Origin of the sequence: Acinetobacter sp. YH01007 (assembly GCF_013420425.1) — a bacterium.
Taxonomy (GTDB): domain Bacteria; phylum Pseudomonadota; class Gammaproteobacteria; order Pseudomonadales; family Moraxellaceae; genus Acinetobacter; species Acinetobacter towneri.
In genome coordinates, this window is record NZ_VOYC01000023.1 from 1 (window position 1) to 48,382 (window position 48,382).

General features: G+C 39.8%; 51 protein-coding genes and 1 pseudogene. 20 read left to right on the forward strand and 32 right to left on the reverse strand.

The window, feature by feature from the left end:
* Positions 1–452: 452 nt before the first annotated feature.
* From FTT74_RS11800 to ftsY, 4 genes are all read right to left on the reverse strand, one after another.
* Positions 453–1,118, reverse strand: coding sequence for a DUF2057 domain-containing protein (locus FTT74_RS11800; RefSeq protein WP_096900938.1), 666 nt, complete (start codon positions 1,116–1,118; stop codon positions 453–455).
* Positions 1,119–1,312: 194 nt separating this feature from the next.
* Entirely contained in the window at positions 1,313–1,906 is a 594-nt protein-coding gene (locus FTT74_RS11805; protein ID WP_004976581.1) for a nitroreductase family protein, read from the reverse strand.
* A 588-nt stretch (positions 1,907–2,494) separates the two neighbouring features.
* The gene (locus FTT74_RS11810) at positions 2,495–3,181 is read right to left on the reverse strand and encodes a nitroreductase family protein (RefSeq protein WP_154320761.1); all 687 of its coding nucleotides are present in this window, start codon (positions 3,179–3,181) and stop codon (positions 2,495–2,497) included.
* A gap of 206 nt (positions 3,182–3,387) precedes the next feature.
* The gene (gene ftsY / locus FTT74_RS11815) at positions 3,388–4,494 is read right to left on the reverse strand and encodes a signal recognition particle-docking protein FtsY (protein WP_004976589.1); all 1,107 of its coding nucleotides are present in this window, start codon (positions 4,492–4,494) and stop codon (positions 3,388–3,390) included.
* Between the two features lie 171 nt (positions 4,495–4,665).
* On the opposite strand from ftsY, the gene FTT74_RS11820 reads away from it, so the two are divergent.
* Both FTT74_RS11820 and FTT74_RS11825 read left to right on the forward strand, forming a co-directional pair.
* Complete coding sequence (locus FTT74_RS11820) at positions 4,666–6,015, forward strand: pitrilysin family protein (RefSeq protein WP_104851937.1); 1,350 nt, start codon at positions 4,666–4,668, stop codon at positions 6,013–6,015.
* 12 nt (positions 6,016–6,027) lie between these two features.
* Positions 6,028–7,668 (forward strand): pitrilysin family protein, encoded by a 1,641-nt coding sequence (locus tag FTT74_RS11825; RefSeq protein WP_179989093.1) that lies wholly within the window; start codon positions 6,028–6,030, stop codon positions 7,666–7,668.
* Here FTT74_RS11825 and FTT74_RS11830 read toward each other — a convergent pair.
* Entirely contained in the window at positions 7,565–7,882 is a 318-nt protein-coding gene (locus FTT74_RS11830) for a hypothetical protein (RefSeq protein WP_004976594.1), read from the reverse strand. The genes FTT74_RS11825 and FTT74_RS11830 overlap by 104 nt on opposite strands.
* A gap of 126 nt (positions 7,883–8,008) precedes the next feature.
* A complete protein-coding gene (locus tag FTT74_RS11835; protein WP_004976597.1) occupies positions 8,009–8,368 on the reverse strand; it encodes a hypothetical protein in 360 nt (119 codons plus the stop codon).
* A 219-nt stretch (positions 8,369–8,587) separates the two neighbouring features.
* Between FTT74_RS11835 and FTT74_RS11840 the strand changes: the two genes are divergently transcribed.
* The 3 genes from FTT74_RS11840 to FTT74_RS11850 all read left to right on the forward strand — a co-directional run bounded on the left by FTT74_RS11840 (position 8,588) and on the right by FTT74_RS11850 (position 9,901).
* On the forward strand, positions 8,588–8,821 hold the full coding sequence (locus tag FTT74_RS11840) for a hypothetical protein (RefSeq protein WP_004976599.1): 234 nt from the start codon (positions 8,588–8,590) through the stop codon (positions 8,819–8,821).
* 151 nt (positions 8,822–8,972) lie between these two features.
* Positions 8,973–9,347 (forward strand): DUF2750 domain-containing protein, encoded by a 375-nt coding sequence (locus FTT74_RS11845; RefSeq protein WP_179989092.1) that lies wholly within the window; start codon positions 8,973–8,975, stop codon positions 9,345–9,347.
* 119 nt (positions 9,348–9,466) lie between these two features.
* On the forward strand, positions 9,467–9,901 hold the full coding sequence (locus tag FTT74_RS11850; protein ID WP_004976604.1) for a CBS domain-containing protein: 435 nt from the start codon (positions 9,467–9,469) through the stop codon (positions 9,899–9,901).
* 92 nt (positions 9,902–9,993) lie between these two features.
* Here the strand turns inward: FTT74_RS11850 and trpB are convergent, their stop codons facing one another.
* The 9 genes from trpB to FTT74_RS11895 all read right to left on the reverse strand — a co-directional run bounded on the left by trpB (position 9,994) and on the right by FTT74_RS11895 (position 17,803).
* On the reverse strand, positions 9,994–11,202 hold the full coding sequence (trpB, locus tag FTT74_RS11855; protein ID WP_167845989.1) for a tryptophan synthase subunit beta: 1,209 nt from the start codon (positions 11,200–11,202) through the stop codon (positions 9,994–9,996).
* Between the two features lie 104 nt (positions 11,203–11,306).
* Positions 11,307–12,494, reverse strand: a complete 1,188-nt coding sequence (locus FTT74_RS11860; RefSeq protein WP_178319350.1) for a VWA domain-containing protein — start codon at positions 12,492–12,494, stop codon at positions 11,307–11,309.
* Positions 12,495–12,508: 14 nt separating this feature from the next.
* Positions 12,509–13,360, reverse strand: a complete 852-nt coding sequence (locus FTT74_RS11865) for a MoxR family ATPase (RefSeq protein ID WP_004976610.1) — start codon at positions 13,358–13,360, stop codon at positions 12,509–12,511.
* A 22-nt stretch (positions 13,361–13,382) separates the two neighbouring features.
* Positions 13,383–13,766, reverse strand: coding sequence for a hypothetical protein (locus FTT74_RS11870; RefSeq protein ID WP_096901448.1), 384 nt, complete (start codon positions 13,764–13,766; stop codon positions 13,383–13,385).
* Positions 13,767–13,787: 21 nt separating this feature from the next.
* Positions 13,788–14,096, reverse strand: coding sequence for a YcgL domain-containing protein (locus FTT74_RS11875; RefSeq protein WP_004976615.1), 309 nt, complete (start codon positions 14,094–14,096; stop codon positions 13,788–13,790).
* Positions 14,097–14,265: 169 nt separating this feature from the next.
* Positions 14,266–15,408: an HRDC domain-containing protein gene (locus FTT74_RS11880; protein WP_096901447.1), complete on the reverse strand. Its 1,143-nt coding sequence runs from the start codon at positions 15,406–15,408 to the stop codon at positions 14,266–14,268.
* A gap of 239 nt (positions 15,409–15,647) precedes the next feature.
* Positions 15,648–16,244, reverse strand: a complete 597-nt coding sequence (gene recR / locus FTT74_RS11885; RefSeq protein WP_019837914.1) for a recombination mediator RecR — start codon at positions 16,242–16,244, stop codon at positions 15,648–15,650.
* Between the two features lie 10 nt (positions 16,245–16,254).
* A complete protein-coding gene (locus FTT74_RS11890) occupies positions 16,255–16,584 on the reverse strand; it encodes a YbaB/EbfC family nucleoid-associated protein (RefSeq protein ID WP_004976621.1) in 330 nt (109 codons plus the stop codon).
* A gap of 31 nt (positions 16,585–16,615) precedes the next feature.
* Positions 16,616–17,803: an O-succinylhomoserine sulfhydrylase gene (locus tag FTT74_RS11895; RefSeq protein ID WP_096901446.1), complete on the reverse strand. Its 1,188-nt coding sequence runs from the start codon at positions 17,801–17,803 to the stop codon at positions 16,616–16,618.
* A 151-nt stretch (positions 17,804–17,954) separates the two neighbouring features.
* Between FTT74_RS11895 and FTT74_RS11900 the strand changes: the two genes are divergently transcribed.
* The 5 genes from FTT74_RS11900 to FTT74_RS11920 all read left to right on the forward strand — a co-directional run bounded on the left by FTT74_RS11900 (position 17,955) and on the right by FTT74_RS11920 (position 22,175).
* Positions 17,955–19,049, forward strand: coding sequence for an alpha/beta fold hydrolase (locus tag FTT74_RS11900; protein WP_131261453.1), 1,095 nt, complete (start codon positions 17,955–17,957; stop codon positions 19,047–19,049).
* Between the two features lie 13 nt (positions 19,050–19,062).
* Positions 19,063–19,935 (forward strand): NAD(P)-dependent oxidoreductase, encoded by an 873-nt coding sequence (locus tag FTT74_RS11905; protein ID WP_096901444.1) that lies wholly within the window; start codon positions 19,063–19,065, stop codon positions 19,933–19,935.
* Positions 19,936–20,020: 85 nt separating this feature from the next.
* Positions 20,021–20,290, forward strand: a complete 270-nt coding sequence (locus FTT74_RS11910) for a YARHG domain-containing protein (RefSeq protein ID WP_004976631.1) — start codon at positions 20,021–20,023, stop codon at positions 20,288–20,290.
* A 38-nt stretch (positions 20,291–20,328) separates the two neighbouring features.
* The gene (locus tag FTT74_RS11915) at positions 20,329–20,742 is read left to right on the forward strand and encodes an HIT family protein (RefSeq protein WP_004976632.1); all 414 of its coding nucleotides are present in this window, start codon (positions 20,329–20,331) and stop codon (positions 20,740–20,742) included.
* 350 nt (positions 20,743–21,092) lie between these two features.
* Positions 21,093–22,175: a porin gene (locus tag FTT74_RS11920; protein WP_179989091.1), complete on the forward strand. Its 1,083-nt coding sequence runs from the start codon at positions 21,093–21,095 to the stop codon at positions 22,173–22,175.
* A gap of 150 nt (positions 22,176–22,325) precedes the next feature.
* On the opposite strand, the gene FTT74_RS11925 is transcribed toward FTT74_RS11920, so the two are convergent.
* Positions 22,326–22,928, reverse strand: coding sequence for a YidB family protein (locus FTT74_RS11925; protein WP_179989090.1), 603 nt, complete (start codon positions 22,926–22,928; stop codon positions 22,326–22,328).
* A gap of 139 nt (positions 22,929–23,067) precedes the next feature.
* Positions 23,068–23,562: a DUF6231 family protein gene (locus FTT74_RS11930; RefSeq protein ID WP_179989089.1), complete on the reverse strand. Its 495-nt coding sequence runs from the start codon at positions 23,560–23,562 to the stop codon at positions 23,068–23,070.
* A gap of 34 nt (positions 23,563–23,596) precedes the next feature.
* Between FTT74_RS11930 and FTT74_RS11935 the strand changes: the two genes are divergently transcribed.
* Complete coding sequence (locus FTT74_RS11935; RefSeq protein ID WP_179989088.1) at positions 23,597–24,469, forward strand: DUF2797 domain-containing protein; 873 nt, start codon at positions 23,597–23,599, stop codon at positions 24,467–24,469.
* An 81-nt stretch (positions 24,470–24,550) separates the two neighbouring features.
* On the opposite strand, the gene FTT74_RS11940 is transcribed toward FTT74_RS11935, so the two are convergent.
* The 3 genes from FTT74_RS11940 to FTT74_RS11950 all read right to left on the reverse strand — a co-directional run bounded on the left by FTT74_RS11940 (position 24,551) and on the right by FTT74_RS11950 (position 27,518).
* Entirely contained in the window at positions 24,551–26,422 is a 1,872-nt protein-coding gene (locus FTT74_RS11940; protein WP_179989087.1) for a SurA N-terminal domain-containing protein, read from the reverse strand.
* Between the two features lie 131 nt (positions 26,423–26,553).
* Entirely contained in the window at positions 26,554–26,826 is a 273-nt protein-coding gene (locus tag FTT74_RS11945) for an HU family DNA-binding protein (RefSeq protein WP_004976639.1), read from the reverse strand.
* A gap of 224 nt (positions 26,827–27,050) precedes the next feature.
* Positions 27,051–27,518: a phasin family protein gene (locus tag FTT74_RS11950; RefSeq protein ID WP_178867785.1), complete on the reverse strand. Its 468-nt coding sequence runs from the start codon at positions 27,516–27,518 to the stop codon at positions 27,051–27,053.
* Between the two features lie 195 nt (positions 27,519–27,713).
* On the opposite strand from FTT74_RS11950, the gene FTT74_RS11955 reads away from it, so the two are divergent.
* The 8 genes from FTT74_RS11955 (at position 27,714) to fdx (ending at position 33,899) form a co-directional block, all read left to right on the forward strand.
* Positions 27,714–28,361, forward strand: coding sequence for a hypothetical protein (locus FTT74_RS11955; RefSeq protein WP_004976643.1), 648 nt, complete (start codon positions 27,714–27,716; stop codon positions 28,359–28,361).
* Positions 28,362–28,484: 123 nt separating this feature from the next.
* Complete coding sequence (locus tag FTT74_RS11960) at positions 28,485–28,958, forward strand: Rrf2 family transcriptional regulator (RefSeq protein ID WP_004976645.1); 474 nt, start codon at positions 28,485–28,487, stop codon at positions 28,956–28,958.
* 1 nt (position 28,959) lies between these two features.
* Entirely contained in the window at positions 28,960–30,177 is a 1,218-nt protein-coding gene (locus FTT74_RS11965; RefSeq protein ID WP_004976647.1) for an IscS subfamily cysteine desulfurase, read from the forward strand.
* Positions 30,178–30,281: 104 nt separating this feature from the next.
* On the forward strand, positions 30,282–30,668 hold the full coding sequence (iscU, locus tag FTT74_RS11970) for a Fe-S cluster assembly scaffold IscU (RefSeq protein ID WP_004976649.1): 387 nt from the start codon (positions 30,282–30,284) through the stop codon (positions 30,666–30,668).
* A 36-nt stretch (positions 30,669–30,704) separates the two neighbouring features.
* Positions 30,705–31,025, forward strand: coding sequence for an iron-sulfur cluster assembly protein IscA (iscA, locus tag FTT74_RS11975; protein ID WP_004976650.1), 321 nt, complete (start codon positions 30,705–30,707; stop codon positions 31,023–31,025).
* A 99-nt stretch (positions 31,026–31,124) separates the two neighbouring features.
* Positions 31,125–31,640, forward strand: a complete 516-nt coding sequence (gene hscB / locus FTT74_RS11980; protein WP_004976652.1) for a Fe-S protein assembly co-chaperone HscB — start codon at positions 31,125–31,127, stop codon at positions 31,638–31,640.
* Positions 31,641–31,685: 45 nt separating this feature from the next.
* Complete coding sequence (gene hscA / locus FTT74_RS11985) at positions 31,686–33,545, forward strand: Fe-S protein assembly chaperone HscA (protein ID WP_179989086.1); 1,860 nt, start codon at positions 31,686–31,688, stop codon at positions 33,543–33,545.
* A gap of 15 nt (positions 33,546–33,560) precedes the next feature.
* Entirely contained in the window at positions 33,561–33,899 is a 339-nt protein-coding gene (fdx, locus tag FTT74_RS11990; protein ID WP_004976656.1) for an ISC system 2Fe-2S type ferredoxin, read from the forward strand.
* A 121-nt stretch (positions 33,900–34,020) separates the two neighbouring features.
* On the opposite strand, the gene FTT74_RS11995 is transcribed toward fdx, so the two are convergent.
* From FTT74_RS11995 to FTT74_RS12025, 7 genes are all read right to left on the reverse strand, one after another.
* A complete protein-coding gene (locus FTT74_RS11995; protein ID WP_004976658.1) occupies positions 34,021–35,502 on the reverse strand; it encodes an adenylate/guanylate cyclase domain-containing protein in 1,482 nt (493 codons plus the stop codon).
* A gap of 66 nt (positions 35,503–35,568) precedes the next feature.
* Positions 35,569–36,003, reverse strand: coding sequence for an HIT domain-containing protein (locus FTT74_RS12000; RefSeq protein ID WP_004976660.1), 435 nt, complete (start codon positions 36,001–36,003; stop codon positions 35,569–35,571).
* A 208-nt stretch (positions 36,004–36,211) separates the two neighbouring features.
* Positions 36,212–39,673: a transcription-repair coupling factor gene (mfd, locus tag FTT74_RS12005; RefSeq protein ID WP_179989085.1), complete on the reverse strand. Its 3,462-nt coding sequence runs from the start codon at positions 39,671–39,673 to the stop codon at positions 36,212–36,214.
* Positions 39,674–39,823: 150 nt separating this feature from the next.
* Positions 39,824–40,183 (reverse strand): hypothetical protein, encoded by a 360-nt coding sequence (locus tag FTT74_RS12010; protein WP_004976663.1) that lies wholly within the window; start codon positions 40,181–40,183, stop codon positions 39,824–39,826.
* 226 nt (positions 40,184–40,409) lie between these two features.
* The gene (locus tag FTT74_RS12015; RefSeq protein ID WP_179989084.1) at positions 40,410–41,189 is read right to left on the reverse strand and encodes a glutathione S-transferase N-terminal domain-containing protein; all 780 of its coding nucleotides are present in this window, start codon (positions 41,187–41,189) and stop codon (positions 40,410–40,412) included.
* A 53-nt stretch (positions 41,190–41,242) separates the two neighbouring features.
* Positions 41,243–41,755 (reverse strand): ribonuclease E activity regulator RraA, encoded by a 513-nt coding sequence (gene rraA, locus FTT74_RS12020; protein WP_004976667.1) that lies wholly within the window; start codon positions 41,753–41,755, stop codon positions 41,243–41,245.
* 12 nt (positions 41,756–41,767) lie between these two features.
* The gene (locus FTT74_RS12025) at positions 41,768–42,433 is read right to left on the reverse strand and encodes an NAD(P)H-binding protein (RefSeq protein WP_131261459.1); all 666 of its coding nucleotides are present in this window, start codon (positions 42,431–42,433) and stop codon (positions 41,768–41,770) included.
* A gap of 215 nt (positions 42,434–42,648) precedes the next feature.
* Here FTT74_RS12025 and rpsT point away from each other — a divergent pair, with 215 nt between their 5' ends.
* On the forward strand, positions 42,649–42,918 hold the full coding sequence (gene rpsT, locus FTT74_RS12030; RefSeq protein ID WP_004976669.1) for a 30S ribosomal protein S20: 270 nt from the start codon (positions 42,649–42,651) through the stop codon (positions 42,916–42,918).
* A 196-nt stretch (positions 42,919–43,114) separates the two neighbouring features.
* On the opposite strand, the gene FTT74_RS12035 is transcribed toward rpsT, so the two are convergent.
* The 5 genes and pseudogenes from FTT74_RS12035 to FTT74_RS12055 form a co-directional block, all read right to left on the reverse strand.
* Positions 43,115–45,811: a M66 family metalloprotease gene (locus FTT74_RS12035; protein ID WP_179989083.1), complete on the reverse strand. Its 2,697-nt coding sequence runs from the start codon at positions 45,809–45,811 to the stop codon at positions 43,115–43,117.
* Positions 45,812–46,160: 349 nt separating this feature from the next.
* Positions 46,161–46,895, reverse strand: coding sequence for a histidine phosphatase family protein (locus FTT74_RS12040; RefSeq protein ID WP_004976677.1), 735 nt, complete (start codon positions 46,893–46,895; stop codon positions 46,161–46,163).
* A 57-nt stretch (positions 46,896–46,952) separates the two neighbouring features.
* A complete protein-coding gene (locus FTT74_RS12045; protein WP_131261461.1) occupies positions 46,953–47,810 on the reverse strand; it encodes a 3'(2'),5'-bisphosphate nucleotidase CysQ in 858 nt (285 codons plus the stop codon).
* Between the two features lie 182 nt (positions 47,811–47,992).
* Positions 47,993–48,172, reverse strand: a complete 180-nt coding sequence (locus FTT74_RS12050) for a hypothetical protein (RefSeq protein ID WP_004976682.1) — start codon at positions 48,170–48,172, stop codon at positions 47,993–47,995.
* Between the two features lie 93 nt (positions 48,173–48,265).
* Positions 48,266–48,382, reverse strand: a pseudogene (locus FTT74_RS12055) (transposase); the annotation flags it as partial.

Consider the following 48,382-nt stretch of genomic DNA (forward strand, 5'->3'; position numbering starts at 1 on the left):
TCAGTTAAAATCATTTTGAAGCTTTAATCTAAACTTCCAAATCTGGCTCATCAATTTTCTGACTTAAATTTCGCTCAAATAAACTTCGAGTAATTTAAACCAATCAATCAATGAAATATGTTCGATCGATCAATCAGTAAAAATCCACACAAGTTGTTCTTCATAATCTCTTAATGATTTCCTGTTATTTCGTCAATAACAGCACCAATTCAATCAACACTGCGTTGGTGTGTTGCGTATTCTATACAGTTTTTGAATAGACGCAATATATTTTTTAGTTTTTTTTCAAAAAAAGCACCATCCGCCCAAATTTTAGACGCATTTCATATTTTTATCACACTTTTCTTATAATTTGTCTTTTTTTCGCACGTTACTGGATTGGTTTTTAAATAAATCCTTTTAAGGCGATAACAAAAAACAACCAGCTCAATGGAGCTGGTTGCAAATCAACATTAATTGGCTTGTTCTGCAAGCCATGACATGAATTTTTGTCGCTCTGCTTTAGTGGCTTGTTGCCACAATTGAATCAATTGTTGCTCTTTGCCCTGTGTTTGTTTTGCTGTAGGCAATGTTACTGAGGTGGTTTTCTCAGATGGCAACACTGCTGCCGCGGTATAAACTGCTGCTGGCTGATTGACCGCAGCACTATTTTGAGTGGTATCTACAGTTTTATTAAGCCAACTACCACCTAACCAACCAGTTGAGTTTGCTTTAGCACCTGTTTGTTGTACCAGCAACTGATTCTTTTGATTATATAAACCAACGCTTGGTTGATCTTTGAATTCTTTTGCAGCATCGAAGTCTTTAGGTGGATTTACCAAAGCGAGTCGATAGTTTTCGCCATCTTGAAGAATTGGGGTTTTGAGTGTAATGACGTCTGATTTTAAAATATCGTGCGCACCATTATGATGTTCAAAATATTGTTGATAACGCAAGTTAATGACATTTTCACCCGCATTGACTTTCACTTGCTGTGCAGAACTGAATAAACCTGAACGAATTTGTTGATCATTTACAGCGAGCAACTTAATTTCTTCAGGTACTGCAATAGTTACTGCTGAAAATGCTGAACTACAAGCCATCAATGCAATACTTGCTATGCCTAATTTAAATGCCATATTTCACTCTATATCGTTTATTAAAGTTTGATTGCACTATGCAATGTATAAATGACAGTTTTATGACAATTCATGGGTTTAGGCATTTGCACATGAATAAGTAAGTTGTAAGGCACATCACTACCCCCAGAAACAAAAAAGTAGGATGAATCATCATCCTACTTTTTTGTCTGTGCAGTATGTGTTGCTAGAGCTTAGTTAAAGCTTTTGAAACGTGCTGCATCATCCATAAATGTTTTTTCACCAGCAGGTGCTTCAATTGAACCAAACACTAATTGTGCACGTAGTTTCCAGTTTGCAGGAATGTCATAAGTTTGCGCAACTTCTTCATCTACGATTGGATTGTAGTGCTGTAATGATGCACCCACATTGATTTCAGATAAAGCTGTCCACGCTGCGAATTGTGCAATCCCTGTCGAATGTTCTGACCATACTGGGAAGTTGTCTGCATATAGCGGGAATTGCTCTTGTAGACCTTTTACAACATCTTGATCTTCAAAAAATAAAGCTGTACCAAAACCTGCAATAAAGCTATTAATTTTTGCTTCAGTGTTTGCAAATGCTTCTGCAGGAACCATTTTATGTAAAGTTTCTAAAACGATGTTCCAAAATTGTGTATGCGATGCACCGTATAAAGTCACAACACGTGAAGTTTGCGAGTTAAATGCAGATGGGCTTAAACGAACTGCTTGTTTGATTGTACTTTCAATAGTTGCCTGATCTACAGAAACATTTTTACCAAGTGCATAGATTGAACGGCGTTTTTCTAATTGATTTAAAAATGACATTTTTAATTCCTCTGCAGAATTTTGTATAAATTAATTGATACAGCGATATTAAGCTTTTTATTCAGCATAAACATTACAAAAAATACGACAGTGTGTTTTATGTATAGAACGATTATAGTTATATAAAGTGACAAATGTATGTGACTGCATTTAGGGTCTGTTGACATTTCATAAATGGCTTGCGCTGTAGGCTAAAACTGAGCAGATCAGGCATGAAACGCAGGGAATAGCGAGACTATTGCCAAGTTTCATAACGCAATCTGAGAAAGTTTTAGCCACAGCCTGAGCAAAAACAAGCACTGCTTTGTTTGCAGCGCAAGGCGCAGCGAAGGACGAGCATATTTTTTGCTGCTATTGCGTTATGAGTCAGTCATTTAGAATGACTAAATTTCCTGCCTCATGCCTTATATCAGCTAAAAAACCTTGCGAGATATATCTCTCACGTCGCAAACATAGACGAAGTGTCAACAGACCCTATTACCTTTTATTCTATAGATATAGTCTATTGCAATATAAATATGCTGCGGTTCGCTCTTTGTAGCACATAATAATAAGCTGATTTGACCAATCTTCATCAAATGCTGTTATTTAAGCATAGACTTTAAATTGATTTTGATAGTGTGCATGACTCCGTTCGGTTACTTCTTCTTCAATTGATCCAAAAACGAGTTGTGAACGTAACAACCATGTATCTGGAATATCAAAATGCTCTGCCACAGCACGGTCTATGTTTGGATTATAATGCTGTAAAGATGCACCCACGCCTGAATCTGCCAATGCTGTCCACACTGCAAATTGCGCCATGCCTGAAGTTTGCTCCGACCAAATTGGAAATTCTGCAGCATTAAATGGAATTTTCTTTTGCAATTGACGAATCACTTGTTGATCTTCATAGAACAATACCGTGCCAAAAGCTGCTGCACATTGTTCGATTTTCATTTTAGTACCTGGAAAAACCTGCTCTGGTACAAACTGACGTTGTACTTCCTGTACTAAATTCCAAAATTTTTTATGTGATTCAGAAAATAAAATAACCACGCGCGTACTTTGTGAATGATGTGCCGATGGACAGCTACGCACAGCTTCCTGAATCAGCTCGGTCATATAAGTTTGGCTAAAATGAACGCGTTTTCCTAAAGCATAAATACTACGGCGCTTTTTTAATTGATCGATGAAAGTCAGTTCATTTGCGTCATAGTTCGGCTTTTTCTTAAGCTTAAAGTCTTTCGTGATATCTGCTGTAAGCACATGACCAATTTTATTTAACAGTGTCATTTTGACTTCCCCAAAAAATCAATCAAAATCAATCTAATATTTTTTCTTATTCTATATAGACGAAAGTGCTTTTATTCACATTCGTATTTTTAGCTGCTGCTTTTTACAACACTCAAACCCGCTAAAAACAACAAACTCCGCATTTTGCGAAGTTTGTGTGAAACTTACAGCATTTTACATTTTAGCTTTAAAACTTAATTCAGAACTTATTTTTCAGTTTCAAACAGTGCTGCAACAAATGCTTTGGCTGAGAATGGACGTAAATCATCAATTTTTTCACCCACACCAATAAAGCGAATTGGCACATGGCTACGGCTTGCAATGTTAAATAACACGCCGCCTTTTGCAGTGCCGTCCAGTTTAGTGATGGTGATGCCTGTTAAGCCAACAGCCTCATCAAACATTTCAACTTGGTTAATGGCATTTTGACCCGTGCCTGCATCCACAACCAACATCACTTCATGCGGTGCAGTCGCATCAATTTTTTGCATCACACGCTTAACTTTAGTCAATTCTTGCATCAGGTTGCTTTTGTTATGCAAACGTCCAGCAGTATCTGCAATTAACACATCAATGCCTTTGGCACGCGCACTTTCAAACGCATCGAAAATAACAGAAGCACTGTCTGCACCGTGACCTTGTGCAACAACGGCAACATCGTTACGCTCACCCCAAATCTGCAATTGTTCTGTCGCTGCAGCACGGAAAGTATCCCCTGCGGCCAACATGACTTTTTTACCTTCGCCTTGTAAGCGTTTCGCTAACTTGCCAATGGTTGTGGTTTTACCTACACCATTCACACCCACGACTAAAATCACATAAGGGGTTTTATTGGCATCAATATGTAAAGGTTTTACCCGTGGCGCAAGCAAAGCCACTAATTCTTCTTGCAAAGCCTTATATAAAGAATGTGAATAAATTAAGTCGCCACGCGCAGTACGCTCGGTCAAATTGGCAATAATGGTTTTCGTTGCATCTACACCAATATCTGCAACCAACAGTTGTTCTTCGACTTCTTCTAATAATTCATCATCAATTTCTTTACCGCCAATCAGAATATTCACCATGCCATCGGCAAAGTTTTTACGGGTTTTGGTTAACCCTTCTTTCATGCGACTAAAGAAACCACCTTTCGCAGGCGCATCCGTGTCTGATGATGTTTCTGCAGCATGTTCAGAGGTTTCTGCTTGTTGTAGAGGTGTTGTTTCAACAATCGGAATATTTACCGCTGGTAAATTCGGTAATGTGACATCATCATCTCCGATATCAGCATCAATCAAAAATTTATTTTGCCCATTAGATTGCTGTTGCATGCCGAATCCTTGAAAAGCATTGCGTTAAAAAATCGGATTCTAACATAAACCAATTGCTTTTACCTCGTATTCCAACCACATAGCCGCATACAAAAAATACCTACAGCAATCCTTGCCTTTCCGCTTTAATTTCTGAAAGATAAGCCGATAACGATTGATCTCCACTTGCTTATGTTCCAATTTTCGATGAAGTCTGTTTGTGCGTTGCTTTGGGGTTTAACAGCTTCGATTAGCCATGCTGAAGTTTTAGCTGCGAATAACACTTTTGAAACCACACTCAACAATGGTTTAAAAGTCATTATCCGTGAAGACCATCGTTCTCCCATGGTGATGACTCAAATTTGGTACAAAGTGGGCAGTAGCGATGAGTCCGGAAATACACTTGGGATTTCGCACGTACTTGAACACATGATGTTTAAAGGTACAGCCAAGGTGCCGAATGATGAATTTACCCGTTTAAGTCGTATTTATGGTGGCAGTGTCAATGCAGCAACCTTTACCAATTACACGAATTATTATCAGCTCTATCCCAAAACTTATTTCCCACTGGCTTTAGAGTTGGAAGCCGACAGAATGAGTAATTTGTTACTTCGCCAACAAGACTTTGAGCCTGAAATTAAGGTGGTAATGGAAGAACGGCGGCAACGTACCGATGATAATCCACGGGCTTTGGCTTTTGAACGCTTTAAATGGATTGCCTACCCAACCAGTCATTATCGCCAACCCATTATTGGGCACATGAAAAACTTGCAAAGCATTCAGCTGCAAGATGTACAGGCGTGGTACAAAAAATGGTATCGCCCCAATAATGCTATTCTAGTGATTGTGGGCGATGTAGATCATCAAGCCGCATTGTTGCAAGTCCAAAAGTATTTTGGAGATATTCCGAAAGCACCTACGCCACCGCGCAATGATGTGTTGGAGTTTGAACAATTAGGTTATCGGCACATGGAATTGTCTGCGACTGTGCAAGTTCCTAATTTATATATGGCTTGGAATGTCGGTTCATTGGCAACAGCTAAAAATCCTCAAAATGCCTTCGCGCTCACTATCATCAAACAACTGTTAGACAGTGGAATTACTTCACGTTTAGAACAGCGCTTGGTCAGAAACAATAAGATTCTTAGCTCAGTCAGTGTCAGTTATGACCCGTATCAACGTGGGGATAGTTTGTTTAGTATTTCAGCATTGCCTGCAGCAGGTGTAACGTTAAGCGAAGCACAGGTCGCGATTCAAAACGAAGTGGATACGCTAAAACAGGATTTGGTCAATTCAAGTGAAATTGAGCGCGTGGTGACTCAATTTGTGGCCAATTGGATTTATAGTCAGGATGATTTGGCAGGACAAGCCCGAACCATTGGCAATTTGGAAGTCAATGGATTCAGTCACCGTTTAATCGATGTTTTACCACAACACTTCCAAGCGATTACTGCCCAGGATCTGCAACGTGTTGCGCAAAGTTACTTTAACAAAGACAGACTTAGCACCTTGTATTTATTACCTCAAAGCACAACACCTTAAACTGTGATTTTCATGAAAAAACATCTATTCAGCACGCTTATTTTAAGCACTAGTTTTAGCCTATGTTCTGCTAGCTTTGCGATGGAAACTGCCACCACAGCAGCGCATGATTTTGCTGAAACAGATGTAAGTACGCCTTTACAATCTTTGAGCTTGCTGCACAGTTTAAATGCCGTAAATGAATTGGTCGATGTTCGCGCTCCACAGGTATATGAATTAAAAAATCATCGACACGTACGCACTTTATTTGTCGAAAATCCTGCTTTGCCAATGGTTGATATCCAACTGACTTTTAATGCAGGTTCTGCCCGCGATGCAGAAATTGAAAAAGGTTTATTTGGCGTTGCCAATATGGCAGCCCAGCTGATTGATGAAGGCACCAAGCGTTATAAGGCAGAGGAAATTGCCGCAGCCTTTGAAACCACAGGCGCACGTTTTAGTACCACGGCGTACCGCGATATGTTTGTGGTACGGCTAAGAACACTGTCTGATCCGCAGAAAATGCAAACTGCCGTCAAAATGATGCTGGAAATACTGAAACATGCAACTTTTGAGCGTTCTAATATCCAGCGTGTGCAAAGCAATACACAAATTGGGCAAAAACAACTGCAAGAAAATCCAAGCCGTTTAATGAATATTCGCTTATATCGCGCAATTTACGGACAACATGCCTATTCAGAACCCATTACAGGCACCAATGGCAGCATCAAACGAATTCAACCAAAGCACTTACAACAATTTAGAGATCAGTTTCTGGTCGCGCAAAATATGAACATTGCCATTACAGGCAAATTAACCTTAAAAGAAGCAGAAAAACTTGCCAATACCATCAGCGCACATATTGCCCAAGGTGTTGCAGCAACAGCTTTGCCACAGCCTACACCTGCAACACGTTTCAACATCCAGCATATTCCCTACCGGTCACAACAGGCGCATGTCAGTATTGCACAACTTGCTACTACACGGGATGATCCTGACTATTTGGCTTTAGAAATTGCCAATAAAATGCTGGGCGGCAGCAGTTTCAATTCAATTTTGATGAAAGAATTACGAGTAAAACGTGGCTACACTTACGGTGTTAGCAGTTCGTTTCGTTTTACCCAAGCAGCGGGTTTGTTTAGCTTAGGCTATTCTACGCGCCAAGATCAGTTACTCGATAGTATTCAAGTCGCTCACCAGAGCCTAATTCAGTTTGTACAACAACCTATGAATTTAGAACAATTAAAAGAAACCAAAGCAGGTTTAATTCGTGCATTTCCGAATCAATACAGCAGCAATGCCAGTATTAATGCCCAGCTTGGGCACATCGGTTTTTATCGACTTCCTGCAAATTATTTAAGTGATTATGCAGAACGAGTGGAAAAAGTTACCGCTGAAGATGTGCAACGTGCAATTCGCAAACATTTGCATCCTGATCGTTTAACTTTAGTAATTGTGAGCGAACATTTAGATAAAGCCGCATTGGTAAAAATGCTGCAGGACAATTTACTCGCACCAACATCTTTAACACCGACACCGCACAATATGAATAACATGCCAACAGAAAAAATTACTCTTGCACCAAGGCAGGAAGTTGTTGAGCCCGATCTTGCTCCATTTGATGTGCCTGCATCAACTTTAAATAATGCACATAACGAATCGGACGTTGATTGAGTAAATGAACTGCCATGTCTTGGGTATTGGCATACATAGATTGTTGTGACAAACGCTCAACATTTTGAAATTGTTGCACCCCAACTGGGCGATAAAGCGCAACACTTGCTAAAGTTAAAATAATAAAAATGATACTCAGCACAACAATATTATAAATTTGCTCGAGTTTCAGTTGAGAAATAAATTGAATCGTTTTTTGAATTGCGTTGTGCATGACCTACCTCTAATCGCCTTAGTGTAGGATGCCCTTGTGAGATGTACAAGTTAAACAGCTCAATTTTACTGTATCGTCACAGTAAAAATTGAGCCTTTTTCTACAAATTCTACAAAGGATTTAGCTTTAGCCAATCGTGCCACGAATTACCGCAAAGTATAAAACCAATGCAATGACTGCAAGCACCAAGAAAATAGCAAATACACTGACACCGCCCTCTGCTTCGGCAGGATGCAGTTCATCTTCATCGGCAATACGGAGTAATTCACCATCATAATTACGATAAAACTCTATACGATCGCTTCGCTCTAAAGTTTTAGCAAAGTCAGCCACACGTTTACGTTGCGCCAAGCAGTATTCACCTAAATGAACATCTCGACGGAAAATTACCTCATCTAGTTTTTTACGGTGATGATGTGCCAACTCAATAATTTGAGAAGTCAATGGAGGTACATCAAAAGCACATCCGTCTACGGATCTTGTCATGTTGTTCTCCTTTTTTATCATGCTTAGAGCTTTAGTTTAATCAAAATTAAACTTGTTCAATGTTTAATCATGTAAACTTGAAATATGCTCATTAACCCCGATAATTGTTTGACAATTCAATCAAATTGTAATATTAGTTTAACAATAAAGCGTTAAATTGATATGAAGCCTAAAAGGTAGGCTTAAATAAGTAATCATAATTACAATAAGGAGTTTAATATGATTCAAACGATCTCTCACCATGACTTAGAGCATGTTTATGCAAATGCAGTAAACACGATTCATTCACAAATGAACTTCCAAGACGCGGTAAAACAACTCGAAGAAGCTGCACGTGCAGGACATGGTAAAGCGGCAATGTTCTTAGCAGAACTGTATTATCAAGGTTTCCGCGTAGAACGTGATTCATTGAAAGCGCAATACTGGCAAAACATGGCCACCATGCAAGCATAATAAAACGTCACTTAGGTGGCGTTTTTTTTGACCCTTTTTTTAGATGCTCCAACCATAAATACATATTTGTTTACGATTTTAAGCAAAGCTTAAACGGTATATTCATCAATTCTTTTTACAATATAGCCAAATTTTACAACCTTGCTTGATTATGAATCAGATTAACCAACTCCACCCTTTACCAAAGGATTTTCTGCTTAAAGTTACACTATTAAAATCAATGATGTACTGCGGTGTACTTTGGGGTTTATTCCATCAAGGTTGGGCAATGAGTTCAGATCACGATGATTATATTTTCCCTTTTTGGTTAAATGCGGTACAAGCGCATAAATATGCTGCTAAACACTGGCCACAATATAGTCCTCGTAAAATTTCCGCGCAGGATTTTGAGACTTTTTTATTACCAACGCTCACCCGTTTAAATGTCACGCCAACCTTGTTTGGTTCGTCAAGTCAAAAAATTAAACTGACCACTTCACAAATGAAGCATTTCTTTTTTAATGAACATGCGTTAAATATTGCTTAAATAAAAACTGAATAGAATTGACGTAAAAATCAACAATCGTGACTCTAAAGTATTTGCAATTTTTACAATTCACGTTACTTTAAAAGTCAAACAATAAACAACAAATCAGGACACAGAATATGACCAAGGTAACTCACGTTTTACAAGATAAAGCACATCACGAAATTTACACAATTCGCCCAGAAGCAACGGTTTTAGAAGCAATTAGTTTAATGGCTGAAAAAGGCATTGGTGCGTTGGTGGTTACCGATCAAAACAATCATGTGGTTGGTATTCTGTCTGAGCGTGATTACACCCGTAAAGTTATTTTGATGGAACGAACTTCTAAAAGCACAACGGTTAGTGAAATTATGACTGCTAAAGTACTGACCGTGACCAAAAACACCAGTGTGAAAGAATGCTTAAACTTAATTACTGACCATCATTTACGTCACTTACCTGTACTTGAAGGTGAGCAGTTGGTAGGTTTAGTGTCGATTGGTGACTTGGTGAAAGCGACTATGGATGATCAGCGCAAACTGATCGAGCAGTTACAACAATATATTGCAAGCTAAGACACTGTTTTATAAAACCTGCCAAATATAAAGTAAAGATAAAAAAACCGCCTAAACTTACACATTTAGGCGGTTTTTCATATTCAGTAGAATTAATTCAAACCTAATTTTTCTGCTACATAGTCTGAATCTTTATCACCACGACCTGAAAGATTAACCACAATTTTCACGTTTTTTGCCATTTTTGGTGCTTCACGTAATGCCCACGCCACCGCATGTGAGCTTTCCAAAGCAGGTACAATACCCTCTACACGTGACAACGTCATAAAGGCATCTAAACATTCTTGGTCAGTTGCCGTTGAATACTCCACGCGACCAATGTCTTTTAAGAAGCTATGCTGCGGCCCCACACCCGGATAATCCAAACCTGAAGCAATTGAATGTACTGGCAATGGCTCGCCTTGTTCATCTTCAAGCACATAACACGCCATACCGTGTAATTGACCCGGTTTACCCAAAGTTAAGGTTGCAGAGTGCTGATCTGTATCTAAACCATGACCTGCAGGTTCTACACCCACAAGCTTAACTTCTGGGTCATTTAAGAATGCGGTAAATGCACCCACTGCGTTTGAACCACCGCCCACACATGCCACGATATAATCTGGATTTACTCCAAAGCGTTCTTGGCTTTGCATTTTAATTTCATCGCCAATAATTGCTTGGAAATCACGTACCATTTTTGGAAATGGGTGTGGGCCAACCACCGAACCAATTGCATAAATATAATTTTTCGGGTCTTTTAAGTATTCTTCAAAAGCACTGTCTACAGCATCTTTTAAAGTCGCTGTACCACGTGTGACTGAAATCAGGTTAGCACCTAAAATTTTCATTTTCACGACGTTTGGATGTTCTTTTTCAATATCAACTTGTCCCATGTGAATTTCACATGGAATGCCCACAAGCGCACATGCCGTCGCCAAGGCTACCCCGTGCTGTCCCGCACCTGTTTCTGCAATCACTTTGGTTTTACCCATATATTTGGCTAGCAATGCTTCACCTAAACAGTGATTGATTTTATGTGCACCTGTATGATTTAAATCTTCACGTTTCAAATAAATTTGCGCACCACCCAACTGTTCAGATAAACGCTTTGCATGAAACAAAGGACTCGGGCGCCCTACATAATTTGCAAATAAATCTTTTAATTCATTTTGAAATTCTGCTGTATGACGAATTTCTTCATAAGCAAGGTTAATTTCATCCATGGCTTCTTTTAAATGCGGTGGAATAAACTGCCCGCCATATTGTCCGAAAAAACCTTCTTCATTCGGTAATGCGATGCCATTAATTTGATGTTCCATCTCGATCCCCTCAAATTGAAATTCACGTTGCTTATCGTATTGCTATTTCATCAATATGCATGCAATAACTGATATTGATAAAAAATTAATGGAAAAAATGGCGCTTATCGCGCCAAATATTTCGTCATATCTTCAATGCCTTTTAAAGTCATTGGATACATATGATTTTCAAAAATTTGTCGAATTAAACCAATGGTATGTGTGTAATGCCAATAGCCTTCCTGTTCAGGATTCAGCCATGCGGTTTTTTCAAAATGCTGACGCAGACGTTGTAACCAAACTTGCCCTGCCTCATCATTCATATATTCTACCGAACCACCAATCGAATTCAGCTCATAAGGTGCCATACTCGCATCACCGACCACAATTACCCGATAGTCGCGTCCATAGGTATTAAATAAATCCCACGTATTCATACGGGTACTGCTACGGCGTAAATTGTCTTTCCAAACATAGTCGTATAAACAGTTGTGGAAATAAAAATATTCGAGGGTTTTAAACTCAGTTTTGGCCGCACTAAACAGTTTTTCACATTGGGCGATGTGTGCATCCATCGAGCCACCCACATCAAACAACATCAACACTTTGACGCGATTACGACGTTCTGGCACCAATTGCACATCTAAAATGCCCTGTTTGGCAGTTTCTCGGATAGTGCCATCAATATCCAATTCTTCAGCTGCACCTTGACGGGCAAATTTACGCAAACGACGCAGTGCCAATTGCATTTGTCGTGTACCTAAAATCTGTTCATCGTCTAAATTTCGATACTGACGCTGCTCCCAGACTTTAACAGCTGAACGCTTACGTCCAGGCCCACCAATGCGTACACCTTCAGGATGATCACCAAAAGCACCAAACGGTGATGTACCGCCCGTACCAATCATACGGTTGCCACCCTGATGCTTTTTATGCTGCTCGCGTAAACGCTCTTCCAGCATTTTCATCAATTCTTCTAAAGAACCTGCTTTTTTCAGCTCTTCGCGTTGTTCTGGCGTGAGATGTTTTTCTAATAGTTCTAAGTCGAACCAGTCTTTAGGCAATTGATGAACTTGCTGCAGTAAATCATCTAAATCAAAAGTGGAAATGCCATCAAAATAATCTTTCATGGCACGGTCAAACTTGTCAAAAAAACGCTCATCTTTGACCATGACGGTTTTAACAAGTTGATAGAATTCATCTTGATCTGCAAAAACCAGACCCGATGCCACCGCCTGATTTAAGTCAATCAATTCACGTGTGGTGACAGGTACACCGTAACGTCGCAAGGTATAAAACAAGCGCACGAACATGGCGTTGTCCTCCCTTAACGGCGCGACATAAAGGCTAAACGCTCAAGCAATTGCACATCTTGTTCATTTTTGATTAATGCACCGTATAAAGGCGGAATGGCTTTGCTTTTATCGCTATTACGCAAAATATCTTCCGGCATGTCATCTGCCATCAATAGGCTTAACCAATCAATTAATTCAGACGTAGATGGTGGTTTTTTTAAGCCCGGAACTTGGCGCAATTTAAAGAAAACTTGTAAAGCTTCTGAAACCAATGTGCTTGAAATATTCGGGAAATGCACATCGATAATATCGCGCATGGTCGCTTCATCTGGGAAATCAATATAATGGAAGAAACAACGACGTAAAAAAGCGTCTGGCAGCTCTTTTTCATTATTTGATGTGATGATCACGATTGGACGTTGTGTTGCCGTAATGGTTTCGCCTGTTTCATAAACATAAAACGACATTTTATCGAGTTCATGTAGCAGGTCATTTGGGAATTCAATATCTGCCTTGTCAATTTCATCAATCAACAACACACAGCGTTCTTCGCTGGTAAATGCTTCCCACAATTTCCCGGGTTTAATATAGTTTTTAACGTCATACACACGGTCATCGCCCAGTTGGCTGTCACGCAAACGCGACACTGCATCATATTCATATAAACCTTGCTGCGCTTTGGTGGTCGATTTAATGTGCCATGTAATCAACTTTAAACCCAAACTTTTAGCAACTTGCTCTGCCAATAAGGTTTTACCTGTACCTGGCTCACCTTTCACCAAAAGCGGTTTTTGCAAAGCACGTGCGGCTTTCACCGCAAGTTTTAAACTATCAGTCGCAATGTACTGATCTGTACCCGAAAATTGTTGCGCATCAACAGACATGATTTTACCTTAATTGTTTTAGTTACAGTGGTGAGGTATTTTTCTTGGCTTTATAAGTCGTTTGTTTAAGACAGTATCTTGACCAGAAATAACCGATCAATAAGCCAAGACCGATCACAAATAAAATGGCAGATAAATTAGACCAAACCAATGGGGTTTCTTTGGTTAAAACACCAAAAAGAAGTCCAAAGATGGCTGGGGCAAGTGCTGCATTGCTGCCTTCTGATACTGTTGGGGTAAGTAAAATTGCAAACAGCACAATCCAAGTGATACCACCTAACGGATTGGGCAAGCGTTTGGCAATTTCGTACCAGCACCATAAAATAATGGCACTCCCCAACAAATAAACAGAAACAGCAATTGCAGTTTCAGGAATTGAATCCAATCCAGTCATCACACTATTCATTTCTCAACTCCTGAATAAAGCTTAAGCACCACGTAAACCTTCTGGTTCAACGGCATTTGGGTTAATTAAGCCTTCTGGTGGCACTTGAATAAAGAAGCCACGTGTTTGAATAGAATCCATGACATGCAAAACATTCACACGTGCCAACTTACGGCTTTCAGACAGTTGCAAATCCATTACAAATGTCGCACGACCAAATGCAACTCGCATTGGCTCAGGTAAAACCTCTAGCGGGTTAAACGCTTCTGCTTGATCTTCAGTTTGCTCAGGACGGGCGATGTATAAATACATCTCATCTTTTTTGCTCGATTTATAAATTGAACAGTGCATAAACAACAAAACTCTAAAAACTCAGGCAAAGGATACAACAAAAAAAACCGAGATACATTAACCATTATTAACGCATTGGTCTATGTTTACACTCAAACAAAGAATGGCGTGAAAATTCATCCATTTTCAGGTGAAAAACGGCTTTATTTAAAATGTGGATCGGTTTGATTTATTCAGCAACTTTCATCTGACCAGACAAATAACGCTCGTCGGCATGTAAAACTTCAATTAAAGGCTTGGTAAGTAATTCATAACGCCAACCTAACAAATAGTTAGGCAAATCTTGCTCATCGTTATGAAATACCACATGCTGATAAAGCGCATTGAGCCATTTTTTACGCAGCAAAACTTCTTTTGGAATTTGAGTTTCCTGTACGGCACGTTGAATCACCTGTTCTACATTTTCGCCCACTTCTTTTGAAGAATGACGAATTGGTCGCGCCATACGTAATGGCCATTGTGATTGATCAGGCAAATATTTAATTAAATCTAAAATAGTTTTGCCATGTTCACGCACAATATGCGCACGTAAATCTTTAATAGTACTGAGCTGGAACTGATTTTTAGGATTTTTCTCGACCAAGTCCAGCATAGTAGAATTACGCAAAATAAAACTACGTGGTTGGTTTAAGGCTTTTACCATTTGCTCACGCCAAACGGCCAATTGTTGTAATTGCATAAGTTGACGGCGTGAATGACGATAGTTGCCCACATCCTGATACAACAACTCTAAAGGTGTTTCTTCACCAATTTCCTGAGTTAAATTGCGGCAATCTTCTTGTGCAAAATCCAGTAAATAATTTTGTTTTAAGTCGGTTTGTACCTTATCTGCCAATTGCATTAGATACAGCACATCATTGGCAGCATAATTTAACTGCTCATCGGACAACGGACGTGCAAGCCAGTCTGAGCGAGTTTGCCCTTTATCAATATCGACATTGAGCATGGTTTTTAAAGCGTTTTGATAACTGACTTGTAAACCATGCCCTAAAAATGACATGCCAACTTGGGTATCAAACACGTTATCTAAGTTTTTTTGCTGTGCATAATGATAAATTAAATCAATATCTTCACCGCAGGCATGAAAAATATTTTGCTGCGCTTGAAACAGTTTTTCCCAAAATGCACTTAAATTTAACGAAGTCCCATCTAACAAATAGACCTGATCATTCACATTAATTTGGAATACACCCAATTTTGGCCATAAAGTATCGACCTTAATAAATTCGGTGTCTAAACCATAAATGCTGTTTTGGCTCATTAATGCCAAGACATTTTCAAAGTCTTTTTGTTGGTGAATAAATTGGAACATAGCGAGCAGGTAAAACAGGATTCTCTAGGGGTTCATTTTAAACATTAAATAGCATTTAGCTATAAAAATATGTCCAGTATTTTCAATTTTTATCTTATTTCTAAGTCGATACAGTGAAAATTTAAATTTTTTATCGTTTTTTTATCTTAATTTGATTTTTTATTGGCTTTAAAGGCAAGTAGTCCTTTTCATGGATGATTTATCAAATGACTATTCACATGAAATAAGCACCTAAATGCTTATTTCATTCGCATCCGATTATGCACCGCCTGACTTAAAGTATGACTATCGACATATTCAAGTTCACCACCTTGCGGCACACCTTGCGCAATACGGGTCATCTGCACAGGCAAATGTTTGGTTGCTTCTACCAAATAGTGTGCTGTCGCTTGACCTTCTACGGTTGCATTGGTCGCCAAAATGACTTCAGTAATGTTGCCATCACTTAAACGCTGAACCAAATACGGAATACCAATTTCGTCAGGCCCAATGCCATCTAATGGCGATAAATGCCCACCTAAAACATGGTATTTGCCACGAAAACTGCCGCTTTGCTCAATCGCCATGACATCGGCCGGAGATTCCACCACGCAAAGTAAGTGTGCATCACGATCATGTGAGGCGCAAATATTGCAGACTTCATCTTCCGTTAATGAGTGACAAATTGAACATTCATGAATATAGCTAGTAGCTTCGTTCAAAGCATGAGCCAAACCGACTGCACCTTCTCTATTTTTCATAATCAGGTGCAATGCCATGCGTTGAGCCGATTTTGGCCCAACACTTGGCAAAATGCGTAGCGCTTGTACCAGTTGATCAAAACGATCACTAAACATACGCCGTTCCTTAGAATAAACCAGCCAAGCCCGGTGGCAAGCCCATGCCTGAGTTTGCAGACTTCATTTTTTCTTCAGAAATTGCTTCGGCTTGACGGGCAGCATCATTCATTGCAGCGGCAATCAAATCTTCAATCATGTCTGCATCGTCTTGCAATAATTCAGGGTTGATTTCAATGCGTTTGACCACATTACGGCAGGTCATAGTCACTTTCACTAAACCACCACCTGCTTCTGCATGCACTTCAGTTTGCGCAAGTTCTTCTTTGGCTTTTTTAATGTTGTTTTCCACTTCTTTTTGCATGCGCTGTGCTTGCTGCATCAACATATTAATGTTCATAAAAATCTCCGAACAAATGATCTATTTAGTTTTAAATGAGGTCTAAACCGCGCTCGATGTCGCGAATAATATCATCAATATCTTCCAAGCCAACAGAAACACGAATTAAACCTTCGCTGATACCTGCTGCTTGTTTGGCTTCTGGGGTCATTCTGCCATGCGATGTTGTTGCAGGATGGGTAATGGTTGATTTTACATCGCCCAAATTACTGGTGATAGATAGGAAGCGTGTGTTGTCAATCACAGTCCACGCGCCTTCACGCTCGCCTTTCACCACAAAAGATACAACACCACCAAAGCCAGACTGTTGCTTTTTCGCCAACTCATGCCCCGCGTGATGCGGCAAGCCTGCATAATACACTTTTTCAACTTTTGGATGTGCATCTAGCCACTCGGCAAGTTTTTGTGCGCTGGCACAATGTGCTTTCATCCGCAGGCTTAAAGTTTCTAAACCTTTTAAGAAGATCCATGCGTTAAATGGACTTAATGAGTTACCCAAAGTACGAATCACACCGTTGATTTCTTCAACCAGTTTGTCTTTACCTACCACAGCGCCGCCTAAAGCACGCCCTTGCCCATCAATATATTTGGTCGATGAGTAGATAATTAGGTCAGCACCAAATTTAATTGGTTGTTGTAAAACTGGGGTACAGAAGGTGTTATCAACTGCAAATAAAGCATTATTTGCATGTGCAATATCGGCAATGGCTTGTAAATCGCCTACTTGTGCCAATGGATTCGATGGCGTTTCAATAAATAAAAGACGTGTGTTTGGACGAATGGCTTGTTTCCAGCTGTCTAAATCTTCTAAATCAACAAAAGTGACATCGACACCAAACTTCATCACGTATTTTTCAAATAGTGAAATGATCGAGCCAAATACAGCACGTGAACAGACTACATGATCACCCGCTTTAAGATAAGCCAAAGTGATCGCATGAACGGCCGCCATACCCGAACTTGTCGCAACCGCACGTTCTGCACCATCTAATACTGCCAAGCGTTTTTCAAAAGCCTGTACAGTTGGGTTGGTATAACGTGAATAGGTATTGCCTTCAATTTCACCTGAGAATTTTGCAGCTGCATCGGCAGCATTTTCACAAACAAATGATGAAGTCAGGAAAATTGGCTCACTGTGTTCGCCTTCAATTGTACGGTTGTGTCCGGTACGAATTGCCAAAGTATCTAATTGATATTCAATGTCGTCGTGTTGACTCATCTTTACTGCTCAGCCCTAAACTTAGTCCTAAGACCTGTTTGTTAAATAATTGCCAACATTTTGAGCGCCAAGCGCATTTAAGGTCAAGGTAAAATGTATAAATATCGCTTAGACTTCATTCAAATCGGCGCCACGTGTGATGGAACACCTCATGAATCAGCTACAAAGAAAATTTAATCCGCACCGAAAAAAGCTTAAAAACCTCAGCACTCGCTTATTTAAAAGCCGTGATTTGATCTTATCTCAGACCACGCCATACGACATCGTGGCACGTTATAAGTATGCGCAGATTCGCTATTACGCTTCGCCAGATAAGCAATATAAAGAGCCGCTGGTTTTTGTTGCGCCTTTAGCAATTACCATGTCGATTTATGACTTATATCCTTATCGCTCTTTAGTGAAACATTTTCAGCATAGCGGTTTTGATGTGTATTTGGTTGATTGGGGACAATTGACCTATCAACATTGTCATTTAAATTTTATGGCTTTTATTCAGGATGCAATCCCTAATTGTATTCAACTCATTTTACAACACGCCAAAGTCGAACAAATTTCACTACATGGTTGGAGTATGGCGGGTATTTTTGCCATGCTTTATACCGCCGACCAACAAACAACTCATATTAAAAACTTGATGGTTTTGGGTAGCCCTGTAGATAGCTATGCTTCGGGGCGGGTTGGTAAACTCTTTCAACTGACCAATCAACTGATTTCTAAATATCCCAAATTGCAACATGCCTTTTATTCAGGAAAAATTCCAAAGCATTTAATTCATACACCGGGTTTAATCAATGCGATTGGTTTTAAGATTTTAGACCCTAGAGCATGGCTGGAAAGCAATAAACAGATGCTGTCGAATCTGCACGACTTACAAACCTTGCATGAAAACGCAACTTTAGCCAATTTTTTAAATAATATGATTGATTATCCGGGTGGGATTAATCAGGACATGGTATTGAATGTATGGCTGCAAAACCCACTCAAACAAGGTCATATTCAACTCAAACAACATCAGATAGACCTTAAAAATATTCATTGTTCACTTTTGGTCGGTGCGGGTGATAGCGATCAAATTGTCACTGCTGAAGCTGCTCAACCTTTATGTGAATTGACAAGTAGTACCGATGTCACGTTTACTCTTATTCCAGGTGGACATTTGGGTTTAATGTCCAGTCAAAAAAGTGCCAATGAATTCTGGCCTAAACTGACCACTTGGTTAGAACAACGATCTAGCAAAATTGCATAAAGAGAGCAAAAACATGATTCAATCTGTTGCATTTATTGGCTTAGGCGCAATGGGCTACCGCATGGCAGCCCATTTACCTAAACATTTTGATACGGTCTATGTCTGGAATCGTAACTTTGCCAAAGCCGAGCAACATGCTGCTGAATATGGCACACAAGCGGTTGAATTGGCTCAAGCGGTGCAAGCAGATATTATTTTTTCTTGCTTGCCCACCAGTACCGAAGTTGAAAACCTGATTGCACAAGTTCAACTTAAAGCAGGTTCAGTCTGGGTCGATTGCACCAGTGGCGTACCCGAAAGTGCTAAAAAATTGGTACAACAACTTGAAGCACAACAGATCGACTTTTTAGATGCACCTGTAAGCGGACAAACCATTGGTGCAGAAAATGCCACATTAACAGTCATGATTGGCGGTAAAGCTGCTGCTTTTGAAAAAGCCCTACCTGCAATTCAGGCTTTTGGTAAAGTGATTCAGCATGTGGGTGAACCTGGTGCTGGCTTTGCCGTAAAAGCGGTGAATAATATGTTAATGGCAGTGAGTTTGTGTGCTGCAGCTGAAGGTTTTACCACCTTAAAAGCACATGGCGTAAACTTAAATCAGGCCTTGCAATGCATAAATGCTTCAAGTGGTAAAAGCGCAGTAACGGAAATGATTTTGCCGCAGCGAGTACTGAATCGCGCTTTTCCAAATACTTTTGCACTCCCTTTACTGGCTAAAGACACAGGTATCGCATTAGATTTAGTCCATGAAGCAGCTTTGCCTGCACCTGTATTGGCTTTAACCCAAAGCCTGATTCAAGCAGCAAATTTAACCGCAGAAAAAGACAGTGATTTTTCCACTGCTGTGAAAATGTATGAATTATGGAGTAATATTACCCTAGAGTAAGAACTCGCCATTGAATATACAGCCATAAACCCAATAATGTGTATTAAGTGGCTAGTCACACCATCATTAAGTAGAGGAAACTCTTATGAACAAGTTTAGCATTGCCGTATTTGCAAGCCTTGCAACTTTAATTGGGGCAAGTTCAACTACTTTTGCATCTGAACAAGAATGTCAGAAACTGAAAAATGACCACGATGTTATTTATGCATCTAAAGGGTTCTGCTTCAAAGACCCAGAAGCTAAAGCACGTTTTGGTAATGACAACTGCTATACAACCAAACCTAAGTTTTCTGAAAAAGAACAACAACGTCTTGACGCAATCAAAGAACGTCAAAAAGAACTGAACTGTAAATAACCGTTCTGAAATATCAAAGCTGAATTTAAGGAATCATAATGGCTTACGATGATCAAAATATTTTTGCAAGAATTCTACGTGGCGAACTTCCTGCAATTAAAGTGTATGAAGATGACCAAGTGCTTGCTTTTATGGACATCATGCCGCAAGCCGATGGTCACACTCTTGTGATTCCTAAAACGCCTGCGGTGACTTTACTGGACTTACCTGCAGATGCAGCAGCATATACCATTCAAATTGTGCAAAAAATTGCAAAAGCAATGCAGCAAGCTTTGGGTGTAGATGGTATCGTGTTAATGCAATTGTCAGGTACAAGCGCAGGTCAAACTGTCCCCCACGTGCATTTTCACTTAATTCCAACATCGGTTCATCAACTTGGGAAACATGCTGCACAAATGGGCGACCAAGACAAAATTAAAGCCCAAGCGGAAAAAATTAAAGCAGCGCTTTAAATATTTCAAAAATGTCATACAAAAAAAATGGAGCAGCTGCTCCATTTTTTTGCATTCAGCTTTCTTCATTCATTTATATCACCATTTATGACACTAAGATGTCTTTCCCTTTGCAATTAAGTTATTTATTTCACATATTTTTCTATAAATAAAAATGTAATCATTAAAAAAATGCGAATAAAAGTAAGTTTTTGATCTAATTTGTTCTTTTTAATAATTTTGAAATATCTCCTTAATATTACTGTCGCATTTGTAAGGAATACTTAGCACCAATAGAGAACAGCAGTAGATCTACCCTACTTCTGAACAATGTTTAGGACTAAAAACAATAGTCTGTATTGGAGCTACACATGAAAAAAACGCTTTGCGCATTAGCAGTTGGGGCAACCTTCTTAACACCAGCATTAGCTATGGCTGCTGATGTTAAAGTTTATGGTCGTGCACACGTATCTTTAGACTATCTTGATGATGGTAAAGACTATAACGAAGTTGGTCTTTCTTCTAACTCATCACGTTTAGGCTTCAAAGCTGAACAAAAATTAGAAAACGGCATGACTGTTTTTGGTCAAGTTGAACAAGAAGTTAACTTTGCTAGCGGTAGCCAAGATGGTAAAAGCGTAGACTTTGCTACTCGTGATACTTTCGTAGGTTTAAAAGGTGACTTTGGTCAAGTACGTACAGGTCGTTTTGACAGCCCATTTAAAGTTGCTCGTGGTCCAGTGAACTTCTTTGGTGATATGGTTGGTGACATTCGTAACGTAACACGTGTTAGTGATAATAAGTTTGATGAACGAAATGAAAATACCGTTGAATATAAATCTCCTAAATTCGGTGGTGGTTTTAACGTACTTGCAGCTTTATCATTACATCCAAGCACTTCAATTCCCAAAGATGCAACGACCGGAGAAGGTCAGGACGACAATAAAGCTTACGATCTGGCTTTAACTTATAAAGAAGGTCCTGTTGACTTTGCAGCTGCTTATGAACGCTATGAAGAAAACTCTGCAATTGGCTCGGGTGAGCGTGATGGATTCCGTATCGCAGCAGCATACAAAATCACACCAGAACTAAACTTAGGTGGTTTATACCAATATCTTACACATGACTTGGAAGGTACTGCAACCAAATATGCTGATGCACAAGTATTTGGTGTAGCGGCAGACTATAAAGTAGCACCAAAGACTTATGTACGTGGTCAGGTATTCCACCGTGACGTTGACACCGAAGATGCAAACTCTACACTTTTAGCAGTTGGCGTGGAACATCGTTTAGACAAGGCTGTACGTGTATACGCAAACCTTGCAACCATGTTAAATGATAAAAATGCTGATCTTACTCCTTGGAAAGAAGGTCGTAGCTTTGGTAACTCCGTAAAAGGTGCTAAAGACGAAAACTCAACAGCTCTTTCTTTAGGTTTCCGTTACGACTTCTAAGTCTGAACCAAAACTTAAAATATAAAAACACGCTTCGGCGTGTTTTTTATGCTCTACTGTTTTAGCTATATTTAGAAACAGGTAAAAAAGCCAGCAAATTTGCTGGCTTTGTTTATCCAAATCTCTTTTACTAAGCTGGATTTTTCAGTATTAACGCTTTAAAAACCCAGACACTAAATTCATCACTTGTTGAATATCGTCATTGGCTTCTTTCTTACTGGTTTGCTCACCTTGTGGTGTCAATGAATCAATAATTTGCGGCAATACTGCAGAAATCGCATTATAAATATCTTGCTTTGGCGCCTGAGTTTGCTGTGCGACCTGCTCTACATCGACATCATCAAATAAACTTTGTACTTGTTCAGCACCTACATGCGCATTTTCACCTGGGCCTGTAGACACCCAATCATCCACCTGACTAGTTAAGCCTTGTCCTTTGAGTTTATCCAAAGCACCTTGCAAGCCACCCTGTTTTTGAATCCATGCCAACACCAAAGGCAAAACTGCAATCAATAAACTTTGTGCACCTGAAGCACCTGCAGCAGAACGCTGTTGTTGCCCACCTAACTGACCAAGTACTGAACCCAAAATACCACCCAAACCGCCTTGTGCAGATTGTTGGTTATTGCCACCAAGTTGCCCCAAAACCGAGCCTAAAATACCGCCCAATCCACCCTGAGATTGATTAGATTGCTGATTAGCGCCCAATGCCTGCCTTGCTAACATTTCAACAATATTGCTTAAATTGGTCATTTTATTTTCCTCATCATGCCTTATGACAGCATACGAAGTTTTGACTGAATTTCGCGCTTGAAATTGTTAAATTTTGCAATATCCTAAATTTATGTTAAGCATTTAACATTATTATGTTTTTGTTAGTTTAATCCTGCACTTACCAACGGAATTTATCCCAATTTTCAGGATTTGCCCAAAACTTTGAGTTAAACCAATCAGGTACGTGCTTATAAGTTAAAATATTAAATTGCCATAAGCATAAATGATGCTCCTCAAAGCGATGTTCAATCAATTGCGTAAAACCAAGCGCTCTAAGCAATTGCTCATCTTCACGTGCAGCAATTACCACAATACGCTTTGCCAATAAATCACGTAGCTTCACCAAAATTTGCGAGGTGTGTTGCGGCGTCTGCAAAGCAAAATCTGAAGCATCCAAAAATATAACTGCCAAATCAAAACGTTGGGTAAAAGGCAGATTTAAAAATGCCAATGCGCTAAAATACTGCCATTGGATAGTTGGCTGCTCATCAGCCGCTTGATTGTTATGCTTCGGGCTTGCTTCAATATTTTGCCCTATACACAATGCAGTCGAAATTGGCTGTTGTTGAGACAAATCATCAATCAATGCTTGAATTAAACGCATTTCAGCCATCACTGCATTCCTTTATTTTTGAGAGAGTATTCTTATGGAACTACAAGGCATTTGCCATAAAATGCACGCAGGTCTTAAGGACCATAGTGTAACTGATGAACAGGTACACAAGGCAAATGTTGAATATAAATTTATTCTAGACCGTTCAGAAATTGATCTGCCTTTTCAGCTTGGGCAAGAACTTGAACTGGAATGGACTAGCAATATTTATTGTGTTTCTTGTGGCGTAAAAACCCCAAAATCTTATTCGCAAGGACATTGCTTTAAGTGTTTTAAAACCAAAGCATCTTGTGATATGTGCATTATGAAGCCTGAAACTTGTCACTATCATTTAGGTACCTGTCGTGAAGATAGTTTTGCTCAAGAAGTTTGCTTTCAACCGCACATCGTATATTTAGCCAATTCAAGTGCTTTAAAAGTGGGAATCACCCGTTTAGGTCAAATGCCAACACGTTGGCTAGATCAGGGCGCAACTCAAGCCTTGCCAATTATGAAAGTCGGCTCACGCCGTTTATCTGGGCAATTGGAAGTTATGTTTGGTACACAAGTCGCAGATAAAACCGACTGGCGCAAACTACTCAAAGGCGAAGCAGAGCCGCTAAACCTAATTGAAGTGCGTGAACAACTGATTGAAGAGTTTGCGCCTAAAATTCAGACCATTCGTGATGAGTTTAGTCAAAACCTTGAATTCAACGAAACGGTAGAGCTTTTAGATCAGGAACTTCCGCGTGAATTTGTGTACCCTGTAGAACAGTATCCTGAGAAAATTAAATCGCATAACTTAGATAAAACCCCAATCATTCGCGGCAAACTGCAAGGAATTAAAGGGCAATATTTAATCTTGGATACAGGTGTCATCAACATTCGTAAATACACAGGTTATGAGCTAAAAATTCGCGCTGAATAAATCTTGAAACTGCTTACTTAATCATTTTAGATGCACAAAAAAACCAGCAAATTTGCTGGTTTTTTTGTAGATGTTCATCACTTATTTGATTTTCGCTTTCGATTTCAAATATTGCGTATAGTCATCTAGCTCTTGTTGAGCACGTAATTGTTGATACAACTGCGCTAACTCTTTCAGTTGCTCAGGCGTTAAAGCATTCGATGTAGTATCGTTTACATTTGATACAGCTACCACCACCAATTCATTTGGTATAGATGCTGTTGTTACTGACCACATACCATCTTTAGGCGCAAGCACACTAAATGCAGCACGTTCAATTTCACGCTTTAACAAACCATCTGCACGGGTGAATGTGCCTGCATTTTCAAAACGGATTTGGTTTTTCGCCAAAACGGTCGCTGCAGGTTGAGTTTTAAAGGCATCCAACGCAGCTTGAATATCTTTTTTCGCTGCATCAAAGGCTTTTTTCTCAATCAGTTTAGCTTTTACGCGGGGTGTTGCTTCTTCTAAAGTTTGCACACCTGCGGCATGGTAATTACGCACTTTCATCCATACCACATCGCCATTGGCTAAAGTAATGTTACTCGATGCGTTGCGATCGCCATTTTTCACATCATCATTAAACAATTTAACTTTGACAGATGGCTGGCTTAAAACAGGATGCTGCGCCGCCAAAGTTAAACCATTAACAGATTCGACTTTGGCCGTTTTCACTTCTTCTGCCACAACATCTAAAGCATCACTACTCACCACCAATTCATTTAAGCTGTTGATGGTATCGGTATACGCATTTTCAGTTTTGGCTTTTTGCAACTCTGCCATTAAACGTGCTTTTTGAGTTTCAAACGCAGGGACTTGAACTGTAGCACCTTCTGTTTGAATCACATGATAGCCATATTGAGTTTTAATCGGCTGTGATACTTCACCAGATTTTAAGCTACCCACGGCTTTGTCAAAGGCATCGCCAAATACGCCTGCTTCATAACCTGCAACCTCACCACCTTTGGCTTTAGACTCAGGATCATCCGAATACTTTTGTGCAGCTGCAGTAAAGCTTGTACCTTGTTTAATTTCAGCTGCGGCTTGCTCTGCAAGTTTTTTAGCTGCGGCATCATCACGCGCATCGGTGGTGATTAAAATATGTTTCACTGTCGGTACAGCAGCACCTTTTTGAGTTTCGACAAACTTTTGATAAGCCTGTTGTAACTCTGCGTCAGTGACAGCCGTATTTGCAGGTGCAATATTGGCTGGAGTCACCACAATGTAATCGACATCAACGCTAGCAACCTGTTTAAAGGCATTGGCGTGCTGTTCATAATACGCAGCAATCTCTTGTGCATTTGTGGTGATGTTTTTCTTGTAGTCATCTAACTTAATGCTAGATAAATGCAAAGTACGTTGCTGGGTTTGTAAATTGGCAATTTGCTGAATATCAGACGGGCTAACTAAAGCATAATCGGTAAAGCTAGCACTCAGCATTTTTAACGCATGGTCTTGGCGTAAATTTGCCACAAGCGCCTGATTGGTCATGCCTACAGATTGCAGATAGTTCGCATACAAGCTTTCAGAAAACTTGCCATCTTGTTGGAAATTCGGTTGCTGTGCAATCATTTGTTCAATTTGTGCATCGCTCAAAGAAATCCCTAATTTCTCAGCTTGTTGTAATAACAAGGTACGTGCAACCAACGTATCTTTGGCTTTGTTTTGAATATAATTTTGATTCAATAGTGTTTCATCACCATTGGTATAGGCCAAGTATTGTTCTTTCAAGGAATTGGTCAGATTATCTAATTCTCGTTTTGAAATTTGCTGACCATTGACTGTTTGTGCAGTGTCTTCAGACTGACCTCCACTAAAATATCCTTCAATACCTACAAGTGCTAAAGGGGTCAAGAACAAGACGAGCAAAACTTTGCCCAACCAACCCTTAATAACTTTACGAAAAGATTCCATAAGTATTCCAATATTTTATTTGTGCGAGATTTTAACTGAAAACCCTCAACGAATGAATGCGTTGAAGCCGTTTATTGACATTATTAATAAAAAACGCGCCAATTGGCGCGCTTTCTTGGCATTTTAAAAGATTATGCTACTGAATCTTTTAAACCTTTACCCGCTTTAAAGCTTGGTACTTTGCTTGCTTTAATTTCAAGTGTAGCACCTGTTTGTGGGTTACGACCTGTGCGAGCAGCACGCTCTTTCACATTAAATGTACCAAAACCAACGAGGGTTACAGTATCACCCGCTTTAAGCGCTTCAGTAATAGAAGCAATTGTTGCGTCTAAGGCCTTACCTGCATCAGTCTTAGACAATCCCCCTTTCTCTGCAATTGCATCGATTAATTCTGATTTATTCATGAAAATTACGTCCTCTTAATATCGTTTATTTAAGGTCCAGAGATTTAATTTAAATTACCGTAACGCCTTTATAGCAATGCTTTGAGGGTAAAAGCAATACTCCCTGCACGCTTTTATGCAAAATAAATGGTAAAAACGATGGAACTGTTAGCCTCTATTCAGTTTTGCCCTAAAATACCCGATGTATAATAAAGCAACATCCTTTAAGCCCCCTTTCCACAGAATTACTTTTTCGCAACATCTTCTTTTAATTGTTTATTTTCTTCAATCAACGCATCGACTTTGGCATGTAATTGCAGTACCAATTGCTCCAAATGTTGTAGGTCTTTTGCTGTCACCAAGCCAATTCTATTTAAAGAATGATTGACGCTATGGTCAATTAAACGCTCAACTTTATCTTTAGTATCAATGACCGACTCTTTGGCTTTTTCAGACACTTTTTCAACTGTTTGATCGGCAATTTCTGTAGTTTTAGATTCTAATTCCTCACCCACCTTGACCAGAGAGTCAAACAATTTATTGCCTTCTTCTTCTGCGCGTGAAAATGCACCTAAACCTGCTAGCCAAATTTGCTTGGTATATTTACGAAAATCGAGTGATGATTTACGTCCTGAGCGTAATTTATCTTTATTTTTCAATGTGGTTTCTGGTTCAACCAAATGCTCTTCTACGCTATCCGTCGTTTTTTCCATGAACCTCTCTCCTGCTTATTTTATGCGCACATAAATGTAATAAACCTACAAAATGCTTTCATAATAGCAAATTAAATACTTGATCGTTTTGCTAAACTGTTCTACAAAGCAAGATTATTCGCTGCGCTTCTTAGAATGTATTCTCAACGAAGCGCAAAACAAGGAATTCAACTTTAGATTTAGGGACTTGATTTTATGAGTGATTCGCAACAAAGACAAAGTAATCCACATTTGTTGCTGACCATGCTCATGATTGTGCTGGAAACAATTTTTAGCTTTATTCTAAAACATGATCGTGTGGTCGCTTTGCAGGCTAAAAAGTTTGTCGACCAGAAAATCACCATTAAAATTAATAGCTATATTCCTTATTTCGACATTTACGTGGAATTCAATCCAAACGGCATCTTATTTGACAGCAAAGCACCTGAACAAGCTGTCGATTTAGATGTGCGCACCACCCTCATAGATTTATTTAAAATCTTTATTTTAGGTAATCGTCGCAGTATTAAACACATGCGTATAGATGGTGACATTACCCTTAAAGATGAGTTTCGTGATCTAATTTTGCATTTTAGTGCACCCAAAGTTTTAGCTGACTGGAAACAATGGCTGAAAGAAGCACCGCAAGAACAAGAAGTGATTGGTTCTAAAAAGCGCATTGCCCCACTTTTAGACAAAATTGATGAACAACGCTCTAAGATCAACACCCTACAAGTTGAGCTTAAACAGCATAAAAACCGTATTCGTCGGATTGAACGTCGTCAAAAGCGCATTAACATCGTCTTTGGTGTAATAACAGTACTATTAATTACGTTATTAGTGTATAATTTATGGATCGTTTAAACGCATTAAAATATCAAGAAAAACAGCGTAAATCCTCGCGCACAATATCACAATAAAATACTTGACTAATTTAGTCGGGATTCATAGAATACCCATATCTAGTCTAATCATGTGTATCGAATCATGCGCTTAACAACTCGCGGTCGCTACGCAGTGACTGCTCTACTTGATTTAGCTTTGCAGCCAACTGAACAAACGATCACGCTTGCTGAAATTGCAGCCCGTCAAACTATTTCTGTTGCTTATCTTGAGCAGTTATTCGCAAAACTTAAGCGCCACGGCTTAGTGTCTAGTGTTCGCGGTGCTAACGGTGGTTACCATTTAGCACGTAGTGCAAATGAAATCACTGTGCTAGAAATCATTGAAGCCGTAAACGAAACTGTTGATGCAACGCGTTGCGACCATAAAGGCAACTGTCAAAATGGTGCAATGTGCTTGACTCACGACTTATGGCAGGAACTCTCCCATCATATTGCCGACTATCTCGCTAAAATCTCACTTGCTGATTTAGTTGCGCGTGACAACGTACAAACTGTTGCCATTCGCCAGAACACAGCACCGTTTGATTCAGCTCTGTTATCGGTTACAGGTATTTGACATGAAACGTCCAATTTATCTTGACTACGCAGCAACCACTCCTGTAGATCCTCAAGTTGCAGAACGCATGATGGAGTGCCTGACTTTTGATGGGACTTTCGGTAATGCCGCTTCTCGTTCGCACGCTTATGGCTGGCAAGCAGAAGAAAAAGTTGAATATGCACGTGAACAAGTTGCGAACTTGATCAAAGCAGACCCACGTGAAATCGTGTGGACTTCTGGTGCAACAGAATCAGATAACCTTGCACTAAAAGGCGTAGCACAATTCTATTCGTCTAAAGGCAAACACATTATTACCTCTAAAATTGAACACAAAGCCATTTTAGATACCTGCCGTGAGCTTGAATCTGAAGGTTTTGAAATCACGTACTTAGAGCCACAACCACAAACAGGTTTAATTACACCTGAAATGGTTGAAGCGGCAATTCGTCCAGACACAATTTTAGTGTCGTTGATGATGGTCAATAACGAAATTGGTACGATTACCGATGTCGCTGCAATTGGCGAAATCACCCGTGCCAAAAAAATCTTCTTCCACGTTGATGCTGCGCAAGCTGCAGGTAAGGTAGAAATTGATTTATCTACCTTAAAAGTAGACTTAATGAGCTTCTCTGCACACAAAATCTATGGCCCTAAAGGTATTGGTGCGCTATTTGTACGCCGCAGTCCACGCGTACGCTTAAAAGCACAAATGCATGGTGGCGGTCATGAGCGTGGCATGCGTTCAGGCACACTTGCAACCCACCAAATTGTAGGTATGGGCGAAGCATTTGAACTTGCAGGCAAAAACTTGGCTTCTGAACAAGCCCGTTTACGTGTATTGCGCGACAAACTTTGGAATGGCTTGAACACCATGGAACAAGTTTTCCTGAATGGTCACCCAACACTAAACGTAGCCAACTATTTAAACGTCAGCTTCAACTTTGTTGAAGGTGAATCTTTAATGATGTCTCTTAAAGATGCTGCGGTATCTTCAGGTTCTGCGTGTACTTCAGCGACTTTAGAGCCATCTTATGTATTACGTGCACTAGGTCTTTCAGACGAACTTGCACACAGCTCAATTCGTTTCAGTTTTGGTAAATACACCACTGAAGAAGATATTGATCATGTCCTAACTGTGACTAAAGCTGCTGTTGAAAAGTTACGTGAACTTTCACCGCTTTGGGATATGTATAAAGAAGGGATTGACCTTTCTAAAGTAGAATGGACTGAACACTAATTCATCCCAAATCTAATGGCTTTGACAGGAAGCCATTAGATTGATAAAGGTAATTTCACCCCCATATTTATATTAAGGCTGACCCCGAGGTTTGGAGAAGCGACATGGCTTATAGCGATAAAGTAATTGATCATTACGAAAACCCTCGTAATGTTGGCGTTTTAGACAAAAATGCTGAAAACGTTGGTACAGGTATGGTGGGCGCACCTGCATGTGGCGATGTAATGCGTCTGCAAATTCAAGTGAATGACGAAGGCGTGATTGAAGAAGCACGTTTCAAAACTTATGGTTGTGGTTCTGCCATTGCTTCTAGTTCTTTGGTTACTGAGTGGCTTAAAGGTAAAACTTTAGATGAAGCACAAGCGATCAAGAACATTGATATTGCTACCGAACTTGCCCTTCCACCAGTGAAAGTACACTGCTCTGTATTGGCAGAAGATGCAATTAAAGCTGCTGTAGAAGACTATCGCAGCAAAAAGACCAAAGCTTAATTTGCTAAGTTTTGTGGAAAAACAAACGGAGTTTTCATGATCAATTTAACTGAAAATGCTGCAACTCATATCAGCAATTACTTAAAGAATCGCGGTAAGGGTCAAGGTATTCGCGTTGGTGTGAAAACTTCAGGCTGTTCTGGTTTGGCTTATGTACTCGAATTTGTAGATGAAGTCGATACGCACGACCAAATGTTTGAACAGTTTGGTGTTAAAGTTTTCGTTGATCCGAAAAGCCTAGTTTACCTAGATGGCATGGAAATGGACTATGTCAAAAATGGTTTAAACGAAGGTTTCGAGTTTAACAACCCCAATAAAAAAGGTGAATGTGGCTGCGGTGAATCGTTCACGGTATAACGCCACCTCCCTCTTTTTAGCTTAAAACAGTGTACAATACACTGTTTTAATTGCATTTATGCAGCCAATTTTGCACACTAATTGCGGATTCCATCTCCCATGAATCATTTTGAGTTGTTTAATCTTCCTGTTGCACTCGATATTGATTTCGCTACTTTAAAAGCTGAATTTTTAAAGCTACAGCAGCAATATCACCCCGACAAAGCCGAAGACAAAGATCAAGCCTTGATTAAATCTAGTAAAATTAATCAGGCGTTTAAACAACTCTCTGCGGTAGACAGTCGTGCTGCATATTTACTCTCATTGAAAAAGCAAGATTATCATCTCGATCAATCCATCCATGACTTTGAATTTTTACAAGATGCCTTGGAAATTCGTGAGCAATTGGATGATGCCAACTGTGCCGATGACTTACAGTCATTAAAGGTTGAAGTACAACAATGGGTTGATGGCTTAGTCCGTGAATTTAAAATTGACTATGCCGAAGAAGATTGGGCAGAAGCGCGTGACACTGTGCGTAAATTACGCTTTTTCATGAAAGTTATGGCTGACCTAGACAAAGCTGAAGATCGTTTCCTTGATGATGACAGTTTTGATTTAGACGATGATTTTTAATTTTAGTTTGTATTTTAATATTTAACGGGCAAAGGATTTTACATAATGGCGCTCTTGCAAATTGCAGAACCAGGTCAATCAAGTGCACCGCATGAACATCGCATTGCGATTGGCATTGACTTAGGCACCACTCATTCATTGGTTGCCACAGTTCTTTCTGGTAAAGCCAAAGTCTTGCATGATGAGCAAGGTCGCGTGCTACTGCCTTCTATCGTCCATTATGCAGAGCAAAATACACATTATGGCAATGCTGCTGCGCCATTTATTACTACAGACCCTAAAAACACGATTGTTTCAGTCAAGCGTTTTATGGGTCGTTCTAAAGCGGACATTAAATTTCAACATCCATACACGTTAGTGGGTGAAGACAATCAAATGCCTGCTTTTGAAACAGCTCAAGGCCGTAAAACACCTGTTGAAATTTCGGCAGAATTACTTAAACAACTCAAAGACCGCGCAGAAGCCAGCTTACAAAACCCTGTAAATGGTGCAGTGATTACTGTTCCTGCTTATTTTGATGAAGCTCAACGCCAAGCCACACGTGACGCTGCCGAGCTTGCAGGTTTAAAAGTATTGCGTTTATTGAATGAACCGACTGCAGCAGCGGTTGCCTACGGTTTAGATCAAGACACCAACTTGGCTCAAGACCGTAACTATGTGATTTACGACTTGGGCGGTGGTACGTTTGACGTTTCTATTTTACGTTTCTCTCAAGGTGTTTTTGAAGTTTTAGCCACAGGCGGCCACACTGCTTTAGGTGGTGATGACTTAGATCGTCTGATTGTAAAATGGGCAAAAAAACAGCTGAATATTGAAAGTTTAGATGATGCAGAATATGCACACTTTATTGTGTCTGCACGTAAAGCCAAAGAAGCGCTCAGCAATGCAGAAAGTGTTGAATTAAAACTGTTAGAGCACACGCTGCAATTAGACCGCGCAAACTTTGAAAGTATTATTCAGGTTGCTTTAGATAAAACCATTAGTGTATACAAACGTGTATTACGCGATGCCAAACTTGACCTAGATGACATTCAAAATGTAGTTTTAGTTGGTGGTTCAACACGTTCTTATGCCGTGCAAAAAGCTGTTCGTGAAGTATTTAATCAAGAACCATTATGCACAATTAACCCAGATGAAGTGGTTGCAATTGGTGCATCAATTACCGCCAATCAACTAATTGGTAACAGCAAAGATGGTTCGTTGCTATTAGACGTTACCCCACTGTCTTTGGGTTTAGAAACCATGGGCGGTTTGGTGGAACGCTTAATTTCACGCAATACTGCAATTCCTGTAGCACGTCGCCAAGAATTTACCACTTATCAAGATGGCCAAACTGCCATGTTGATTCATGTGGTACAAGGTGAGCGTGATTTGGTAGAACATTGTCGTAGCTTAGGTCGTTTTGTGCTACACGGTATTCCACCAATGACTGCGGGTCAGGCACGCATTGAAGTTACGTTCCAAGTCGATGCTGATGGCTTGCTCAGTGTTTCTGCTAAAGAAACCACTTCTGGTGTGACTGCAAATATCGACATCAAGCCATCTTATGGTTTATCTGAAGCAGATACCGAGCGTTTGCTGCTAGATGGTTTCAAATATGCAGAAGAAGACAAGCAATTGCGTCATTTGCATGAAACCAAAGTTGAAGCACAACGTGAACTTGAAGCTTTACAACAAGCCTTAAAAGTAGATGCACAACTATTAAGCCCAGAACAATTAGAAGCTTTAAATACTGCCAAAGCGCAGTTGGAAGCCGAATTGACTGGACAAGACATTAAAGCCATTGAACATGCTGTTGAACAGCTTAAAATACACAGTGATGCTTTTGCTGCAATTCGTATGAATCAACATATTGATGCAGCACTTAAAGGCACTAAACTCGACGACTGGTCAAACTCAAACTAATTTAAGGTAAAGATTATGCCACGTATTAAAGTACTTCCACATGCGCAATTCTGCCCAGAAGGTGCTGAGTTTGAAGTCGAACAAAATGCCAACTTATGCGAAAGCTTACTTGAAAATGGCATTAAAATTGAACATGCTTGCGATATGTCTTGTGCATGTACCACTTGCCACGTTGTTGTTCGTAAAGGCTTTGACAGCCTAGAAGAAATGGATGATGTTGAAGCTGACTTATTAGACCGTGCTTGGGGTTTAGAGCCTGATTCACGCTTATCTTGTCAGGTTAAAGTGGTCAATGAAGACTTGGAAGTCGAAATTCCAAAATACACCATTAACCATGCTTCAGAAAATCATTAATCATAAAATGATGCTAATTCTAAAAAACTGCGCTACGGCGCAGTTTTTTTATTGCACAACTTTAGATTTAAAATTTTTGAGGATTTAAAAGTTAAACGAGATCTACATTATAAGAAAAATTTTAGTGTTTTTCAGGAATATGAGTTTTGGCAATTTCTTCAACAGGTGGATGTTCAATCACTTCATCTTCAAGATTAAGTTTTACAATGCCCTGTGAGTTGGTCAGCTTTTGCTGCGTTTGAATTCTTTTAATCATTTTTTCTAATACGGTAATTAGCTCAGGATATTCAAAATTCTGCACTTCATCCAAATTAAGCAACAAATGAAAACCTTTATATTCGTAGTCAAACCAACGCTGATAATCCGACTTGCTGGCCGCATATTTTTCCATCACTTGCCAAGTTTTTACAGGACCTTGAATCCCCTTTAAAAAGATCGGTGCTTTCGGAGCACACAAATAATCATTTTTAATCAGTTTATAAGTGTCATCTGAAAGTAAAATTTCATCAACTTCGGCCGCACTTTGCAAACGCGCAGCTAAGTTAGCATCACGCCCAACAATGGTATATGCCATCCGATGTGCTGCACCGTAGTTCCCAACGTGGCAATATCCTGTACTGATACCCATACGAATATGTAAAGGCGGATAGCCCATTTTGACCCAACGTTCGCGTAACAATTTCATTTGCTGACGCATCGCAATAGCCATCTCTACACAAGTTTTAGCATCTTGTTCAACACCTTGCGTATTTGGATCACCAAAGAAAATTAAAATCGCATCACCCATAAACTTATCCACCGTCGCTTCATATTGCTTGGCAATTTCGGTCATGTGGCTTAAATAATCATTGAGCAGGAATGCTAAATCATCTGGAATTAGTGTTTCAGAAAGTTCAGTAAAGCCTTGAATATCAGAAAAGAAAATCGTCATTTTTTTACGTTTATATTCAATTTTCGCTTCCGACTCACCTTTCATAATCGATTGCCACAACTGCAAAGGTGCATAGCGACTAAGCTGATTCGCAAATTCCATATAGCGGTTCATTTGTGTGTAGTAATGGTCTTTCTTTGCCGTGGTATAGCGGATACGACGTGCCTGATAGGCACTGCCCATGCCAAAGTAAAAGATCATACATAAAAAGGCTAAAATCGTAAGTTCGGTACTGCTTTGTTCAAAATATTCGTTAAAACCAAAAATAAAAATATTACAAAAATAAAAAACTGTGACCGCCAATAAGGATGCCAATGCCACCAAAAAGAAAGAAACTTTAATATAAATGGCGGTATATAGCAGCGCAAATAAAGCGGCAAAAGTAAGTACCAAATTCAGATGTACCGCAGACAAACATACTGCGACTACCACAATATCAATAATAAACAGGATATTACGCTTGGCTTGATGACTATATTTATATTGCAGCCAACGCGAAAATTTAGGAATTATCAGTAATAAAAAAGTAAGAAAAAACGGAAGGTAAATTTGATAATTGGTATCGGCGTAGGTGTAGTGATAGACCACCATAATCAGGGATAAACTTGCATACCCGACTAAACGATGCAGAAATTCGAATTGTTTGGGATCTCTTTCCATCCAATTGTACATGAACACCGCGGCCTACTCCAATCTAGGATTAAAAAGCCACGCATCCTGCGTGGCAATTCATTTCAATTAATCCATTCGCCAGTCAAATGGCATATCGCCTTGACCACGCAGAGCAAGCATCAAGGTTTGACGCATGTGAGCCAAAACTTCATTGCTGTATGGTACAGCTGGCGTACCCCAAACTGGTTTAGGCCAAGCCACATCATTTTGATAACGCACGACGTGATGAAAATGCAATTGTGGAACCATATTACCTAAAGCCGCCACATTCATTTTATCGGCACGGAATACACGTGATAATTGGCTAGATAACCAGCTAGATTCACGTAAAAATTGTTCTTGGTCTGCCTGGCTTAATTCGTATAGTTCTGTAACCCCTGGCACACGTGGAATTAGAATTAACCAAGGGAATTGCATATCATTCATTAAACGACATGTTGACAGAGGAAAGTCGCCTACAAAAAAAGTATCTTGAGCAAGTTGTGGATGCAAACTAAACATATCTTTATAAATGACGCAAATTGTAATGATGGGTAATACTATCACATCCCTAGTGAACTGAGTATGATTCCCATCATGTTTCGATGTAAATAAAGTGCAATTTTAACCAAATTCATCATGAATAATATTCATTATAGAATCAGAGGTTTCTTAGCAAATATTCATAAATTTACCGATATGATATTTGGATCAATTTGCATTTTTAAACTCAGCTGTGCAAAGTTTTTAGCAGGCTGTTTAATAGATCGGCAATAAATTGAATCCGCTTTTCAGCTTCCTCCAACATCACCATCACTTTTAAACGCTGTCCACCATCCATACGGAAATAGGTCGGATGTTTTTGCATCATTTGAATGATGCTCATGGCTTGCACAGGTGTATCTGGTGAAAATTCGATATGACCGCCATTTGTACCAATATCAATTTTAGTGATGCCCAACTGCTCTGCTTTTAAACGCAGTTGGTGCACAGCAAACAATTGTTTCACTGCTTGTGGCGGAATACCAAAACGGTCAATCAATTCCATACGAATATGATCAAGCTTTTCTTGAGTATCGGTATTACTAATGCGTTTGTAGAACAATAAGCGCTGATGCACATCGCCCAAATAATCATCTGGAATTAAAGCAGGCATGTGCAGGTTGATTTCTGCAGTTAAAGACAATGGTGCATCGAAGTTAGGAGTTTTACCCTTTTGAATGGCTTTGGTGGCTTTTTCCAGCATTTCCATATACAGGCTATAACCAATAGCTTGCATTGAACCGCTTTGTTGCTCACCCAGTAATTCGCCCGCACCACGAATTTCCAAGTCTTCGGTTGCCAGCATAAAACCTGCACCCAAAGTTGAGGCACGCTGAATCGCATCCAAGCGTTTTTCAGCATCGCCTTTTAAGCCCTTAATGGAAGGTACCAGCAAATACGCATAAGCTTGGTGATGCGAACGTCCAACACGACCACGTAGTTGGTGCAACTGCGCCAATCCGAGTTTATCTGCACGTTCAATTAAAATGGTATTGGCATTTGGAACATCAATCCCTGTTTCAATAATGGTTGAGCAAACCAACACGTTATATTCTTTATGATAAAACTGCTGCATGACTTGCTCTAATTCACGCTCGCGCATTTGCCCATGCGCAACTGCAACCCGCGCTTCTGGTACCAATTCACGAATGGTTTCAGCACTACGCTCAATGGTTTCCACTTCATTATGCAGGAAATACACCTGACCACCACGTAACAATTCACGTAAAATGGCTTCTTTCACCGTATCGCCTGTATGCTCTTGCACAAAGGTTTTGACCGCTAAACGGCGTGCAGGTGGTGTGGCAATAATGGATAAATCGCGCATACCGCTAAATGCCATATTTAAGGTACGTGGAATTGGCGTTGCGGTTAAAGTCAGCATATCCACATCGGCGCGCAGCGCTTTAATACGTTCTTTGTCACGCACCCCAAAACGATGTTCTTCATCGACAATCATTAAACCCAACTGCTTGAACTGAATATTTTCTTGCAGAATTTTGTGCGTCCCAATCACAATATCGACTTTGCCTTCAGCTAAATCTTCAATGGTTTTTTGATGAGATTTGCTTGAACCAAAACGCGATAAGACTTCAATACGCACAGGCCAGTCGGCAAAACGGTCTTTAAAAGATTCATAATGCTGTTGTGCCAACAATGTGGTCGGAACCAATACCGCGACTTGTTTATTATTCTGTACCGCGACAAATGCAGCCCGCATGGCGACTTCGGTTTTACCAAAACCAACATCACCACAGACCAAACGATCCATTGGTTTTGCCAGTTGCATGTCATGTAAAGTCGCTTCAATTGCATTGGCTTGGTCTAGGGTTTCTTCATAAGCAAAGCCACTGGCAAATTGCATATAAAGACTATGATCCAACTCAAAAGCAAAACCCGGTTTAGATTGACGACGTGCCTGAATATGCAGTAATTCTGCTGCCACATCGTGAATTTGTTCCAACGCTTTGCGTTTGGCTTTATTCCATGCATCTGTGCCTAATTTATGCAAAGGCGCAAGGTCTGGATCACCACCGCTATAACGGCTGATTAAATGCAAATTGGTAACAGGTACATACACTTTTGCAGCATCGGCATAATCAAGTTGTAAAAACTCATGCTCTTGCTCATCAATATTTAAAGTAATTAAACCTGCATAACGCCCTACGCCATAATCAATATGTACCACAGGTGCACCAATGCTTAACTCGGTCAAACTGCGAATTAAAAACTCTTCAGAAACTTCCTGCTGACGTTTACGACGGCGCTGCACCACACGATGTTCATACAACTGATTTTCTGAGATTACACTCAATTGATCTTGAATGACCAAGCCGCGATCTAAAGGTGCATTGGTAATCGCAATGGCTTGTAAAGACTGCTGAAATGCCTCAAAACTCTCCACTTGTGGAATTTCACCCAAAGCGGCACGCAACGCATCTTTTAAGGTTTCACGACGACCTGCACTTTCTGCCACCAATAAAACAGGATGATTGGCCGCATCAATATATTGCTTAACGGCATGAAAGGGTTGTTCTTGTTTAGGATCAACCGCCAAACGTGGTGGTACAAGTGTGCTTAAGTTCACTACACCTGCTTTTTGCTCAAAAGCTTCGGGCGATGCAATCACACGTCCAAATTGATTCAGTTGTTCTAATAATTGATTTGGTTGTAGGAATAATTGCTCAGGCGGCAAAATCGGCTGGTCGATGTTATGACGTCTGTCCTCATAACGATACAGCACATCTTTCCAAAATTGAGTTAAACAGTCATCCACCGTCTTATCTGTAATGACAATGCAATGCTTTGGTAAGTATGAAAGTAATGTATTTTGACCTTCAAGCTGTGCTTGAGTGAAGAATAACGGAAAATAAAACTCTAAACCAGGCGATGCAATGCCTTCTAACACATCCTGATACACAGGGTTCTTTTTCGGGTTTGCCGTTGGGAAACTTTCTGCATAGCGGTCACGGAAAATCGCACGACCTTCTTTTAATGGAAATTCTTTGGCGGGTAAAACCGTAAAATTCTGCAAACTTTGGGTGGTACGCTGCGTTTCTGGATCAAAAAACTTTAAGGTTTCAACTTCATCATCAAATAAATCAATACGGATGGGTGCTTCCTGTCCCGAAGCATAAATATCCATAATACTGCCACGCACAGCAAACTCACCATGATCATAGACTGTATCGACCAGATGATAGCCTGCTTGTACCAAACGCTGTTTTTGTTGTTCCAAAGCAAACTTTTGCCCAACACGAATATCGAAATGCTCGCCTAACACCCATGAGGTTGGTGCAACACGTTGTGCCAAAGTGGTTGCCGAAACCAACAATACACCTTGCTGCGGCATATTGGATAAAATCGCCAAACGCTCCGACACAATATCTTGATGCGGTGACAAGCGGTCATAAGGCAAAATTTCCCAATCGGGAAAAATGGTCGGTTTTACCCCGTAAAATTCTAATTCGCTTTCTAACTGCGCCAAATGTTGTTGATTGCGCGCGACAATCACAAATAAATGCTGATTCTGCTGACCAATTTCTTTAAATAATAATGCTGCGGCAGAACCTTGTAGATTACCAATCCAGCGTTTTTCGCCAGCTTTCAGTTGTGCTAAATTGAGTTGGGAAATTTCGTGTTGGAACATGTATATAGCTTTAGGGTCTAAACAACATGGGGCTTATACTAGCACGATGAATTGACGGTTTTACGTAATTTTTTTCATCCACCATTACAGCGTATTTAATTGCAAAATTTTATAAAACAGCGAGCTTTAAAGTTTGATACACACGCCTCTTTACTTTTGATCACGTAAAAACTGTCGATAATAATCATTCAATTTTTTAACAATCGCTTTAAATTCCAGTAAGTTTTCTTCGGTATTACCAAGCATTGTGTTAAAACGCTGTTGCGCAATTTCCAGATCAATTTTTTCATTGATAATCATAGCTGTAGAATACAGCTGTGCCAAATCATCAAACTGCTGCATACGGCGGTTGGATAAATAATTTAAACGCTCTGCCAAAACATCGTTAAGCAAAATACCATCGACAATATAGCCTTGTTCCGCATCCCATTGAATATTCTGTGCTTCTAAATAGGCAATTTCTTCGAGATTGGCTTTATTTTTAAACAACCCTGTAAGTTTGCTGAACATTTTGAACCTATAAATTGGCGAAATCAAAGTGAATGCTGCAGAGTTTAAATGCTTCACTAAAATAGATGCAACTGATCAGGGTGATTTATGCTCCCCTGATGTTATAAGTCAGTGTTTCAACCCCACTTTGCTTAGGCTATTTATAATGATGCATATTTTGCATCCTGCCAAATGCAAAAAAGCATCTTGAAGATGCTTTTATAACAATCAAAAAATGACTTAAAGCTTATTTGCCATAAGTTTGCTGTAAATACTTCACAATCTTGGCCGATTCAAAAAGCTGAGTCTGGGTATTTGGATCGATTAAAAATGGGACTTGAATATTATCACCCATAACTTTTAATACCTGCTCACGCTTACCACCTGCCAGTGGCACATATTTACCCGGTTTTAAACGTAATTTTGCCAAGCCTTGATCTTGCCAACGCTCTTTGGCTACATTATGAAATTTGAATGGCAACTCCAGTTCAGTCAATACACCACGTACTACACGTGTATAAGGACTTCCCTCAAAACCCCACAGTTCAATCAGTTGTTCAGGTGCAGCGCGCTCTACAATTTTCTGGTTAATCCACACACCACGTGCACCATTCAATAACGTGCCTGCAAGTGCAACATAAGGAATTTTAGGAAAATGCGCGTATTTTTTGGGCGTTTTTCCACTTTTGCCATAATGCTTGAATAAATGATAAATGATCTGCTGTGATTCATAGAGCTGATCACCTGTATTTTCATCAATTAAAAATGGAAACTGGGTTTTACCGCCTAATTGTTTCACCAAAGGTCGATATTTTGTGCCGCCTTTGGGACATGGATAAACTTCATAATCCAAATTTAACAAGGTCATGACTTCGCGTACACGACGGCAAAATGGTGAACCTTCAAACTCATATAACTTTAAGGCTTTTTCGGGCTGCTTGGGAAATGCTGTCCCATTCACACCGCGCCCACCTTCGGTAAGCATAGATGCCATTGCCTGAATGACTTTAATTTGATGATGCACCATTTTGTTTTCCTTGTGATGTGCTCAGCAATTTGATGGCTGTACCATCAAACCGCTTATAAATCGACCAATTTTTCCTTTGCCACAATAATACCGTTGTTATCGGCATAGACATAATCGCCCGAATTAAAAGTGACTTGTCCAAAATGCAAACTCACATCTACTTCACCCACGCCTTTGCGGTTACTTTTTTGTGGAATTGAAGCCAAAGCATGTACGCCTAAATCAAGTGCTGCAATTGCATCGACATCACGTACACAGCCGTAAATAATCACGCCATTCCAGTGATTTTTCACTGCAGATTCAGCAATCAAGTCCCCCATTAAGGCACAGCGCATAGATGCCCCACCATCTACCACCAAAACTTTGCCCGTGCCATCGGTTGCCAACAACTCTTTTACACGCGAGTTATCTTCAAAGCACTTTACAGTCACAATTTGACCGCCAAAAGTTTTACGTGCACCGTAACTTTTGAAAAATTTGCCATCCAAAGATGGAATCACCACTTGAAGGTCATGTTCTGGATGGTCATCTAATAAGTCACAAGTTACGAATGGTACTGTAGACACGTTGTTCCCCTTTTACTTGGTTTTTTGTATTTGTAAATTATCATAAATTTGGAATTTATGAATTTGCGATTGCGCTGCCTCGACCATAGTATGAGCCACTTGCGTAGCACTTACTGGCTTATATGTAAAATGATCGGGAATAAATCGTGATATTTTAAGATACAGCTTTTGTCCTAAATCTTCTAAACGCCGTTGTTCGTTGCGCTCACCCAATAATAAAGATGGACGCAAAATTGATACTTTGTCTAAATCCAAACTTTCAATATATTGTTCTAGCTCACCTTTGACACGATTATAAAATACGGCTGATTTGGCTTCTGCTCCCAAAGCACTGACCAATATGTAATGCGTACCCTTCGCCTGCAATAATTCGGCAAAATGTGCATTGATGGTATAGTCCACAGCATAAAATCCCTGCTTTGAGCCTGCCTTTTTTAAGGTTGTGCCTAAACAACTGAATGCATGACTATAACCGCTCACATCTTCATCATTGAGCAATAAAAAGTCTTCAAGGAGTAACGTCTGGACTTTTTCTAAGCGATTTAATTCCGAGCAAGGTCTACGCAAAACAACGGTGATATTTTTACATTCAGGCAGCTGATTAAGCTGTTTGACCAATTGCTGCCCAACTAAACCATTCGCACCAATTACAATTGCATTTTGAATAGAATTTGTCATTTTTTAAACAATCTCTGAGGCTTAAAGCTAATCTACCTGTTTCTTTCTGATTTTTCTGCAGCTAAAATGTTGTCAAAGCATGTCAAGACTTGACTTAACTGTCTAGTTTCATCAAAATATGGCACTTGTTTACGGGCTGGTGATAATTCTTCTGATGTTGGTTTTCGGAAGTAATTGCAGCCCGCCCAGACCAATCTATTTCAAGGAGTGCACGAGTGGCAAACTCTGCTCAAGCTAGAAAACGTGCTCGTCAAAACGTTAAAGCACGTAAACACAACGCAAGCTTACGTTCTATGGTTCGTACTTATTTAAAACGCACAATCGCTGCTATTGCTGCAGGTGATTATGCGGTTGCTACTGAAGCTTACAAAAAAGCTGTTCCAGTAATTGACCGTATGGCTGATAAAGGCATCATCCATAAGAACAAAGCAGCTCGTCATAAGAGCCGTTTAAACGCTCAAGTTAAAGCTTTAGCTTCTAACTAAGTGTTAAACAAAAGAAGCCCGTTAAGGGCTTTTTTTGTGCCTGCTGTTTCGATAATTTATCAAATTAAGCAATCTTTAGTTTCTGCACGCCAATTACATCACTTCAAATACACCTGCCACCATAAAATAAAAAACACCTCCTGAACTGGTCAAAAGGTGTTTTAAATTAATGAAGATGAATAATTCAGACGAAGAATTATTTCAGCATCAGTCGTAAATTTTGTGGACTTAAATAAGCCAGTTGCAAACTGTTATTAGCCTTTAATTGCGTCCATTGCTGATTCGCACCACCTGTGCAACCATAACGAATTAAACGCGCGCGGTTTTCTTTTAGGTAGCCATGCTCTAAATCAAAGCACTGATTCCCCTGACGAATCGTTCCCGAAGCTGTGTGCATTTCCCAGACCTGACTGTCTTTAGATGTACTGCAGCTTGCAAGTGAGACCACATTGCCGTTGTTGGTTAAGCACTGATCCATTTCTGCTTTGCTGTGAATACGCCCCAAACCATCATAAATCCACTGCTCAGTTGCATCGCCTGTACAGCCACTTGCTCCACTAATGTAAGCATTTTTCTGACCACTCGCCAAAGTTTCAACTTTCAAACAGTTATTTCTGTTTTTCATTAGTGTTGCTTCAGCCACAATATTTTCATTGCCTAAACCCAATCGCTCCACAAAATTGTGCAATGCTGTTTCCGCTTCAGGCTTAGTCTTTTCTAAATCGGCACGATAAACATTCATCCAGCGGTTTAAACGATAAATCGTATTTTGCTGTTGTTCATAACGCTGTAATTGTTGCTGTGCAGTTGCACTTAGCTCTTGACGATAATCTGCATAAGAATCATACAATAGTTGTGCAGCAGGTTTTAAAGCCACCACAGCTTGACTGGCTTGCGCTTCCAACTGCTTCTGAAAATCAGGCATTTCAACTTTTCTTAAAGCTTCATAGCCATGTGTACGACCAATTTTTACCGCAGGTTGAATACTATCGCTATATTGCGGAATATTCAGTGTCGATAATAACTTCTCGGCATGATTGGCTTTTTTACAGTATAAATTCACCTGTTTTGGCTGCTCAGCAAGTGCTAAATTGACATGCAGTTTATTGGCATTGCTGGTCATACGGTTAGGTGCCAATGCCACGTTCTGATTACGATTGGCATATTGAACATCTAACCAACATGCGGCATTTTCAGCAGCACGATTTGCCACAGGTAAATTATAAACATTACCCCAGTTACTGCGTGCAGCAGGATACAACACACCTTGCTGAGTTTCAGGATCATATCCGCCAATAATAGTAATTACAGGCACACCAAATAAGCGCGGTTTTAAATAATATCCATCGGCACTGTTGTACCAAACCTGATTGGAGCTTGGTACTTTTGGATAAACCACTTCCATTTGGCGTGTGTCTTTATTCCAGATTTTATAACCACTTGGTGAGCTTTCATCCCAAACATGTCGCGCCCCAAAGTGGGGTTGAATCCGAATATGGGTACTGTAACCCGTGTAATGGGTATAACGCGAAATGCTACTGTTGGTTGCACCACCTGACATCGCATCCCAACCATAAGCATATTGTTTCAGGAAGTTAGGCACACCATTTTTGCCATCACCCAAGTTTCGAGTATGCCACGCCAAGTTGCCACGCATTTTATTACGATACGCAATATAGCCCCAACCGCTGTCTGCATGGTGTGCAGCCCAGAACATATTTTCACCTTGTGAACCCGAATAATGCCCAAGACCATAATGATGCCCAATTTCATGGCTAAACTCGTTGCCCACAGAATCATACAGGGTCAACATACCATTACCGCCACTTAAACCATGCGTTTGATCACCATTTGTATATTTACCTCGTGCATGATGGGCAATTACAGTTTGTGTAAGTTGTGGCTGTTGCTGACTTTGCATAGAGGCACTGGTCACACCCCAGTTGGCTAAGTTAATTCCCACACTAAAGGTCGATTTTGCAGTATTTTCCCGCATGTCCCCCGAATAGACACCACCTTCACCCGCACTTTGGGTATCGTAAATCGTGCCGTTGGCGACCATCACTCGATCTAGCTGAATGTCATCATATTTTGCCACGGTCATTTGTGCCGCAGGAATGGTTTGGAAATAATCGGTACCCGCTTTTTCAGGCTCTAATAACATATAATGCCCGCCCGATTTGGGTGGTGCAGTTAGTAGACCGATACGAATATTATTGAGTACCAATTCACCCGGTGCGGCAAAATCAATTTTTTCTGCTTCGAGTGCACCAGTACGGTTTTTAGAATCGACCAAACGCAGCTTTAAACCGGGACGTACTTCATCCCAATTTAATTTAGCCGACCACGCACGCTTACTATACAACACCTCAGCACGACCATCTTGATTGCTCTGGTCTGAAGCAGGAAGCTGGGTTGGATCAAGTAAAGCAACACGACGTAACAAGCGTTCATTTTGATACACTTCAAGCTGCAAAGTGTCGATATTGTCCATGCCCTGATTTGGTGTAACCAATAATAATGCTTCTTTTTCTGCGGTCAAACGTGGCATTTTTTTCGCCTCGTTACCATTCGGATCAACCACATGCCCTTGAGCAAATTGAATCATTGCCTGAAAATCACCTTCTAAATCATTACGCACTTCACGTGATTCAGAATTGGCGTTGTAATCATAAAACCCAAGTGCCGATTGATTGATGACATCTTGTGTAGGTTCAGGGTAAGGATTAGCCACATTACCCACAGGTGGTTGCTGAGGAATTTCCAATGGTGTTGGATTTTCTTGATTTGAATTCCCAGCGGCATCCCCATCGCCACCACCACATGCAGCAAGCATGGATGATAATATACATACGCTTAATAGACTAAGCGAAAACCGAGTCACACTTTTCATTATTTATTCCACCCCAATGTCAATTTATGACAAAAAATATAAAAATAAACACATATTTTTCAATCACTTGTATTTTTATATTAAATAGATGTATAAAATTATGCAATTCTCAAGTTTCATATCGCTTTATATTTTCAACACAATTTTATTAATTTTTCTTTATAAAAATCAGCGAATTTTTAAAGCAGCACACAGATTGATAGACAATATTTGATCGAGTTTGCGCTCACAACTGCATAAAATGAAGGAAAAAAAGAGAATAAAATTTGAATTATTTTTTTTAATTTCTGACAGACGGTATTCTATCGTACTGAATGGATAGCACTAGAATATGCGTTCAATGTTCTGCTTAAACTTTCTGACGAAATTGCGAGATATCTAAAGTGTGAATCTGACCGCGCCAAATCCATTTTAGCTTGGATTCTAAAAACTCATCACCTTCAAACCAAACGAATAAACCTTCCATCATGTCTGGCCAATCGGCTTGCGTGACTTCATTACGTCCAGAAATCACCGCGATAATTGCAGCTAAAATCGTATCATGACTCACAGCCAAACTCAGTCCGTATTGGTTGGTTGGATGGGTGTTATAAATCAGCTCAAGGACATCCACGACACCATGAATCGGATGTTTCATGCCGGGCAAGGCATTATTCACAAAACTATTAATAAAGCCTAAAGCACCCTGTTTCTGAAAATATGGGCCTGCCTGTTTGATATCAAGTACAAAGCTTCCTGGTTCCACCAATAAACCTTGTTCTATAATTTCAATGTGATGGGTATTGGGTTCGAGGGTAATGCCATCTGCCCCACGAATCATTAAAGCAGCCGTATCGACACAACGCTGAATAGGACTTGAAATACAGTGTTGAATCACCCGATCTGTATTTCCAACCAAGTAGCCTCCCCATGCTTCGGCTAAATCGCGACCTTGTTCGGTCAATTGTAAATTATAGCCAGCCAAACCCTGACCAACGACAATTTCACGAATAGAATGACGGGTAAACAAAGTCACAGGCGTCTGAGCATCAGGCAATAAATCAATTGCTTTAAGCATACTTGCAGGGAGTAGTTCTAATGCCATGATCTAGCCAAAATTTTAACTTGGTTGCTTGACACTATACCATGTTCAGCACTTTGCTCAATCTGACTTCGCCATAAGTCCAAGTGCTTGTAAGGCAATCTGTTTCATCTGCGTATTTTTATAGGCGATAAAACCACCATTTAACAATGTATCGCGCTGATTATATAAAAATGCCCGCCCCTGAAAATCGACCAATCCACCACCTATTCGTTCCAATAAACATTGTCCTGCACTGGTGTCCCACTCAGAAGTCGGATGAAAACGTGGGTAAATATCGACGCGATCTTCCAAAATCATGCAGAATTTATAAGCACTACCTGCTTTTAGTTCTTCAAAATTGGTCAACTGCGCCAAGCTTTTTAAATAGTCTGCATAGTGTGATTTTTTTTGACTACTGTGGCTTAATCCAATTTTTAGAACTGAAGATGTTACCGTGGGTTCAGACTGATAGAGATACCATTGCTGAGTTAAAATATGATATTTCAATGGCATACCCTGTTCAGGACAAAAATAAATAGTTTGCTCGCCTGGTACTGCAAGTACTGCAAAAGTTGTTTGCACACCACAAATTAAACTTAAATTAATGGTAAATTCAGGACGTTGATGTAAAAACTCTTTCGTGCCATCTAAAGGATCAAGCAACCAAAATTGCTGCCATTGCTGACGTTGGTCTTGCTCACCTTCTTCGGACAACACAGGTAAATTGGAGATTTTTGCCAAAGCCTGCATTAAATAATAATTGACTCGATAATCGGCTTGCGTAACAGGAGAATCATCAGTTTTCTTTTCTACATCAAAAGCAGCACCTGAACAATAATCTTGAAATTCCTGATTTAAAATTTCACACGCCTGCTGCACGATTGGCAATAACTGTAAAATTAAAGTATGCGTTGGCGCCTTTGTTTTTATAAACATAACTATCCTTTTTAGACTGTATCTAAAGGTCTAATTTTTCATTACTTTCATAAAAACATTGTAATAAAATTTACGGCTGATGCGTAGATAAAATTTAGTGGCTAGATATGCTAAATCAAGACTTTATGTGTCAAGGCAATTCATTTTTACTTGAGTTTTTTATTTATTGAGTGCTTAGTTAATTAATCTTTAAATGGATTGGATAATCTTTTTTTAAACATCGATAAAGTGAGTGCACCACTAACCAATAATAAAATACCCACAATCACCAAATAAGTTTCACCACCAAAAAAACCAATAATAATTGCAGCAATACCCAATAAACCCAAAATAGTGGTAATGGCAATTCCTAAAATAGACATCACAATTCCTTTTAAATTTATTTAATCATGAAAAATTGTCAATATTCTTAGGTATCGTTCTGTCATATTCATGCCTCTTTTGATAAGCTGTCATTAAAAAGTAAACATGTATTCTTTTCCGAATTGGTTTGATACTCTCTCCACCCATTGCTCTATTTTATCAGCTGTCATGACTTGAAAATCTCGCCAATAATATTTCATCTGCTTCCA

Excerpts from the sequence above, each read along its gene's own strand:
- FTT74_RS11800 (WP_096900938.1), bottom strand. The coding sequence starts at position 1,118 with ATGGCATTTAAATTAGGCATAGCAAGTATTGCATTGATGGCTTGTAGT.
- FTT74_RS11805 (WP_004976581.1), bottom strand. The coding sequence starts at position 1,906 with ATGTCATTTTTAAATCAATTAGAAAAACGCCGTTCAATCTATGCACTT.
- FTT74_RS11810 (WP_154320761.1), bottom strand. The coding sequence starts at position 3,181 with ATGACACTGTTAAATAAAATTGGTCATGTGCTTACAGCAGATATCACG.
- ftsY (WP_004976589.1), bottom strand. The coding sequence starts at position 4,494 with ATGCAACAGCAATCTAATGGGCAAAATAAATTTTTGATTGATGCTGAT.
- FTT74_RS11820 (WP_104851937.1), top strand. The coding sequence starts at position 4,666 with ATGTTCCAATTTTCGATGAAGTCTGTTTGTGCGTTGCTTTGGGGTTTA.
- FTT74_RS11825 (WP_179989093.1), top strand. The coding sequence starts at position 6,028 with ATGAAAAAACATCTATTCAGCACGCTTATTTTAAGCACTAGTTTTAGC.
- FTT74_RS11830 (WP_004976594.1), bottom strand. The coding sequence starts at position 7,882 with ATGCACAACGCAATTCAAAAAACGATTCAATTTATTTCTCAACTGAAA.
- FTT74_RS11835 (WP_004976597.1), bottom strand. The coding sequence starts at position 8,368 with ATGACAAGATCCGTAGACGGATGTGCTTTTGATGTACCTCCATTGACT.
- FTT74_RS11840 (WP_004976599.1), top strand. The coding sequence starts at position 8,588 with ATGATTCAAACGATCTCTCACCATGACTTAGAGCATGTTTATGCAAAT.
- FTT74_RS11845 (WP_179989092.1), top strand. The coding sequence starts at position 8,973 with ATGAATCAGATTAACCAACTCCACCCTTTACCAAAGGATTTTCTGCTT.
- FTT74_RS11850 (WP_004976604.1), top strand. The coding sequence starts at position 9,467 with ATGACCAAGGTAACTCACGTTTTACAAGATAAAGCACATCACGAAATT.
- trpB (WP_167845989.1), bottom strand. The coding sequence starts at position 11,202 with ATGGAACATCAAATTAATGGCATCGCATTACCGAATGAAGAAGGTTTT.
- FTT74_RS11860 (WP_178319350.1), bottom strand. The coding sequence starts at position 12,494 with ATGTTCGTGCGCTTGTTTTATACCTTGCGACGTTACGGTGTACCTGTC.
- FTT74_RS11865 (WP_004976610.1), bottom strand. The coding sequence starts at position 13,360 with ATGTCTGTTGATGCGCAACAATTTTCGGGTACAGATCAGTACATTGCG.
- FTT74_RS11870 (WP_096901448.1), bottom strand. The coding sequence starts at position 13,766 with ATGAATAGTGTGATGACTGGATTGGATTCAATTCCTGAAACTGCAATT.
- FTT74_RS11875 (WP_004976615.1), bottom strand. The coding sequence starts at position 14,096 with ATGCACTGTTCAATTTATAAATCGAGCAAAAAAGATGAGATGTATTTA.
- FTT74_RS11880 (WP_096901447.1), bottom strand. The coding sequence starts at position 15,408 with ATGTTCCAATTTATTCACCAACAAAAAGACTTTGAAAATGTCTTGGCA.
- recR (WP_019837914.1), bottom strand. The coding sequence starts at position 16,244 with ATGTTTAGTGATCGTTTTGATCAACTGGTACAAGCGCTACGCATTTTG.
- FTT74_RS11890 (WP_004976621.1), bottom strand. The coding sequence starts at position 16,584 with ATGAACATTAATATGTTGATGCAGCAAGCACAGCGCATGCAAAAAGAA.
- FTT74_RS11895 (WP_096901446.1), bottom strand. The coding sequence starts at position 17,803 with ATGAGTCAACACGACGACATTGAATATCAATTAGATACTTTGGCAATT.
- FTT74_RS11900 (WP_131261453.1), top strand. The coding sequence starts at position 17,955 with ATGAATCAGCTACAAAGAAAATTTAATCCGCACCGAAAAAAGCTTAAA.
- FTT74_RS11905 (WP_096901444.1), top strand. The coding sequence starts at position 19,063 with ATGATTCAATCTGTTGCATTTATTGGCTTAGGCGCAATGGGCTACCGC.
- FTT74_RS11910 (WP_004976631.1), top strand. The coding sequence starts at position 20,021 with ATGAACAAGTTTAGCATTGCCGTATTTGCAAGCCTTGCAACTTTAATT.
- FTT74_RS11915 (WP_004976632.1), top strand. The coding sequence starts at position 20,329 with ATGGCTTACGATGATCAAAATATTTTTGCAAGAATTCTACGTGGCGAA.
- FTT74_RS11920 (WP_179989091.1), top strand. The coding sequence starts at position 21,093 with ATGAAAAAAACGCTTTGCGCATTAGCAGTTGGGGCAACCTTCTTAACA.
- FTT74_RS11925 (WP_179989090.1), bottom strand. The coding sequence starts at position 22,928 with ATGACCAATTTAAGCAATATTGTTGAAATGTTAGCAAGGCAGGCATTG.
- FTT74_RS11930 (WP_179989089.1), bottom strand. The coding sequence starts at position 23,562 with ATGGCTGAAATGCGTTTAATTCAAGCATTGATTGATGATTTGTCTCAA.
- FTT74_RS11935 (WP_179989088.1), top strand. The coding sequence starts at position 23,597 with ATGGAACTACAAGGCATTTGCCATAAAATGCACGCAGGTCTTAAGGAC.
- FTT74_RS11940 (WP_179989087.1), bottom strand. The coding sequence starts at position 26,422 with ATGGAATCTTTTCGTAAAGTTATTAAGGGTTGGTTGGGCAAAGTTTTG.
- FTT74_RS11945 (WP_004976639.1), bottom strand. The coding sequence starts at position 26,826 with ATGAATAAATCAGAATTAATCGATGCAATTGCAGAGAAAGGGGGATTG.
- FTT74_RS11950 (WP_178867785.1), bottom strand. The coding sequence starts at position 27,518 with ATGGAAAAAACGACGGATAGCGTAGAAGAGCATTTGGTTGAACCAGAA.
- FTT74_RS11955 (WP_004976643.1), top strand. The coding sequence starts at position 27,714 with ATGAGTGATTCGCAACAAAGACAAAGTAATCCACATTTGTTGCTGACC.
- FTT74_RS11960 (WP_004976645.1), top strand. The coding sequence starts at position 28,485 with ATGCGCTTAACAACTCGCGGTCGCTACGCAGTGACTGCTCTACTTGAT.
- FTT74_RS11965 (WP_004976647.1), top strand. The coding sequence starts at position 28,960 with ATGAAACGTCCAATTTATCTTGACTACGCAGCAACCACTCCTGTAGAT.
- iscU (WP_004976649.1), top strand. The coding sequence starts at position 30,282 with ATGGCTTATAGCGATAAAGTAATTGATCATTACGAAAACCCTCGTAAT.
- iscA (WP_004976650.1), top strand. The coding sequence starts at position 30,705 with ATGATCAATTTAACTGAAAATGCTGCAACTCATATCAGCAATTACTTA.
- hscB (WP_004976652.1), top strand. The coding sequence starts at position 31,125 with ATGAATCATTTTGAGTTGTTTAATCTTCCTGTTGCACTCGATATTGAT.
- hscA (WP_179989086.1), top strand. The coding sequence starts at position 31,686 with ATGGCGCTCTTGCAAATTGCAGAACCAGGTCAATCAAGTGCACCGCAT.
- fdx (WP_004976656.1), top strand. The coding sequence starts at position 33,561 with ATGCCACGTATTAAAGTACTTCCACATGCGCAATTCTGCCCAGAAGGT.
- FTT74_RS11995 (WP_004976658.1), bottom strand. The coding sequence starts at position 35,502 with ATGTACAATTGGATGGAAAGAGATCCCAAACAATTCGAATTTCTGCAT.
- FTT74_RS12000 (WP_004976660.1), bottom strand. The coding sequence starts at position 36,003 with ATGTTTAGTTTGCATCCACAACTTGCTCAAGATACTTTTTTTGTAGGC.
- mfd (WP_179989085.1), bottom strand. The coding sequence starts at position 39,673 with ATGTTCCAACACGAAATTTCCCAACTCAATTTAGCACAACTGAAAGCT.
- FTT74_RS12010 (WP_004976663.1), bottom strand. The coding sequence starts at position 40,183 with ATGTTCAGCAAACTTACAGGGTTGTTTAAAAATAAAGCCAATCTCGAA.
- FTT74_RS12015 (WP_179989084.1), bottom strand. The coding sequence starts at position 41,189 with ATGGTGCATCATCAAATTAAAGTCATTCAGGCAATGGCATCTATGCTT.
- FTT74_RS12025 (WP_131261459.1), bottom strand. The coding sequence starts at position 42,433 with ATGACAAATTCTATTCAAAATGCAATTGTAATTGGTGCGAATGGTTTA.
- FTT74_RS12035 (WP_179989083.1), bottom strand. The coding sequence starts at position 45,811 with ATGAAAAGTGTGACTCGGTTTTCGCTTAGTCTATTAAGCGTATGTATA.
- FTT74_RS12040 (WP_004976677.1), bottom strand. The coding sequence starts at position 46,895 with ATGGCATTAGAACTACTCCCTGCAAGTATGCTTAAAGCAATTGATTTA.
- FTT74_RS12045 (WP_131261461.1), bottom strand. The coding sequence starts at position 47,810 with ATGTTTATAAAAACAAAGGCGCCAACGCATACTTTAATTTTACAGTTA.
- FTT74_RS12050 (WP_004976682.1), bottom strand. The coding sequence starts at position 48,172 with ATGTCTATTTTAGGAATTGCCATTACCACTATTTTGGGTTTATTGGGT.